This is a genomic window from Nostoc sp. (assembly GCF_036917455.1).
Taxonomy (GTDB): Bacteria; Cyanobacteriota; Cyanobacteriia; order Cyanobacteriales; family Nostocaceae; genus Nostoc.
Window position 1 is genome coordinate 1 of record NZ_JBALDK010000130.1, and the last position, 57,671, is coordinate 57,671.

The following is a 57,671-nucleotide window of genomic DNA, read 5'->3' on the forward strand; positions in this document are numbered from 1 at the left end:
GCTTTTGAATCTTACTTTAGGATGTATCAATTAAATCCTCTAAAATTTTGCTCAAGCTAATGATTTTTTCTCACTTGTGAGAAATCCGGGTTTAGAGGTATTTTAGCTTTTACTTCCAGAAATATCTTACCCTAGATACTAGTATTTAGTATTACTTAATGTCACAGATTTTATTTAACCGCGATCGCCAGTTAAAATTTTAGAATTCTTAATATCATTCTCAGCACACTAGAGGATTGATAATCGATAATCCAAATATTGATCCCAAGGAAAAGTGTTGACTTATGTCTATAGAATTTGGGCGGGAAATCTGCGGCAATCTTGACACGGCAGAGTCACGGGAATGGTTAGTTAGTAACGGTATTGGTGGTTATGCTTCAGGAACTGTGGCTGGTTTATTGACCCGCCGCTATCACGGACTACTGGTAGGAGCATTGAAACCACCTTTGGGTCGTACCTTAATGCTGGCAAAACTAGACGAAACTGTGCTGTATGACAATCGCTCTTATTCTCTAGACACCAATCGTTGGGCAGATGGGACTGTTAGCCCTCACGGTTATCAAAATATTGAACGTTTTTCTCTAGAAGGTACAATTCCCTTATGGCGTTTTGCTGTTGCCGATGCCTTGTTAGAAAAACGGGTATGGATGCAACAAGGTGTTAATACAACTTATGTCCAATATACTCTGCGTCGGGCCACGCAACCTCTGAAGTTGACGCTCAAGGCAATGGTCAACTACCGCGATTATCACAGCGACACCCAAAGTAATGGCTGGAAGATGTCTGTTGAGGAAGTGGAACAGGGGATTTGTGTAACTGCTTATCCGGGTGCTGTACCAGTCTATCTACTGAGCGATGGCGGGAGTGCATCTGTTGCTCACGATTGGTATTATGGCTTTGACTTGGCTGTTGAACGCTATCGGGGATTGAGAGATAAAGAAGACCATCTCCATGCTGCGACTTTTGAAGTTACACTGAATCCTGGGGAAGCGATGTCTACGACGGGCTGCGCCTACGCATTTGTAGCCAGCACAGAAAAGCAAGCAAATCTCAATGCCGAAGCTGCACTTAAGTTACGTCGCGCTCAAGAGCAGAAGCTCACAGGAATTTGGAAAAATAATCAACCACTCCAAACGAAGGAATCACCTATCTGGATCAAGCAACTAATACTAGCTGCTGACCAGTTTATTGTTGACCGTCCAATGCCAGAAGACCCCAACGGCAAAACCATCATTGCTGGTTATCACTGGTTTGGCGACTGGGGACGCGACACCATGATTAGTCTACCTGGTTTGACAATTTCGACTGGTCGCCCAGAGGTAGCACGCTCAATTCTCCGCACCTTTGCCAGGTACGTAGACCAAGGAATGTTACCGAATCGCTTTCCCGATGCAGGCGATCGACCAGAATATAATACTGTCGATGCTACTCTCTGGTACTTTGAAGCAGTTCGCGCCTACTACACCGCTACAGATGATGATAATTTGCTTGCTGAACTTTTTCCTGTACTTGCAGACATCATCAATTGGCACTGTCGCGGTACACGCTACAACATTCATCTCGATCCGGCCGATGGCTTACTTTTTGCAGGCGTTCCAGGTGTACAACTGACTTGGATGGATGCCAAAGTTGACGATTGGGTAGTTACACCCCGAATTGGTAAACCGATTGAAGTTAATGCCCTCTGGTATAATGCTTTACGAACAATGGCCAAGTTTGCCCGTCACCTTGGTAAACCACACCAAGAATATGAAGCTATGGCAGAACGGGCTAAGTATAGATTTTCTCGCTTCTGGAATGAGGAGACAGGTTATTGCTATGACGTTTTAGATAGTCCTGATGGTGATGATGCGGCATTGCGACCTAACCAAATATTTGCTGTTTCATTACCAGAAAGCCCGCTAACACCTGCCCAGCAAAGGGGTGTGGTGGAAGCTTGCGGGCAAACGTTGCTAACTTCTCATGGGTTGCGATCGCTTGCTTCCAATCATTTCCAATATCAAGGTAAATACGGTAGCAATCAGTATCAACGCGATGGAGCTTATCACCAGGGGACAGTTTGGGGTTGGTTGTTGGGGCCGTTTGTCTTAGCACACCTGCGCGTTTACAAAAATCCCGATCGGTCTCGTCAATTTTTAGAACCAATGGCTAACCATCTTACTGCACACGGTCTTGGTAGTCTTAGCGAAATTTTTGATGGTAATGCCCCGATGACTCCACGAGGATGTATTGCCCAAGCGTGGACAGTGGCAGAGATTTTACGCGCTTGGTTTGCAACAGAGAGTTGATGCGGGGAATAACTATGGACTGCTCCCGCATTTCTCATAAGCTTGAGGGGAAGGATGGGCAGAGGGGTAGAGGGGAAAGAACTTGGTATTTGAACGGGAGCAACGCGAAAAAGTGAGATCATCGTCTAATGAGCAGGGGGAGCAGGGGGAGCAGGGGGAGTAAAGAAAAATCTTAGTATGTTTCTACTACTAAAAAGCTAAAAAATATACTTAAATTATTTCTCTCCCCCTGCCTCCCCTGCCTCCTCTGCCTCCCCTGCTTACTCACCTCACAAAATCGCATTGCTCCCTATTTGAACTCTCCCCTACTCAAGCGCAGGCTGAATCGAGATGTGGTGAGAAATCCGGGTGCTAACCTTTCACCATATCTAAAGTTAAGGAAAATATTCAACCGTTCATCCGACAATATCTGAATTCAATAGCAAGAGCTATTTTCAGTCATTGTATTCTTGTTTGAATACAATGACTGAAAATTTAAGGTAATTCTCATATAAAATTAATTTAATTCATAGTAAATTACCTTAATTTATTATTAGACAAAAATTTACCGAGTTCAGAGATCGATTAAAAAAAATTCTTTCACAATCTTTTTGGAATGGCTGTACTTTTTACTATAGATATGCAATACAGGTAAGTTTAAGTCAGCGATAACTAAAGATGTAGCAGTTAATAGTAACTTTATATTTAGGATTCTGATTTTATCGTAAAAAAAAGGGTTTAAGAGGCTGTTTGAAAAGTCCTCTCATTGGTAGCGAAGCATTTTAGATCCCCCTAAATCCCCCAATAAATTGGGGGACTTTGATTCTGGTTCCTCCCTTTTATAAGGGGAGCCAGCGCGGTCTTTGGGTTTTCCCCCATGAGCGACTGGCGTGGGCTATGGGGGATCTATAAGTGCCTAAAATCACAGCCAAATACTTTTTAAGATCCCTACCTCTACAGGTAGCCTCAGTTTCAGTCGGGGTTGAAATTCCCGTCTGAAATTGTCTTTAATTTTGAATTATTATTGATGTAGCCTGATTCAATACCTAAAAGGTAACTAGAACAGTGAAGCAAATCAGAAAATTTTTGATAATAAATATAGACCCATTTTCATTACAGTCACGCCTCACAATTGGTATCGCTACATTTTCGGCTTTGGTATTAAGTAGCTTTGCTACATGGACTAGTTGGAAAATGCAGCAAATCTTAGTTGATAGCCATAAGTATGGTATAGAAGAAATTGCCAAACGTTTACCGCAAGATGTGCAAATTTATAGTGAAATGATGCAGCCTGAGACTGGATTACAGAAGGCCATGAATAACTTGGCAAATACAAACACATTATTATGGCTAAAAAGTCCCGATAATAAAATTTTAGTGAAATCGGCTACTTTAAATTTATTGTCTGATACTACGGTAGCTGAGTTAATGTCCCTGACTAAGATGCCGATTAAACCACAAGTTTATCAAATAAACCAAAGCTATTTTGTTTTATGTGGTAGTTCTGTACAAGTACAGGGTAAGTTACTGGGTGAGTTATTTGTAGTCAAGGATATTACCCACGAACAGAGAATGTTTGTGGTAATGGTACAGAGTTTAGTTATTATTAGTTTTTTAGCAATTATTATTTTAACTGCTGCGATCGCATTTTATATTAAACGTTCTCTGCAACCTCTACGCCAGCTAAATCAAATGGCTTCTGTGATTTCGGCTGATGATTTAGGACAAGCACAACTATATCTTGATAATGCACCGAGCGAAGTTAAAGAATTAGCTCAAACTTTAACCATGCTCTTATCTCGCTTATCCCAATCTTGGCAGCAAGAACGAGAATTTGTGAGTAATGTTTCTCATGAATTACGCACACCATTAACTATCGTACATGGTTACTTGCAAAGCGTCTTGCGAAGGCAAAATAACTTAACCCCAACCCAACAAGAAGCTTTAGAAACTGCTGCATCGGAAGCAGAACGCACCATCCGTCTGCTACAAGACTTACTTGATTTAGCACGAGCCGATAATGGTTACTTATATTTTCAAATGAAATGTTATGTGCTAAATGACTTGGTTGAAGAAGTGGTGATGATGGCAGAAAAGTATAGCGATCGCATAATTAAAATCGATTCAGAAGTTGACCGAATTGAGGTGAAAGCAGACTATAGCCGTCTCAAACAAGTCTTATTAAATTTGATGGATAATGCTATTCAATATTCTGAAGCTGATACACCCATAGTTTTTAAATTAAATCAACTTCAAGATAAGGCAATTATTGAAGTTTGTGACAAAGGTCATGGTATTCCTTTGCAACAGCAAGCACGGATATTTGAGAGATTTTACCGCGTAGATGAATCCCGCTCTCACACTACTGGGGGTTGTGGTTTGGGTTTATCTATTGTCAAGACACTTGTGGAAGGTATGGGAGGTAGTGTCAGCGTGCAATCAAAGTTAGGTGAAGGGAGTACGTTTACAATCAGTCTACCTACATATAGCAGTTCTATCTGATTAAGGAAGTGTGGGTAGTTCAGAATTGCACCATAAACCAATACACAAACTTATGACAGTACATATCCTTTTGGTAGAAGATGAAGTCAAACTGGCAAGATTTGTCGAATTAGAACTAAGTAGCGAAGGATACCAAGTAAGTGTAGCCCATGATGGTATTGCCGGTTTAACCTTGGCACGAGACTCATCGCCAGATTTAGCGATTTTGGATTGGATGCTACCAGGACTAACGGGTTTAGAAATTTGTCGCCGTTTGCGAGCAACGGGTAGTACAGTACCAGTGATTTTGTTGACAGCAAAAGATGAAGTGAGCGATCGCGTCGCCGGTTTAGACGCAGGAGCCGATGATTATGTAGTTAAACCCTTCAGCATTGAGGAATTACTAGCTAGAATTCGCGCTCATCTGCGCCGCACCCAAGAAACAGACGAAGATGTGTTGCAATTTGAAGATTTAAGCTTAAATCGCCGCACTCGTGAAGTTTTTCGCGAAAAACGAAGCATTGAGTTAACAGCAAAAGAGTTTCATTTATTAGAATATCTCCTCTCACATCCCCGTCAGGTATTTACAAGAGATCAAATTTTAGAGAAAGTTTGGGGTTACGATTTCATGGGTGATTCTAATATCATTGAAGTATATATTCGTTATCTACGACTCAAATTGGAAGAGAATAATGAAAAGCGTTTGATTCATACAGTCCGTGGTGTAGGTTATGCACTGCGGGAGCAATCGTAATGACTTGGTGATTTCGACACAAAGCAACATATTAAAGACAAAATAGGATCATGAATAAAAAATGGGCTGTTAAACGACTAACAGTAAATCTCACAACCGAGGAAATGAAGAAACTTGAAAACTACTGTGCTTTGACAGGAAGGCCAGCAACAGATGTAATTCGGGAATTGCTCCGAACTCTTGAGGTCGAAAATTCTGAAAACTCTGAAATCGGAACAGCAGACTCAAGAATAACAGTTGGCAGTGGGTCAAAATCACAGTAACTATTCACCAGAATATCCGGCCAAATCTCGTAAATCTGCTATCTTGACTTACCGATAGGACTAAAGGCAATACTTATCGGTTAAAAGGAAAAGGGTAAGGGATGAATTTCAACCCTTACCCTTTTTCGTTTAATTTTTCTTAGACCACTCAAAATACGCTTGGGTTAAAGGCTACTGGTAAAAAATATTGGGTTTTCGAGACGCGATAAATCGCCGTCTCTACAAGTGTTTTGATCTTATCTGAACTGTATTGAGACTATTCAAGACCCATTCGTCAGAGGTTAAGGTTTAATACCATTTGTCAATAAGCAATAGTACTTAAAATATTAATGAAATCGGGGTCAGAAACAGAATTTTTGAGCAGGCGATGCGTAGGGTGGGCTACGCCTACGCCTCATCTTGATAAGTACAGTAGATTGCAGGTAAATGAAGTACACAGGTAGGGGCACAGCAGTGCTGTGCCCTTAAAATCATCTGTACCTCATCAAGTTGCAATCTACTGTATCATTCATCGTTGACCCATAATTTCAGTACAATAGTTAACTTAATATTTCTGCTTTTTCCAAATTTTCAGCATAATTTCCAATTGACAAAAGTAAGATTATCTTCACCTCTTACTGATGCTCAAGACCTCGGTTATCAATTCAAGGTGCGTTAGGGTACAGCACAACACAGCCTACTTCTAATTTATATTTTTTCATATACATTAAATTCTTCTCGCCGACTTACTTACTCGCAAACAATATTAATTAGACAGTTAGGGAACAACCCTATATAAAGTAAAGCCTTTTTCCTTTGCCATGTTTTAACAAGCATATATTTTGGGCATTATAATCCCAAGCCCAATAGATCAACTAGCAGCCAGAAACTTTTTGGCAGCAAGTTTTTTATTTACAACTATAGATCGACCAATGGCAGATAGTTTTATAATTTATCTCTTTATTTCTCGACAGAGTTCGTACACTGGGTTGATTTGGAGATGCCTACAGGTTCAATTGGGAGTGATCTGTAGCGTAGGGATTTGGACATTTTCAGAAGCTAAGTTACAAGCTGCCCAAGCACATCAGACCTGGAAATCACCTTCAGAATTGACTGAGGGAGTCACCAAAATAAATCCTGAGTCAACACCTATTTTGATGGCGGCACCCGAAAACTTCAATCCTGATTTGCAATTACCGCCAGTGGTACCCAAACCACCCCAGAATTCTAGCCCACCAAAAACTTCTACCGAACCAAGAACGCCGGATGCAGTTTTGGAAAGCATTGATACAGACTATAGCTATGAGACAGATAACTTTGGTCAAACCAACTTCTTTTTTGAACCAACGGCTCAGTTTCGATTGAGTAATGGCAATAAAATATTTTTCAAGACAGGTTTTAACTTCTTTGAGCAACGTGGTGTTGAATCAATTACAAATTTTCCCTTGCAAGTTGGATGGCAAGGAAAAATTGGGCAAGTGACTCTGCAAACAGCAGCCGGAGTCGATATCTTCAATCGTTTACCTACAGCTATTAATCTCAATGCTAAGGTGGAAGCTCCCATTTCACCGCCGCAAGTTTCGTCATCTGGCCAATTGCTCTCGGTAGTAGTACTCTCAGGTAATTTAGAACAAGGGCCTTATAAATCCAATGCCCGAACTTTAGAAAATCAAATTACTGCTTGGCGATTTGGGCCTGATTTATACTGGCAGATTGACCGTAAAACCAGTTTCTTTTCATCATTGCGTTTGGGTAGTTACAACGATGGTAATTCTGAGGTGCAGTCATTTAGTCGGCTAGAGCGCAAGTTTGGACAGTTTTCTTTAGCAGCTAACTTATTCACTTGGAATTTCGATCGCGATTTAGAACGCACAAGTGGCTATTTCTCCCCACCTGATTTTTTAGTTTACAACGCTGAGGTGGCTTGGGAAGGAGAGATTACTAATTTCTTACGCTGTCGCCTCGCTGCCAACTTAGGACAGCAGCGACTTAAAGGAGAATTTGACAATGCCAATACCTATCAAACGCGATGTACGGTAAAGGTTTCACCAAGTATAGAGGCAGACCTTGGCTATAGCTTTAGTAATGTCCGAAATCAAGAAACCGGGGGAAGTGCCTACGGTGGTAATTCCTTGACAGGACAATTGCGGGTCAGATTTTAGGGGGCAGGGGGCAGGAGTAAACCCTATAAATAATCTAAAATCCAAAATCCAAAATCTAAAATCCAAAATGGGATAAGGCTGAAGAATGAAAGCACCATTGCCTGATAATGAAAAACAGCGAATCGAATCTCTTTTGGAGTATAAGATTCTCGATACTCACTCGGAAGCTGCCTTTGACGATCTCACGCGTCTCGCCTCATATATTTGTGGAACTCCTATTGCCCTAATCAGTTTAGTTGATAGCGATCGCCAGTGGTTCAAGTCTAAAGTTGGTTTGGATGCCCTAGAAACACCGCGAGATGTGGCATTCTGCGCCCATGCGATTCTGCAACCGGAGGTTTTTGTTGTGCCTGATGCCACAAAAGACGAAAGGTTTGCGACAAACCCATTTGTCACCTCTGACGCGAATATTCGATTTTATACTGGCGTACCTCTGATTAATCCTGAAGGATATGCACTGGGAACACTTTGTGTAGTTGATCGTGTACCAAGAGACCTCTCCCCAGAACAAGTTGAAGCATTACGAATTTTAGGTCGTCAAGTAATCAAGCAATTAGAAATGCGACGCAATTTAGCAAGTTTAGTATTGGCGAATCATACACACAAACAGGCACAGAAGGGACAGAAACAATTTTTTAAAAGAGTAGCCGCAGGGTTTGGGTTAGCATCGGCAATTTTAGTTTTGATTGGCGTGATTTCTTATCAAAACACACGCATATTAATTAATAGTAGTAATCAGGTACAAAAAACCCAAGCGAAAATTAATAAACTGGAAGAATTACTGTCCGAGATTAAGGATGCTGAGACTGGACAACGTGGTTATATCCTCACTGGACAAGAAATTTATTTGGAACCTTATCAACCAGTAGTTGCAAACATCGATCGAGAAATTGCTGAACTGAAGAATTTAATCGCAGATCAACCTAGCCAACAAAAGCAGTTAGCAACCCTTGAATCTTTGATAGCTGCAAAACTTGCCATACTCAAGCAGACTATATACCTGCGTCAAAATCAAGGATTCGAGGCAGCGTTGCAGGTAATCCAGACAAATCAGGGAAAACATCTTATGGATGATATCCGCAAGATCGTTTCTGAGATAGAGAATGATGAAAAAAGATTGCTTCAACAGCAATCACAAGCTGCAAAAGCCAGTGCAAACAACACACTTTTGACACTACCGATCGCTATTTGCCTAAGTTTTCTGATTCTAGCCATAGTCTACTACTTCATTTATCGGGAGGTAAAAGAACGTAAATTAGCAGAGGAAACACTCAACCAAGAACGCAACTTTATTTCAGCAGTTCTTGATACAGCCAGTGCTTTGGTAGTAGTCCTGGATACACAAGGGCAAATCGTTCGCTTCAATCAAGCTTGCGAACAAACAACTGGTTACTCATTTGATGAGGTGAGAGGAAGGCATTTCTGGAACCTGTTTCTAATTCCAGAAGAAGTAGAACCAGTTAAAGCAGTTTTTGAGCAGTTGCGAACTGGTGAAGGACTTAAAGAATATGAGAACTATTGGGTAGCAAAGGATGGTAGTCGGCGGCTGATTTCATGGGCTAACGCTATTTTGCAAGACGAAGATGGTAGTATTGAATACATCGTTAGCACAGGTATTGACATCAGCGATGTCTACGACGAGCTTCGCTTACGCAAACGAGCAGAACAGCATCTCAAAGCCCAGTATTCTACAACACGTGTCTTAGCAGAGTCCACTACAATCAACGAAGCCATGCCCCAAATTTTGCAAGGAATTTGCGAGAGTTTGGGATGGGATTTCAGTGAAATTTGGATGGTAAATCAGCAAGTAAATCTACTGTATCTACTAAAATCTTGGTATAAACTATCTTCCAAGATACAAGAATTTGAAATCCTTAGTCAGCAGACCACCTTTGCACCAGGAATTGGCCTACCTGGTCGTGTCTGGGCAAGTGCTGAACCTGTTTGGATCGTTGATGTAGTTAAAGATAACGATTTCATCCGCTCTCAAATCGCTGCCCAAGCAGGACTACACGGGGCTTTTGGTTTTCCGATCCATAGTGGTAAAAACATTCTTGGTGTCATTACCTGCTTTAGCCATGAAATTCAGCAACCCGACCCAGATTTGGCTAAAGTGATGAATTCTATTGGCGAACAAGTAGGGCAGTTTATTGAGCGCAAGCAGGCAGAAGAAGAACTCCAACGCCAAAATTTGCGATCGCAACTATTTACTGAAATCACCCTCAAGATTCGTCAGTCTTTGCAAATCAAAGAAATTCTCCAAATCAGTGTTACGGAGGTACAAAAAATTCTCCATAGCGATCGAGTTTTGATTTATCAACCTTTGGCTGATGGATCTGAAAGCACTGTGGTTGAGGCAGTACTTTCTGGCTGGCTGCCAATTAAAGACGAAAAACTCACTGATGCTTACTTTCAAGCGGAATATACACAGCACAACTATTTACAGCAGTATCGTCAAAAACGCAATTTGGGGCTTGCTGACTTAGATATAGTGGAAGTCCAAAAAAGGCATATAGAATTACTGGAACAATTTGGGGTCAAATCCAATTTGGTTATACCCATTCTTGTCAAAGAAGAACTCTGCGGTTTGCTAATTGTCCATCAATGCGGCAATTCTCGCCAATGGTCTAGCTTTGAAACTCATCTTTTACGGCAAATAGCCGATCAAGTCGGTATTGCCTTAGCCCAAGCCCAAATGTTATATGCAGAAACTCAACAGCGAAAAGAACTCGAAGTTGCCCGCCAACAAGCTGAATTAGCTTCTAAAACCAAAAGTGCCTTTTTGGCAAACATGAGTCATGAAATTCGGACTCCGATGAATGCTGTGTTGGGGATGACAGGCTTAATGTTAGAAACTCCCCTAAACGCGGAGCAACAGGATTTTATCGAAACAATTCGTATTAGTGGAGACGCTCTTTTAAGCCTCATCAACGAAATTTTGGATCTGTCCAAACTTGAGGCTGGGGAAATGGCACTAGAAACTCTAGATTTTGACTTATCTACCTGTGTGGAAGAGGTGTTGGAATTATTAGCTCCCCCAGCCCATAATAAGGGATTAGAAATTGCCGCGTTAATCTATCCCAACGTTCCCACCCATCTCCAAGGCGATGCTGGCCGCCTGCGGCAAATTCTCATGAACCTGATCAGCAATGCGATCAAGTTCACCAGCAATGGAGAGGTAGTATTAAGGGCAGAATTACGATCGCAAAACTCCACTACAGCCACCATTTATTTTGGCATCACAGATACCGGTCTTGGCATTACCCCTGAAGACCAATGCAAACTCTTTACCCCATTTACCCAAGTAGATGCTTCCACAACTCGTAAATATGGCGGCACAGGTTTGGGATTAGCCATCTGTAAACAACTAGTAAGCTTGATGGGAGGAGAAATTGGCGTAGAAAGTCAATTGGGGAAAGGATCTAAATTTTGGTTTGAAGTAACTCTCCCCCAACAACTTGACCCGATTCCCGCAGAACGCGATCGCTTCGCTACCGCCAAGGGCGATCGCGAACTTCTTACTAATCGGCGCTTGTTAGTGGTGGATGATAATGCTACTAATCGCAAAATTATCTACCATCAAGTTACCCGTTGGGGGATGTTGGTAGATCAAGCTGCTTCGGCTAGTATTGCCCTCAAAGCTATTCAGGAGGCTGCCAAGCAAAAAAACCTCTATGACATTGCTGTGATTGATATGCAGATGCCTGAAATAGATGGCATGACTTTAGGAGAACAAATTAAGGCAAATTCAGCGATCGCTGGGCTACCGATGATTATGCTTACCTCTACTAATCAACGCGATGAAATTCAACGGGCGCTAAAAATAGGATTTGCAGCTTATTTGGTCAAACCTGTTAAACCGTCCCGACTCCTCGATACCATCATGACTATTTTAGGAACGCAGTTGGAACAAGAGGAATCAGAATTGAGGGGTCAGAAGTTAAAACTGAAAAATTACGAAAACAGCAACAATCAATTTCCTAGCTGCCGCCTTCCGACCTATGACTCTCATAAATTAAGAATTCTCTTAGCTGAAGATAATTTGGTGAATCAGAAAGTTGCCTTGAAGCAACTCCAAAGCCTGGGTTATAGTGCTGATGTTGCTGGTAATGGGAAAGAAGTTTTACAGTTATTAGAAAAAATCCCCTACGATTTAATTCTGATGGATTGCCAAATGCCAGTTCTCGATGGTTTAGAAACCACAAAAGAAATTCATCGTTGGCAAGAAAGCAGCTTTGTTAGTGGTCGTCGTCCTATAGTAATTGCGATGACAGCTAATGCTATGAAAGAAGACCAACAAATGTGTCTAGATGCAGGAATGGATGACTATCTGAGCAAGCCAGTAATCAAAGAAAAATTGGCGGCGGCGTTACGGCGTTGGGGAAGTCTGATATTCATGGTAAAAGAAACAGATACTTTGGAGCAGACAGTTTCTACAACAGATACAAATTCAGTTGACCTCCCAATTGATTGGGAACGTTTGCATCAACTCTCAGAAAACAATCCCGAATTTGAATTGGAACTACTGCAAATATTCGTTGAAGATATTCAACCTCGGCTAGAGGTAATTAAAATAGCGTTCGCAACTCATAATTTTGACCAAATAGCGCAAGAAGCCCATCAAATCAAAGGTGCTAGCGCTAATGTTGGAGCTACAACTATGCATCTGGCAGCAGAAAAACTAGAACAATTATCTTACAATCAAGAGCGTCGAGGTAGTACTAACTTAATCGCGGAATTAGAAGAGTTTGTAAAACGCATCCAAGAATTTTTGAGCGGCGAAGATAATAACCCAAAAGGATGAGAAGTTAATAAATATTATTAACTTCTCAAAAGTGATATTTCTTTATGAGTAAGTATAAAAAATACTTATTCTAAAGTTCTCACTACCCATTTCCTATTTTTAAGATAGAACTTGTGAATAATTGGGAATAATAACTTTGATATACCAAATGTAGGTTCGGTGAGTTAGCTGTATCTTATGCTGAGAACCTTTAGCCTAAATGCCAGTTCAATTCATACCTCCTATCCCCAATAAATTCCCGAAAAGTGAGGTTTTTCTGATGAGTCAGATGAGTAAAGACGATGTACGAGAACGGCTTGGCAATATCGATCAGATCCGCGATATTATTTTGGGAACACAGCTAAGAGAGTACGAAAATCGATTTAGCAAGCTGGAGTCAGACATATCTCTGTTGCAACAACAAATGCGATCGCATGTTGAACAACTCAAGTCTAACTTTTCGGCTGAACTAAAAGCAGGGCTTGAGGCGCTGGATAAAAAGCTGAAGTCACTCAACCTGACAACTCAAGAAGAAACTCTTGACTTACGGCAACAGGTTGATAGACTCAATAAAAAGTTCTCTAGCAGTGTTCAGTCCCTTGATGAAACATTAGATAATCAAACTAACTCAATTCGAGATGAAATCTTTCAAACTAAAGTCCATTTACAAGATGATGTTACAGCATTACGGGATCTGATTTTAGAAGAAATAGATCGACGCTTTTCACAGTTAACAGACACTAAAGTTTCTAAAGACGATATGGCTGAAACTTTGTTTGCCTTAGGAATGCGCCTAAAAGAAACTGAATTTATTCCTAAATTACGAGAAGCAGCCGATGAACACAACGACAACTATACTGCTGTACCGCTTCTAGAAACTACAAAGTTGTCAAAAGTGTCAGCTCACTCTAACAGTACAGCAGAATTACATTCGTAATCAACTCAAGAGGCAAAGGAAGATGAAAGAGACAATTCTTCACTCCTAACTCTCAACTCAGCACTTTTAAAGACAAAACTTACTGATATGACTCAGGTGGAAAATTCAATTTCTCAATCTGTCGAGTTAAAGCCGGAAGAAGCTGTACAAATTGACAATTTAGTGCATCTACTTGTCGAACTCAAAATTATCGAACCACCTGAGCAATCTTTTTCTTCATTTTCATCTGAAATCGATCGTGGTGATGAGCATCTAACTACAACAAAATTTGAAGCATTGCAACTCACTCCAGTGACAATAGAAATATGTGAGGCTTATTTAGAATCGACTTTTAATTCTCGTCAAAATGCATTTAAATCAGTAAAGTTTGTCGAAAACGAATTAGATAAATCTATTGAGCTATTTGCAACTTTTGAGGAAAATACAGATAATTCAGATGATGCATTGCAAAAGTTAAAAGATATATTAGTCGGAGATGAATTATCACAAACAAATAATATTGTAGCTAGGTTTGAACAAAATTTAATAAAAATAGAGAATCAAATTTACGAACCTAAAGAGCTAATAAATCTACTCCTTCCATGTATTTCTGAGATTTTAAGGCTGAAGATTGCAGAGTCTAGAGAGGAAATTGTCCAGATAATTGCCCCGATTATCGATCAAACCATCCGCAGTCGCACTGAACAAGATAAAATTAGCATGAGTGATGCGATCGCACCTTCTATTCCCCTAGCTATTACTCAGCAGATTATTGTTGCTCCAGAGGAAGTTTCAGATGCGATCGCTCCTGCAATCGGACGAGCCATAAAAAAGCAAATTGAAATTGAACAGAATATTGTTGTGGATGCACTCTACCCCATTATTGGTAGTACCATAGCCAAATATATGGCAGAGACAATCCGTGCCATTAACCGACAAGTTGAAGAAACCCTTAGTGTTGAAGGGATAAAACGTAAAATTCGTGCCAAATTACAAGGAGTTTCTGAAGCAGAATTAATTCTTAAAGAAGCTCTCCCATTTACAATTAAAGCAATTTTCTTGATTCATAAAGCATCTGGTTTAGTTATCTCAGATATTCAGCGCTCTGATGCACAGCAGCTAGAGGCTGATATGATAGCAGGAATGCTGACGGCGATTCGCAGCTTTGCCAATGATTGCATCAATCAATCTGGAACCATAACAGAATTAGACGCAATTGAATACGGTACATCCAAAATAATTTTAGAAGTTGCCGGATACTGTTATTTAGCGATCGTTATCCAAGGAGACGCTAGCAAAAGCTTTATTCTAAAAATGCGGCAAACTTTTAGTCAAATAGTTAAAAAATATGGTGATTTAATTGAACAATTTGATGGTGTTCCAGATACAATTCCTATTGAAATTCATACAGTTTTAGAAGAACTTAAAGGTACAGATGTTCTACCGGAAAAGAAAAAAAATCAATTATCAACGTTATTAATATTAGGCTTAACAGTTATTAGCACCATTATCATTCCTTGGGGCATTTGGCAACACCATAGTGGAGTCATCCGTGATATTGAAAGTAAAACTTCGTTGGCTTTAACTTCTGTTCCAGAACTAGCCGTATATCGGCTAAACGTGCAGGTAGAACACAATAGATTAAAATTAACAGGATTATTACCTAATCAACTTCTTCGCCAGAAAGCCGAGCAAATTGTTAAAGCAACTTCCCCCCATTGGTTGATTGACAATCAAATTTTATTAGTAGAAGTACCAGCAGATCCTGTATTAGCTGCTGCTGAAGTTAAACGAGTCACAATAGTTTTAAATCAGACGAATGGTACAGCTATTTCCACTCAATACAGTGCTGGTAAAGTAGTTGTTGAAGGTACTATCAATCGGATTACAGATGCTCAGATTATTGCTCATGCATTTGAGCAAATTCCCGGCGTAAAATTTGTATCTAGCGCGGTGCAAGTAGAACCTCTGCGAATTGAAGTTCGATTTTATTTTCAACCCGACTCAGCAAATTTAATCAAAACAAATTTAGGATACAAGGTTCAACAGGTCAAATCTTTCCTCAATCAACACCCAAATCAACATTTAAAAATTATTGGTTATAGTTATGACCATACTGGTAAAAACACATCCCACAATTTGGCACTTACGCGAGCAAAAGCTGTACAACAAGCACTGATCAAATTAGGTATCGAGCCATCTCGTCTACAGGTCATTGGTAGGACAAGCTTACCACCAGGGATTGATCCAACTCATCCCTTATGGTTAAGCCGTTGTGTAGTTCTAGAAGCGATAAACAAGCAACTTTAAGTTAAAATAGCTCTAATTTCTATTATCCTACCTACATTTATTCAATTATGTCTACAATTTCTAAAAAAATCTGCTTATTTGGTGATTTTGGGGTTGGCAAAACCAGTCTAATTCATCGATTTGTAGAATGTCAATTTAGCGATGAATATCTTTCAACTGTAGGGGTAAAAATTTCTCGCAAATTAGTTAATGTTTCTACAAAAGACCTGCATGATGGGCAAAATTTACAGTTGCTAATTTGGGATATTGAAGGCAGTAATAAGTTTAAGGCAGTTGCTCAAAACTATTTTCAAGGTTCTAAAGGTGCTGTGATAGTTGGTGATGTTACACAACCAGAAACACTCAATCATATAGGGGAACATATTCAAACTTTTTTAGCTGTTAATCCTAAAAGCTATATTGTGGTTGCACTGAATAAATCAGATATGATTGCGAGTGAATACTTAGAAAACATCCGTAAAATGTATGAATTTACCAATCAAAATAATATATTAGACACATATATAACTTCGGCTAAAACTGGCAATAATGTTGATGAGATATTTAAAACCTTAGCCCATCGTTTAATTTAGTAAAATGAACTCATTGTTGACAAATATATTATCTGTATGCAAGATTGAATATTTGATACTTGATGAAGACCTTAAAATTGTAGAGATATCTGTTGGACTAAATCATTTTGCCAACATTTTTGATGAAGTCAAGCAAGGTGAAGATGTTCGGATTGCGTTTCCCGAATTAGAGGGACTTGAAGATATTTCTGATGCAATTCGACATGGCGAGCAAGATAACTTTGAATTAAAGGGAATCATGCGCTCACAAGATGCGGCTTCTCCCTTGTATATTGACATTCGCATTACTAAAAATATACAAGAAAATTCTTCTATCAATCCCCTCATCATTATTGTAGAAGATTCGACGGAAAGGATGGTTCTTGAGCAATCTTTATTTCAAGGTGCAAATGAAGCAAATCTTTTATTACGTAATTTAAAGGCTTCTAAACAATATATTGACCAAATTGTAACATCAATGGCAGATGCATTGTTGGTAACAACACTGTCAGGAAAGATAAAAAAACTGAATCTAGCTGCACAAGTATTGTTAGAATATGACGAAATAGAACTCATCGGTCAACCTATCACCAAAGTTATTAGAGAAGTCGATAGCTATAAATTAGAGTTAGGAAATATTGAAAATATTGAGACATTCCCAAATTCAGACCAAAATCTTTTACTAAAAGACGTAGAAACTGTTTGTTATACAAAAAGTAAAAAAACAATTTCCGTAGCTTTTTCCTACTCAATTGTTAAGACAGAAATTGAGCATTTTCAAGGCTATGTTTACATTTTGCGAGACATGACTGAACGCAAACAGGCAGAACTTGCTAAACAAGAATTTTTAGCGATGATTAGCCATGAGGTTCGGACTCCAATCGCATCGGTAATTGGGATGGCCAGTTTGTTACTAGATTGTGGATTGATTGGTCAGCAGAAAGACTTTGTTGAAATCATTTACAGCAGTGGAAATTCCTTACTCAAAATTATTAACGATTTTCTTGATTTCTCTAAAGTACAATCGGGTAATTTGGAACTAGAAGAGGAACCTTTTATTTTGCAAAGTTGCATTAATGAAGCTTTTTATTTACTTGCGCCTCAAGCTAGAGAAAAAGGTTTAAAAATTACATTTTTAGATACTCTTAAACTTCCTACTACGATTGTGGGAGATATCACCCGACTCCGCCAAGTCTTGATTAATTTACTCAGTAATGCTATTAAATTTACCCAAAATGGAAGTATAGAAGTTTCAGTGATCATCCGCAATAATAAGGATATTAATCGTTCTTCTGCTGCAAATACTGACGAGATTCAGTTTAGTATTAAAGATACAGGCATCGGTATTCCAAGCGATCGCATGGAACGTTTATTTAAAGCCTTCAGTCAAGTAAACTCCTCCACTACTCGAGAGTATGGCGGCACTGGATTAGGTCTTGCCATCTGCAAGCAACTGTGCGAGTTAATGGGTGGCAGAATTTGGGTTGAAAGTGAACTAAATATAGGTAGTACATTTTACTTTACGATTGCCGCTTCTGTTATTCCAGAGGAGTCAGCAGGGGCGCAAGTCTTTGCGTCAGTACAGGAGTTACAAGTGAGAAATTCTGAAAATAAGTGTGATTCTCGTCCTTCTGACTTGCCTAAATTAAGAATTCTCTTAACTGAGGATAATCTGGTGAATCAGAAAATAGCCTTGAAGCAACTCCAAAGCCTGGGTTATAGTGCTGATGTTGCAAATAATGGCAAAGAAGCGTTGCATCTGTTAGAAAAAATTCCTTACGATTTAATTCTAATGGATTGCCAAATGCCAATTCTTGACGGATTAGAAACCACAAAAGAAATTCATCGTTGGCAAGAAAGTAACTTTGCTAGCGGTCGTCGTCCTGTAGTAGTTGCGATGACAGCTAATGCAATGAAAGAAGATCAAAAAATGTGCCTAGATGCAGGAATGGATGACTATTTGAGCAAGCCAGTAATGAAAGAAAAATTGGCGGCGACTCTAGAGCATTGGGCAAGTCTAATATTCAGAGTAGAAGAAACAGAAGTCTTAGATCGGACAGTTTCTACAACAAATATAGGTTCAATTGACCTCCCAATTGATTGGGAACGCTTGCATAAACTCTCAGAAAACAACCCAGAATTTGAATTAGAACTACTACAAATATTTATTGAAGATATTCAACCTCGTCTAGAGGCAGTTAAAATAGCGATCGCATCTCATGATTTTGACCAAATAGCGCTTCAATCACATCAAATTAAAGGTGCTAGTGTCAATATTGGAGCTACAACGATGCATCTGTTAGCAGAAAAACTAGAGCAACTAGCTTATAACCAAGAGGATCGAGGTACTAATAACTTAATTTTGGGCTTAGAAGAGTTTGTGAAACGCATCCAAGAATTTTTAATCAGGACTCCTAACTCCTAATTACTATTATAACTTTAGTAAGATTTACTAATAAATAAACAGCAACGATTATCTACTGTCGGCTTATAACTCAATTTGTCGGCAATGGCGGACATAATTTTTAAACCCCGTCCTCGTTCTTGCTCATTTTCCTCAAATTCAGATGTTTGTTGCAATTGCTGCTCTAAGTCAAAGGGTTCCCCTTTAGACCAAATACGAATTTCTATAAATTCATTTAACCGCACAGCTTCTATCTCAATAGGAGTTTCAATAGGTAAATTTCTGTGTGCGTGTTCAACAATATTAGTAAAGCCTTCCATCATCAGTGTTTGACATTGCCACCAAATTTGTCGATCGGCAATAGGTGGTTGATTTATTTGCTCAAACCAAGCTAAAACTTGAGGTGAAGCTGTCAGGTCTGTATTGACTTTTAGATAAATTTTGTTTTTCACTTCTTAACCAAAAAAATATTTTGAAATCATCATATTCGTTCATTAGTTTATTTAATTTGAGTATTTCTACTATATATTAAAAACTAAATTGCATATAAGTTAAGTTAAAGCAACTATTTACCAATCATTTTACTTAATCAACTGTAATTTATGTTTAAAATTCTGGTTATTGATGATGACCCTATAGTACGAGCAGTACTGAAAAGAACACTCCAAAATCAGGGTTACGATATCACTGTAGCTAGTAATGGCGAGGAAGGAATTACACAAGCCCAATTACTACATCCGGCTCTGATTGTCTGTGACTGGATGATGTCCCAGGTCGATGGGTTAGAAGTGTGCCGTCGAATTAGAACAGATCCAGAGTTGGCAACTACTTTTTTTATTCTATTGACGGCTAGGGGGGCAGCTCGAGGAGAAGAGGAAGATAGAGTTAGGGGACTTGATGCTGGAGCAGATGAGTTTATCTCTAAACCTATAGAGATGAATGAATTGAAAGCACGGGTAAGAGCAGGACTAAGATTACACCAGCTAAATCAGGATTTACAAAGTCGAAAAGAAGCTTTGGAGACACTAAATCAAGACTTACAAACCCAAAAGCAAATTTTGGAAGCAGAATTAGCTGAGGCTGCTGATTATGTGCGATCGCTTTTACCCTCGCCACTTGTAGGAACAGTAACTACAGAAAATCTGTTTATTCCCTCAGCCCAGCTAGGGGGTGATTGCTTCGATCATCATTGGATCGACGAGGATCATTTGGCAATTTATTTGTTGGATGTATCAGGTCATGGGGTAGGTTCAGCCCTCCTATCTGTATCCGTCCTAAATGTTTTGCGATCGCAATCTCTACCGAATACTAACTTTTGCCAACCCAGCGCAGTCCTAAAAGCGCTCAATCATGCCTTCCAAATGACAAAGCACGGTGATAAATACTTCACAATTTGGTATGGAGTTTATCACCGCCTTAAACGTCAACTTCTTTATGCCAACGCCGGACATCCACCAGCTTTACTGTTATCTAATACCTCTACAACAAGCATTCAAGTTAACCAGCTAAGTTCTTTAGATTTACCAATTGGCTTTTTACCTGATGTGCAATTTGAAGATGCTGTTTTTGATATCGAAGAAAACAGCACTCTGTACATCTTTAGTGATGGTGCTTATGAAATTAATCAGTCAGATGGTAAAATTTGGGGTATTGATGCTTTCATTGACTTGCTAACGAAATATAGCAGGAAAGATACCTATAGCCTAAATGAACTATTAGCGAACATTCTCGCCTTAAATGCCCAAGATAATCTTGATGATGACTTATCTTTGGTAAAAGTTAACTTTTCTTAGTATATTTAGGTCTGAACATTCAACCTTAGTATGGTTTCATAGCTTATTGCGTTGCCAATACTTGGCGGTTGAATTCATCTTGATCGGCAAATGTTTGAAAAATTCTATCCATTTTAGTCAGTTCAAACAACATCCTGACTTGATCGCTGACCGAACAGATAAAAAGTTTAGTATTAGCATTTCGCGTTATTTGCATTGCTGATACTAAAGCACCTAAACCAGAGCTATCGATAAATTTTACTTCTTTCATGTCAATTAACAAAATATCGGCTCCGGTTGCCACAATACCGCTAACTTCACGACGCAGTTCATTACCTTTAATACCATCTAAAATCCCAGACAATTCTACTACTTTCACACTTAAATTCATGATTTTGTCCTATTTATTGATTAAAAAAATGTAATTCTATTTTGGCATTGACATTAGAAAAACTGCAATAGAGACAGCAATTATTTTGTGATTTCTATGCACTTATCTGTGTTTAATTGCTTGATGATTATTAGCTATTGCAGTAAAAAAGCTAGCATTTACACATTGCCTAGAAATTTCAAAAGCTTCAAAATAACCATCTTTTTGACCTAACTCTCGTGCCCAAAAACGAGATAAAACTAGTATGGCATCAAGTTGCATAAATGTTTTATTGAGTTCTGATTCATAACAACCGATAGCTGCAACTTTTTCCTCAATTACAGAAGTAATATCCACAAAAAAATTGGGTTCAAAACCACGCAAAAAAACAGGTGGGGCGGAATACCACAAAGTTATGTTTTTACGGGTAGCAACATTAGAAACTGCGATCGCACACACTTCATGATCTCTATGTCCATATTTTTCAGGTTGTGGTGCATGAGTAATAATCAGATCCGGTTGGCAACGCCTAATAGCTTCTTCAGTAACTTTGATCACTGCTTGGGTTGAAAAATTATATTCTTCAAGTGCATAAAACTCGTAAGTTGCACCGATGATTTTACCTGCGGCATCCGCTTCTTGATGACGTGTACCCTTAATAGTCGAACTGGAAAGACTGCCATCAGTCAAAATTAAGCAACGAATATTCCATCCTGCCTTGGACATGAGACTGAGAGTGCCAGCAGCAGGTAGAACTTCATCATCAGCATGAGCATAAATTGTTAAGACGGTTCGTTGACCAAAGTTTTTTGAGTCTGAATCAGTGTTCATAGTTATGTTTCCTAGATTAGATTTATAAGGAAATTAGGAGTTATTTTCCTTTTTACGGTGTCTCTCTTTGAGGATGTTTGAAATTCGCCGTGATTTTAGGCACTTAGCGATCCCCCCTAACCCCCTTTCAAAAAGGGGAAGAATAAAAGTCCCCCTTTTTAAGAGGAGCCACTGCTTCACTTAGGGTCTCCCCAAGTGAAGCAAGTGGCGTAGATTTAGGGGGATCTATAACGTTTTGATACCTACAATAGGACTTTTCAAACATCCTCTTAAACTTCTTTTGGAGGTTGCCAAACTGATGCGCGGATGATAACGGATAAAAGTAACAAGTTATAGATAGCCCATCCACCATTGAGGAGATGAACCCAAGGATTATTTAGATGACCAATTGCAAAGCGGTAAAGACTCCATAATATCCCCAGGATAGTAAGGATAAAGATAACTAACTGCGGCCAAACTAGCCGGAGATAAATACCAGATTGCCTCTGCTTAGGTGTGACTTGAAAATTTAGTTTTTGTCCTGTAAACACACTCCATACGGCTTGGATTAGCAAGGGAAATAAAGCGATCGCATATTGTTCAGAGCGCCAAACTTCTGTAGCTGGAATGCCCCAAGTAGCTGCTAAAAAAGTCAAACGGTTGACAATAAAAGCTGGGAAAAAGTGGATGGCAAAATCAGATCCGTAGGTTTTAACTGGAACAATATCCGTGAAAAAATAGATAATTGGACAAGAAATAAACACCAAAGTTGCAAAACCAGAGAAATAACTGTACATCGTCTTGAAATATTGCAACCTTTGCCAAAAGCTTAACCCTGCTTTTGTCAGTGGATTTTCCCTAACTAGCACTTGGATAGTTCCTTGTGCCCAGCGGAGTCGCTGCTTAAGAGTAGAACTCAAGTCATCTGGCGCTAAACCTTCTGCTAAAAGTTCATTATGATAAATCGATTTCCAGCCAGCACTATGCAGACGCATGGCTGTATTCATATCTTCTGTAATGCTATTACTCGATACCCCACCAACTAAATCAAATTCATCTAAACGTTTTTCATTTTTGGCAAATTCATCAGCAAAATTTTGCAGTCCAACATTAACTAATGCCTCACGCCTCAAGATTGCATTTGTGCCGGTATAGAATGCAGCATTCATGCCATCTTTACCCTGTTGAAGCGGCCCATAAAATAAATTTGCTCGATGTCCAAAAGGATCGCCTGGAGGAATATTGTAAAAATCCTGGCGAGTCTGGACAAAAGCAATTTGATTCTGGTCGTATTTTCCGGTTGAAAGATTATAGGCGTAGAAATAAGGCAGAACTCGCTTGAGAAAATTTGGCTTGGGAATGTGATCGGCATCTAAAGTAACAATAAAAGTCCCTGCTGTTTCTCCAGAAAAAATTGCATAATTGATGTTGCCTGCTTTAGCATGATGCGCTACGCCAGGGGTTTTGGGACGAGCAATGTAGCGAAACCGGGAAAGTTCCAACAGCTCTAGTTCTTTCTTACGAATAGTTTCTTCTAAGGCTTTCCGTTCGGTAGTGAGGCGATCGCGTAGCGTCTCCGTAGAAGAATCGCTTATACTTTGATGAGTCGGAGGTAGCCAAAGAATAAACTGTCGTAGACTTTGCACAAATTCAGTAGGAAACGGGTTCACCACTGGTTCTGATGATTCTTGGAGCCATTTTTCTGCGGCTTGAGTGTTAGGTGTGAGATTTTCCAGTTGCTTTAGGCGCTGCAACAAATAAGAGTGTTCTGCATCAATCCGATTTGCTTCTTGTTGTAGTAGTGGTGACTGCAAATCTTCAATACACAATCTTTCTGTCATAGCCCGCATATCAGCAGAGTTGCCATCATCTAGAACATAAACACATAACTTTGTTGGCGGGTAATCCATTCTCAGTGCAGCTTTGGCAGTTTCTTCTACAATTTCCGGCGGCTCGTTGTAGCAGGTTACAAACACATCCACTGTTGGCCAGTCCGATCTGGGTAGAGGTGGGGTCATCTGGTCGAGAGACTTAACCTGTCGCACTAAAGGTCGCCATAACCCAATCACAAACATCACACCGCCGAAATAGCTATAAATTTCTGCTATTAGCAAAGGAATAGAGATCCACAGGGCATCAAAATTAATAGAATGGGTGATCCGCCATTGCAAATACCAAATTCCAAAAATTAAATTTATTTCTGCCAGATAGCGAAATAACAGCGTTCTTTTTTTTAGTAATGAGCGACTGTTACCAGAAAAGTTTGAGGAATTATCGCTAATAGAAACTGAAGTCATCTTAGTACCAGTAATTAATGTAAAAGGATAATGCAATGGTAAAAAATGCTGAATTGGGAGTTAGAAGTTATTAAAATTTTTATTTCTGTTGCCTCCCCTGGGTCATGGCTTCAAGCACTAGGGGATGTCTGCCTCTGGCTTGGTAAAGCAAACTTTCTAAAACGATCGCATTTGTATTAATGTCAATTGAAGCATTAATACCTCGTTGGGAATTTTCATATCGTCCTGAAAAATAGCCGCGATTTTTATCGGATAAATTTTGAGCAAAATCTCGCAGCCTTTTCGTATAAGTGTCATCTGGCATGAGCGCAAACCAAGAAAATGCCGCTTTCGTACTAACAAACTGCAATTGGGGATAGGCTTTTCCGCTAGTGTTAACGGCTTGCCAAGATTGACCATTAGAGTAGACGCTGTAATACAGAAAGTAAGGGGGACGATCTAAGGAATCTTCATTTACAGCAGTTAAAATTCCAGTGCGCTGAAATCGTTGTAATTGCACTTTGAAAAGATTTTGCACTTGAGGTTTAACAGCATCATTCCAACCGATTTCTAAACCCCAAAGTAAATAAGGATCGTTCGTTAGGTAGTTAGTAGCCCCAGAGTTTTTTAGATTCCGTCGATCGACTTGCAGAGTAATACCATCTACCTGAACCGTCTTTACTGGTGGATTAGAGAGAGCATTAGTAGCTTGAATATTCCACAGCTTTAAACTGTGAGCAGCATATTGCTCGTAGCCTAATCGCCCTTCCTGCACTTCGAGAAGTTTACCTGCTCTGGGGATAGCACCATTTAGCCAACCATCTTTGACAAGTTTCGCTAGATTCCAGCGAGCGACGATGCGATTAATCCGATCGCTATATTCTGGATAATGCGATCGCATAACATGCAATCCTAATAAAAATCGCGCCATATCTAAAACTGACCAACCACTTCTACCCTTGGGATCGGGGGTGTCATTGAGTTGGCGCATTTCGGCAGTCCGGGTGCTATAAGCTTTGTTGGGTAAACCAGTTGCTGGTAGCGGCAGTTTTTCCAACGTCTGTAGCAATGTGTTCATCCGCTTTTGGAAAACGTCTTGCGGCAATAACCCTAATTGATAAGCTGCATGAATTCCCAATAAGGCGCTACCCTGATCCCACCAAGTTGTCCACGGCAAGTTGTCTCCCGAATTTACTAAACCTGTTTGGGGATTCCAGTTCCGCTCAAAATATTTCCAAGCCCGCCCAGCAGCAATTCGATCCGCTTCTTGGGTTAATCGTGGGAAAGAAGTTGTTGGCGAAGGAATAATCGGTTTTTCTGGTGTAGCTGTTGGTTTTGGTGGTGTCGGTTTTGGTTTTAGCGGTAGTGGCGTGACTGTAGGAGGATTCGATTCTGGAACGGTTTGTGGGGATGGTGTTTGGACATCAGGGTTAAAGTTATCAGGGGCAGCAATGAGCATAAATGGGGTAGGTGAGCATTGCCACGTCGCCGTCATTGGACAAAGCTGGGGTTGTTGGTTTGTCGTTGCGTACAAAACTGATTGCAAAATCATGCTTTTGATGCCGCTTGTTGCCATTTATATCTTCTTTGCCAATTCCGTAGGCGATAAATAGCCGAAAGCCGGATTATTTACCGCGTCTTTATAGCCAGCAGATTTACCGCTATTACTGTTAATTGCCCAATCACATTCCTTATTAATATTGAAGTAAAGGATGGCTCTTAGACCCATTCCAGCTAGCTGAGTGTAGGAGTCTTGTAACCATTGATCTTTGACACCCTTTTGTAAACCATTTTGCGTATTACTCGTACTAGCTGTTTGAGCGATGAAAATCGGCTTACTGCCAGCCATAGCCTTCATCCGCTTGATATATGGTTCAAAAACTTCTTTTGGGCTATTCCAGTGTTTCCAAGAAGAATTACTACAATACCCCCAGTTGTACGAACTAAAGGCAACAACATCTACCGACTTGTCCCCAGGATAGTAGTTTTCAAAGCGATGTTCATTCTTTTTACTCCAACCATTAGGTGCAAATACCCAACGTATTGCCTGTGAAGATACACCAGCCTCTTTAAATATCTTTTGGATGCGTTGAAAAGCTAACTTGAAGTTCTGCGGGTCTTGGCTGTATGCTTCTCCAGGAATGTTCATCTCTTGCAACGGCGCGATAAACGCCATCCGACCCTCTCCTTTGTTTACCCAATCAGCGTAGGCTTTTGCTACTTTTTGTAGAGAACTATCTACGTCTCCCCTAGCAATCTGCGCTGCTGAACGAGTAGATTTGAGATTAATAAAAGCTGTGTATCCGTTGTGCTTCAGTTGTTCTAGGGGCACTGGGATGTTGTAAGCAGGATTTGAGTCCTCGATATCCAAGAACAATCCAGCAATAGAATGGCGCTTACCAACCCATTGATCGACTTGACGTAATTGGCTGTCAATTGTACTTTGATTTCCTAGATAATCTGGGGCATACAGTCCTAGTAGTACAGGGGTATTGGAAGGTGTTGGGTTGCGAATTTGGTTTAATTTCCGGTTTTCGAGTTGCCTTGAGGCATCAGTAACCGCCATGAGATTTTGATTCGCAAAGATGCTTCCTAGTAAAATTAGCATCATCAGCGCCAGCCGTACCTTGTCCATAGATTTGAACGAATAAACAGGGATTTTGAATCCAGATGTCTGTTGCTTGTGAAAGCTACTTCATCATTTACAAGTATTCCCAAATACAACTGATTAATAACAAATACGACTTGGTAATTATAGAAAGTCGGTGTGAAAGCCCACCCCTTCAGGGATGAGCTTAAAGTAAATTGCATTTCAACTTACTTTGTGACTTTTGTACCAGTTACTAGCGGAGTCTTTTCGCTACCTGAAATCCAGTAACTTCCAGAACTATCAGAAATTAACTTGGTTTGTTGTCTGGCAGTATTGGGTAAACCTCGCCCAGAATTTCCCTTATTAACTTCTTCCCACCAAGGAGATTTCATGTTGATAGTCGGACGAATTAAAGGTTGTTGATTCATCACCTTGTACAGCAAGGATTGCAAAATCATACTGTTGGTGCTGTTGGTGAAACCAACTGCCGTTTTACCCGTGGTTTCATAGAAGCCCTCATAAAATCCGGCTAATGGATTGTATAAATCAGTGGTTCCTTGCAGTAACTCTTGACTATACTTATTTTCTGGAAGCAGGGCATGATAGGCAAAAGCGACTGCTGTACTTACCAATCGTCCCTTTGGTACAATTTGCCCATTATCTGCTAAAGCTACCCAAGGCTCACCTTTTCCAGTAATTGTGCTGTGGACAGTGTAAGGCTTGCGATCGATCAAGGTGGTAGCTGAGGCGGTGAGGTTGCCGGTGCGACGGTAACGTTCAGCTTGCGCCTGAAAGATTGGTTCAAAGAGCGATCGCATTTGTGGATCTAGTCCAAACTCCAGGGCATAAAGTAAGAAAGGATTGCTAACTGTATATTGGTTAACTTTTGAGTTGGTATCCGTGCGGCGGCGTTGAATTGGCACTTTCACTCCCTCTACTAAGGCAGTTTGATATTCACCGCCAACCGCAGAATGTTCAACATTAAATCCCCATAATTGAAAAGCTCTAGCTGCATATTCTTCATATCCCAAGCGGGTTTCGGGGTTGACACTGGTAAGCGATCGCCCTTCTTGCTCTTTGGTAACGGTAGCACTGGAGAGAATACCTTCGCGCACCACACGCAAGTATGACCAATCCAGCACAATTTTATCTACCGCAGCCGTATATTCTGGATGACAGGTTTTTAAGTTGTAAAGCGCTGCCAGCATTCTGCCTAAATCTAAAGCTGACCAACCGTTACCTTCTGCAATTGGATTTCCACCATAATCTACTAATTGCAGCGATCGCGTATCGTAACCCCGACTCGGCAATTCAGTACCAAATAACGGTAATTTTGTCAATGCTGCTAAAAGATGTCGAGTGCGTTGGTCAAATTCCTTCGGAGTAATTATATCGAGCGATCGCGCTGCATGAAGGGCTGCGAGATAATCTCCTAGTCCCCACAGGGTTGCACCTTTGAAATCACTGCGATCGTCTATCAGCCCATTTTTGGAGTGATAATTAGCTTGAAAGTATCGCCAAGCAGCTTCTGCATAACGCCGTTCAATCAGCGTCAGGGGTCGATCTAGTTTGAGGTTAGATGATTGAGGACTATCGACTGGTGGAATAGGTGCAACGGCAACTTCTACAATTTTAGGAGTATCTGTAGGGGTTGCGGTAGGAGGCGTAACAGTAGAATTCCCTTGATTTGAGGGTGTTTCAGGAGAAGCATTTTCACTGGGCTTACCAGTAGACACACTCGCAGAACTAGAAGTAATTAAGGGGTGATTTCCCTTAGCTTTGTAGTATAAAATCTCTAAAATCAGCCCATTAGTATTACCTGTCAAAGCTTTATTGGGTTGTTTTGATTCTTCATAGATCCCAGCATAGTAACCACTATCATCAGGACTGCGAAGATCCTTGACTACATCAAAAACTTTTTGAGCATAAGCATTATCTGGAAAAAGATAGCGCCAACCGAAAGCAGCTTTGGTGCTGATGCTGCGAAGTTGTGGATAAGGTTGATTAGCATCGGTGATTGTTGCCCAGTTTGCACCATTGGCGTAGACAGTGTTGTAGAGAAAATAAGGCGGTTGATCGATATTATCTTCTGTGACAGCAGTCAACTGACCTGTGGTATCAAAACGCCGTTTTTGCACATCTAAAACCCTGGCAGCAAAATCAGCTAACTCACCTTGCAAGCCAAATTCAATCCCATCAAGAATATAAGACTCACTAACAACGTAATTATTAGCGTTGGTGCTTTTAAAGTCACGGGTATCAACGGGAATTTGCACACCATTAATTTCGACTAACTTAAATGGTTCTAAAGAAATAGCCTTGGGTGCAGAGAAACCCCAAAGTTCATAACCTCTAGCGCCGTATTCTTCATAGCCGAGTCGTCCTTCTTGCACCAGTAAGGTTTTGTTGTCTGGGAGAACAGTAGCGCCAAATAGTTGTCCATCTTTGAGCGATCGCGCCACTTGCCACTTTGCGACAATTCCTTTGAGCCAATCGTTATATTGCGGATGACAGGTGCGGATGACATCAAAGGCCGCAAGTATTCGCCCGACATCCAAAGCAGACCAGCCAATACCTCGCTCAAGGGGATTGTTGCCATAATCAACCATTTGTGCATTGGCTGCGTTATAGACTTTATTAGGTAAAGTATCCTCAAATAACTTCAGGCTGTTGAGAGTCGTCAAAAACTTGTTGATGCGTGTGTCAAAGTCTGCTTGGTCAGTAAGATTCAACCAGCGTGCAGCATTCAACGCCATCAAGTAATTCCCCATATCCCAGAGTGTACCAGAAGGATAACCCCCTGTAGAATTGGTAAACCCCGTTGCTGGCTGATAGTTTTTGATAAAATACTGCCAAGCACCACGAGCATAAGTTTGTTCTTCAGGGGTCAGTGGGGCTGTAATATTGCTACAGCTATTAGAATTTTGGGATAAGACTGGTGTTGGGATGTAAAACAATAATTGCAGAAATGTTCCAACTAGGAATAATGCAATCCATCTCAACAGCTTTTGTTGATGGGGTTTGTATCTCATAATGATGGGAGGCTTTTAAATGCTTGGTTTTGAATTGATGCAGCGACGTTTTTTTAGCTAAATGTGCTAATAAGGCTTCTATTTCCACACTGAGCAGATATTTAGGATGGCGCTGATTGTGAAAACAGATGTAATGCCTAATCAAGTCAATGTAGCTTTTTTTGTTTGGTAACAATACAGCATTTTGCATCTAAATGAAGTACATCCTTACGAGGGTTAGGGAGGGGTATTTTTGTGCTTCATTAACTTGCAATCTGCTGTAATGCTGAAGCAGAATTTTATCTTGTACCTGTTGTAGGAGCTTTTTTTGGCGTTTTTCCATAGAGTAATATCTAGAAAATTTACGTATAATGTCCTGATTCGGATGTTATCTGGAAAAATCCTGAATATCACCAAGGAATATACTTAAAGTCAGGTGTTTAAAACCAAAATCGGGTATTTATACGTAACTATTCGGTCTAATATCTATAAATAGGGTATTAGATATAAAAATTCTGGGTAACTATGCCAAACCAGATACTTGCACGTAAAGTTTCTGGATAATTAGGCATTATTTAGTCGTAATTCGTTTCTAAGCGACAGCGATTATTAGAATTAGTGCAAAATATCAGATTTTTCCGGTTGAGCCAAAATATAAGTGAATAATTACTTTACATTGAATATGTATAGCTAAACCTCATGGAAATACCCCAGCGCGTATCAGTCCGCTACAAAGATGCGTCCTTCAATAGTAATGAAATCCGTTTAAGAACTTTCCGGCTTGGGTTACAAATATGGGAAGAACAAACCAAGCCTAGAAAAACAGAGCTTTATCAGTTTATATCGTCTTGCTTGAAACAAGTCGATCGCCAAGATCGTTTTATGTTCTCTCTGTTATTCATAGAATTAACAGACCTCATACGCAATTCTTCGTTGGAAAGGGGAACAAAAGAGGTTTTGATTAAAACAGCTTTTAGAGAGTTTGCTTGTGCAATAACAGACTTTGAAGACGTTGCCAAATAAAGTTGGTCATGGGGGTGCTGGTATTGGGTAGGCGTAGCCCAACCCAGGCATCGCCCTAGAGTCAGCTAAACTAATCGAGTAGGATATTTATAGCAAGGGACTAGGGACTGGGGACTGAGTGAAAAGCCTTTTTGTGTCTAAGTTTTATCGTCTGTTGATGTCATAACCACCTTGGCTGTTGCTATATATGAGTAATCAGCTTTTTAATGAAATTAGTTTTTTCGCTAAATGCGCGGATGGGTAGGTGTTGGAAAAAGGGTAATTAGAAAAATGGCTGAATTGCCCTATATGCAACAACTTCAGAGCGATCGCATTTCTAAACTACCCACGCACCTTATGGGGACTAGCTTTCAGCCATTTGCCTCTAGCTAAATTCCGACCCCTCGTGTTATTATTTCTCTATTCGCGCAACCGAACCTTGAAAACCAAATAAGACAAGGCTTTCAGAAGCCTGCAATTGCAATTACCTAAAATCCCTATTAGGGATTGAAACAATTACATTCATGACCAGATAGTTCCCGTTATTGATTGCAATTACCTAAAATCCCTATTAGGGATTGAAACTTGTTCCTTTAGGAACAGATAATTTATCATCAACGCATTGCAATTACCTAAAATCCCTATTAGGGATTGAAACTTGGTTTAAAAAAGCAGAAGACGATGCCAAAGAAATTGCAATTACCTAAAATCCCTATTAGGGATTGAAACAGAAAATCGTAGAGTGCATCTGTGAAGTTTTGATATTGCAATTACCTAAAATCCCTATTAGGGATTGAAACAAAAGTGCTTTAGAGCAAATCTTGATTGACACTGATTGCAATTACCTAAAATCCCTATTAGGGATTGAAACATACGCTTCTGTGAACCGGACAAACTTAATGCTCTATTGCAATTACCTAAAATCCCTATTAGGGATTGAAACTAAAAAGTTTTATCGCCGCACAACACACTACGACTCGCATTGCAATTACCTAAAATCCCTATTAGGGATTGAAACGGTCTATATAACATCTGGCTATCCTAGTTTTACTACATTGCAATTACCTAAAATCCCTATTAGGGATTGAAACTACAGAAATTGAAAGATAACCCCAACGATAGCGAAATTGCAATTACCTAAAATCCCTATTAGGGATTGAAACAACCATAAAGAACTTTCCTCTGATATTTGAATAAAATTGCAATTACCTAAAATCCCTATTAGGGATTGAAACCAGTAGATTTTAATTGACTAAAACATGTGTAATATATACTTTTCGTTGTTTTCACCGACTGAGAATCAGCGATGTCTACGACGGGCTACGCCTACGCACACTCGATTTAGCTTATAACCTGAGTTCAAGCCAGATTGAGTTGTCTTTAGATTTATATTTACAGAATTAGCTTTTAAGTCGTCAATTGTATTGCGGGCGAATGCTTGACAATATTAGCCAACTCTTGTAATTGTTTTACTGCTTCAGCACCCTCCAACTTCATTAATTCGCGATCCTCCCACAATTCCATCCAAGTAATCCCGTAATCAGACACTACAAAGCGAATTAGATGCTTTTCTCGCAGGCTAACCATGAATGAAGCACTCTTCATTTGGTCGCCGCACGTATAACACGAGGCAGGATATCCATGCTGCTCAAGTACAATTGTCAAGGCTTGCAGGTTCATTACCAAGTCTTGAACGAATTCTTGATGTTGTTGCGCTAATCTTAGAAACACTAGTTTTCTCCTGCTACTACAGTTATGTGGTTGCTTTTAAAACTTCTTTAGACTGACATCCGACGTATTTAGTTGCCAAAAGTTGGTGTTTTTTTTTAGACGTGATTAATCTTAATCTTGCGGTGTAAACAGTAAGCTAAATGCTCAAAGCCGTTCTAATGTTCTGCACAATTATCTGGGGTGGTTGTGCAACATCCATAGATATGGTGTTCAATGGTTCTTCAAGAGTCTCAAACTGGCTATTGAGGAGTTTTGTACCCATGTAATGATTGCTACGCTCTTGCAACCGTATTTGAATCAACTCATAAGACCCTTTGAGGTAGACTAGTTTGATGCGATCGCTCTTGGGGTTGGTGCTGCGATCGCTATCCAATACCAAAAATTGCCGATAGCTGTCTTTTAAAGCAGAACAGGCCAGCACGACATTTTTATTCTCTTGTAGCCAATGTTTTATCGCTGTTTGCAAATCTTGCAGCCAAGGTATCCTGTCAGCTTCACTCAACGCAATACCGCACCGCATTTTCTCAACATTCTCTGCTGAGTGGAAAGCATCAGCATCGCTAAACTCCCAGTCTAATGAATCTGCTAGCAGTTTTCCTATGGTGGTTTTACCAGAACCAGATACACCCATGATGATAATAATCATATTTTTCTGAGGAAAAATTAAGTTATTGAAATGAACACAGAGCAAAATGTGAATTGTATTAAAATCTCTTGACAAATAACGATTATTTTCTATAATACATAAAATGCACACGTGTGCAGTATTTAAAATCTAAGATAAAAATGAATAAACGAAGAATTTCAATTGAAGATATTGCTCGGAGAGCAGGTGTCTCTCATTCCACAGTTTCCCGTGCTTTGCGAGATAATGCTCTCATTAGCCCGAAAGTGCGAGAAGAAATTAAGCAACTGGCGCAGGAAATGAACTATGTGCCGAATGCGATTGCTCAAAGCTTGCAAAACAAACGTACTAATACCATTGGTGTAGTAGTAACTTCCATCGCAGATCCCTTTTTTGCCGAGGTAGTACACGGCATTGAACAGATAGCCAGACCAGCCGGCTTGAGTGTTTTGTTAAGTGCTTCACACCGAGATTTTGAGCAAGAAATGGCAGCTATTGATACTTTTCATCGCCGGAGAGTAGACGGAATATTAGTAGCCGACTCACGAATTAGCAAACAGCATACAAAGCAACTAACCCAAATTGCTATACCAACAGTTCTGATTAATAGCCAGACTGAAGATCAATCTGAAATATTTCACTCAGTAGCAATAGACGATCGCTTAGGTGCTAGATTAGCCACAAAGCATTTAATAAGTTTGGGACACACCACCATTGGATATTTGGGTGTCGGCGATCGCAGCAGGTCAAACCAGCAGCGCCTAGAAGGATATAAAATGGCTCTTGCTGAAGCTGGTCTCCCCCAAAATCCTGATTGGGTTTCAATTAGTGATGAATATAATACCAGAATCAGCGATGTCGCCACCGGACAAAATATGCTATCTAAATTATTGGCTGCTGAGGTAACAGGCATCTTTTGTTACAACGATATGGTGGCGGTTGGCGCTTTGTTAGCTTGTCAAGAATTAGGTATTTTAGTACCACGAAATTTAAGCCTGGTTGGATTTGATGGTATTGCTTTAGGTAGTTACGTTACGCCAGCACTTACAACAGTCAGTCAGCCGATGTTAGAAATTGGTGGCTATGCCATGCAAATGTTACTCGATTTATTAGAAGAAAAAACTGTGGAAAACCGCGTTTTATCTCCTTTTTTAGTAGAGCGTGGTAGTAGTGCAACATTAATAAAATAATTTGAAATCGTGTCTAGCTTGAAAACTGTAGTTTTTGTGTAATCAGACTAAACATACAAGAGAAAATATACTCTCATTAAAAACTTCAGCTTTTAAAATGGACAACTCTTACTCTGTGCGTAAGACAAATTCTTATTTACACTCAACAACACTAAAAATTCTAATCAAACAAAAATATGTTAACCAAAAAACCAAGTTTATCTCCCGATCGCTGTTTTTCTCCAGAACCAGTTCAAAGACGACTAGCCCATCAATTTTTTGACAGCATCTCTGCGCTACCCCTGGTCTGCCCACACGGCCATGTAGATCCAGCCTTGTTAGCTAATCCAGCAGTTCGTTTTGGTTCCCCAACCGAATTATTTATTATCCCTGACCACTACATTTTGCGGATGCTTTATAGTCGGGGTGTGTCTCTGCAAGCTTTAGGGATAGCTACACGCGATGCACCGGCAGAAACTGACCACCGGAAAATCTGGCAATTGTTCGCCGAACATTTTTATCTATTCCAGGGTACTCCATCAGGATTGTGGCTCAAAGACGAATTAACTAATGTCTTTGGGGTAGATGAACCTTTAAATTCTCGTAATGCTGGACGTATCTATGATTATTTAGAAGGTTTATTAGCCTTATCTGAGTTTTCCCCTCGTGCTTTATTCAAACGCTTTAATATCGAAGTGCTTTGTACTACAGATGCAGCCAGTGATAACCTAGAGAATCAGCGATCGCTCCACGAAGAAGGTTTTACTCAAATTAGACCGACTTTTCGACCAGATGCAGTAGTTAATCTAGATGCTCCTGGTTGGCGAGAAAATCTGACCAAATTAGAAAGCAGTGTCGGTAGAGAAATTAGCACTTACACTATTTTTATCCAAGCTTTAGAAGAACGTCGGGCTTTCTTTAAAAAAATGGGTGCAACAGCTACCGATCAAGGTGCAGCTACACCTTATACCACACGCCTTTCCGACCAAGAAGCAGAAGCTATATTTGCAAGAGCATTAACCGGCAAACTGAATCCAGGAGATGTAGAGCAGTTTACCGGTCATATATTCATGGAAATGGCTCGGATGAGTGTAGAAGATGGCTTGGTAATGCAAATGCATTGTGGTGTTATGCGTAACCATAACCCGGTTCTGTTTGAGAGATTTGGATCTGATAAAGGTGGTGATATTCCGCTCAAAATAGAATGGACTCAAAATCTGCACCCGTTGTTGTCAGCTTACGGGAACGATCAACGCTTCCGGTTAATTCTTTTTGGCATGGATGAAAGCACTTATAGCCGAGAACTCGCTCCCTTAGCTGGTCATTATCCTACTATATTGCTCGGGCCGCCTTGGTGGTTTCATGACAGCGTAAATGGTATGGAACGCTACTTCAATCAGGTAATGGAAACTGCCGGAATTTACAATACTGCTGGATTTAACGATGATACCCGCGCTTTCGTTTCTATTCCGGCTCGTCATAATGTTTGGCGGCGGGTAGCTTGTAACTGGTTAGCCGGATTGGTAACACGGGGATTGGTTGATGAAGAAGAAGGGTATGATATGGCTCGCGCTTTAGCTTACGACCTCGCTAAGAGTGCTTACAAATTGGACTAAGGGACTTCCAACAAATAAATTACCCAATCTTGTGGGCCGAAAAGCCGTTGGTGTCAAGTTAACGTGAAACCCTTGTAAGAATTGGATATTGAGTTCATTGACTTGCGATCGCGATCTGCGTTACCCCACCCTAACCCTCCCCTTATAAAGGGGAGGGAACCGGATTTCCTGTTTCCCCCCTTTATAAGGGGGGATTAAGGGAGGTAATACAACTTGTGTACACCATAGTATTGATTTTTGAATTACGAATTGAAACAAGATGTCAGATTTTATTTTAAATAAACTTTTTAGCCTAAAAGAGCAGGTAGCAGTAGTCACAGGCGGTTCAGGCGTACTTGGTGGAGCTATGGCGCGAGGTTTAGCCCTTGCTGGAGCGAGAGTAGTTGTTCTGGGCCGCAATGAAGCACGGGCGGGAGCGGTAGTAGCTGAGATTACCGCCAATGGTGGAGAAAGTATGGCTGTGCTGGCAGATGTTAGCGATCGCTCCCAACTAGAAATAGCCAGAGATAAGATTATACAGCGTTGGGGTCAAATAGACATTCTGGTAAACTCGGCTGGTGGTAATATTCCGGCTGCCACAATTACCCCTGATGCGACTATTTTTGATATGCCACACACAGCTTTTCAAGAAGTAGTTAACCTAAACTTGCTCGGTACTCTCCTCCCCAGCCAAGTTTTCGGTCAAGCAATGGTCGAAAAAAAACAGCCCCAAGGTTGTATTGTCAATATTTCTTCTATGTCTGCTATCCGAGTCATTAGCCGAGTAGTTGGTTATTCAGCCGCTAAAGCCGGGATAGATAACTTTACTCGTTGGCTAGCCGTCGAACTCGCCCAAAAGTATGGGGATGGAATGCGAGTAAATGCGATCGCGCCAGGTTTTTTTATTGGAGAACAAAATCGAGATTTACTCCTAAATACAGATGGCAGTTTGACCGAACGCGGACAAAAAATTATCGAGCATACCCCCGCCGGACGTTTTGGAAAATCAGATGAATTACTTAGCACCTTGATTTGGTTATGTAGTCCTGGTTCTAGTTTCATCAATGGGGTAGTTGTGCCGGTAGACGGTGGATTTAGTATTTACAGTGGAGTTTGATTTATGTATTCACTAGCTGTAACTAACGGAACACTTTCGGATGAGCAAGTTTCTGGTCTAGTTCATCAAGCTTTAGCAGATCGTCAGTTAGATGGACAGCGTATCCTAGTATTAATTCCAGATAGTACCCGCACTGCTCCCATCCCGCAAATGTTTCGATTGCTGCATCAGGAGTTGGGTAAAAGGGTAGCGACTCTGGATTTTTTGATTGCTCTGGGTACACATAATCCCATGAGCCAAGAGCAAATCAATCACCTAGTAGGGGTAACACAAGAGGAACGAGAGACAACCTTTAAAAAAGTTCGCATCTTTAATCACCTGTGGAATGAACCAGATACCTTTATTTCTTGTGGAGTAATTTCAGCAGATGAGATAACTGAGATTAGCCGGGGAATGCTACATCAATCCGTTGAAGTTCGTGTTAACAAGCTTGTAAATCAGTACGATCTAATAATGATTTGTGGCCCCGTCTTTCCCCACGAGGTTGTCGGTTTCTCTGGTGGAAATAAATACTTTTTCCCTGGTATTGGTGGTCAGGAAGTAATTGATATATCCCACTGGCTGGGTGCTTTAATCACCAGTTACGAAATCATTGGTACATCGGGAATAACACCAGTTCGGCGCTTAATTAACCGAGCCGCTAACCTTATTTCTACGCCCAAACTTTGCTTGGCGATGGTAGTTGCACCTAAAACAAATCAGCTAGCTGGACTTTACATAGATAAACCAGAGCCAGCCTGGGAAGCCGCCGCAAAATTATCCGACAAACTGCATATTACTTATGTAGATAAGCCTTTTAAACAAGTGCTGTCAGTAATGCCCGAAATGTATGACGACATTTGGACAGCCGCTAAAGGAATGTATAAGCTAGAGCCAGTAGTGGCCGATGGAGGCGAAGTAATTATATATGCTCCTCACATTACCGAGTTTAGCTATACACACGGCGAAATCCTGTCCCAAATTGGCTATCATGTGCGTGACTACTTCCTCAAACAGTGGGATAAATTTAAAGCCTATCCTGGTGGAGTCTTGGCTCATAGTACTCACTTAAAAGGTATGGGTACATTTGATGCTATAGAAGGCGAACAAGCACGGATTTCCGTTACTTTAGCCACTGGTATTTCTGCTGAACGCTGTGCTGCTCATAACTTAAACTATCGAGATCCTGCTACCATTCGACCTACAGAATGGGCTAACCGTGAAGATGAAGGGATCTTGCTTGTGGCGAAGGCTGGCGAGATGTTGTATCGAATAACCACTCTGTAATGGGATTAAAATAATTGCTACGGTTAGGCTAACGTAATTGAGTTCAGCGCATTTGTTATTTCGGGGTACGCATTTGTTATTTCGGGGTACTCATTTGTTATTTCGGGGTACTCATTTGTTATTTCGGGGTACGCATTTGGTATTTCGGGGTACTCATTTGTTATTTCGGGATACGCATTTGTTATTTCGGGATACTCATTTGTTATTTCGGCGTACTCATTTGTTATTTCAGCATACTCAGGGATTTGTTATTTAGGTGTGTCCATAACGCACCCTACGAAACTACTAAAAGAGTTGAAACCTATCCGATCATACTTGTGTACACCTTAGCCTTAGTAAGGAGAATGCAAAGTGGCTTGCTGACAGGGCGATCGCAGAAGTACAGAGGATGCTTTGTAACAAAATCTGTAACAGCATTACTATTTGAGCTAGCACTCGTATAGATTGATGAAAAATCTACGGGTAATCCCGGAATTTAAGGATTAATGCTGCTCAAAGATATACGAGATTATCAAATTCTTTTTCTCGGCTTGTTCCTAGTATTGGGAATCGGTACACGAGATTGGACGCTGCGACCAGAGTTAATTGGGGTAGCGATCGCCACCAGTCTAGCAACTCAATGGATATTGTCATTAGTTACTGGCAAAGAACAAATGGCAAATCTTCGCAGTGCTTTAATTACCTCCTTGGGGCTAGGCTTATTGTTACGGGCTGATTGCTGGACGACAATGGCAATAGCCGCAGCAATTGCGATCGCTAGCAAGTTTATCTTCAAAATCGGCGATAAACATTTCTTCAATCCCACCAATTTCGGCATCATATCTGCCTTGCTTCTCACCCCCGATGCCTGGGTTTCGCCGGGACAATGGGGTGAAGAGTGGTGGTATGGGCTATTATTTGCCGGCACTGGCGGCATGATTTTGCAGCGCGTTGGTCGTTGGGACACCACAGCAGCTTTTTTGGGTTCCTACTCCTTACTAGAGGCGATTCGCAATCTCTGGTTGGGTTGGACTTGGGATGTTTACTGGCATCGATTAATGAGCGGATCTTTGCTGCTGTTCGCCCTATTTATGATTACAGATCCGCGATCGATTCCCAATTCCCGAATTGGGCGGGTAGTTTGGGCCATCTGTATCGCTGGATTAACTTTTATTCTGCGAAATTATTTCTTTATTTCCACAGCAGTTTTCTGGGCGCTGTTTGCCCTTGCACCATTGACCATCCTGTTTGATGTTCTGTGGTTAGCCCCAAGGTTTTCTTGGCAAGAGGGAGATAGAAAAGCAGAGGAAGAACTCTTAACTCCTAACTCTCAACTCCTAACTCCTAACTAAAAATACAGAGGTATAAAATGAAGTTTTTTCGACTCTTAACGCCATTATTGTTAGCAATTGTAGCTGTTTTATGCTTTGCACCCGCAGCTTGGGCATTTTGTGGATTTTATGTAGCCAAGGCTGATACAAAACTGTATAACAAAGCTTCTCAGGTGGTAATCGCACGAGATGGCGATCGCACTGTCCTAACAATGGCAAACGATTTCCAAGGCGAAGTCAAAGATTTTGCAATGGTAGTACCAGTGCCAACGGTGCTGCAAAAAGAGCAAGTTCACGTCACTGAACCGAAGATTATCGAACGCTTGGATGCTTTTAGTGCGCCGCGATTGGTAGAATATTTTGATTCAGATCCTTGTGCCCCAGTTTACCCTCAAGAGTTATCAGCAGCACCAGCACCAGGCGCTGCGAGAAGTGAGGCGGAGGGTGCAACAGGCGATCGCAGTTTGGGTGTAACAGTCGAAGCACGTTTCAACGTCGGCGAATACGACATCCTGATCCTTAGTGCTAAAGAATCTGGCGGACTAGAAACTTGGCTCAAACGTAATGGCTACAAAATCCCCAGAGGTGCGAAACAGTTACTCAAGCCCTACATCCGCTCCTCAATGAAATTCTTTGTTGCCAAAGTCAACTTAGATAAATTTGAGCAATCTGGCTATCAGTTCCTTCGTCCGCTACAAATTTCCTACCAGTCACCCAAGTTCATGCTGCCAATTCGTTTGGGCATGATCAATGCCACGACAGAGCAGGATTTGATTATCTACATCCTCTCGCCCCAAGGACAAGCAGAAATCACCAACTACCGGACGGTAAAAATCCCCTCCGACGCAAACGTTCCCTTGTTTGTCAAAGATAAATTTGGTGAATTTTACAAATCAATGTTTCAAACTGCCTACACCAAAGAAGACAGGAAAGTTGGTTTTTTGGAATACGCTTGGGATATGGGTAGTTGCGATCCCTGTTCAGCCGATCCTCTAACCCAAGAAGAACTCAAGCAAGCAGGCGTATTTTGGCTAGATGATAATTCTGGAAGTAATGTACCAGTATCTCCAAGCTTTCGTCGTCCCTCTCCTAGAAGCAGCGTCTTCATCTCCCGGTTGCATGTCCGCTATACCCGCGATAAATTCCCTGAAGACTTGATATTCCAACAAACAGCTAACAGTGAATCTTTCCAAGGGCGTTATGTTTTGCAACATCCGTTCCAAGGGGAACTCAAATGTCAGGCGGGTAGAGAATATAAGCGGTCTTTGCCTAAGCGTTTTGAACAAGAGGCGCAAACTCTGGCTAAACTAACCAACTGGAATATCCAAGACATTCGCAACAAAATGAAACTGAGTGTTGGTAATTTGACATATTACTGGTGGGAAAATTTATTTTCTTGGCTGGGATTATATTAGACCTCTTGCAAAAATCCTTGAATCACCCCTCCCCAACACATCGAGGAGGGCGCAAGATTTCAAGTTTCTCCCCTTTTGGGGGGTCTATTCGACACCCGCATTTCTCACAAGCTTGAGGGGCAGGGGGGCAGAGGGGCAGAGGGGAAATAACTTGGTATTTGAACTCTCCCCTGCTCCCCTGCACAAGGTTTTGAGAGATGTGGTGAGAAATCCGGGGACAGGGGACTAGGGACTAGAGACTGGGGACTAGGGCGTGTTTTCAAACTGTTCGTTTAGCCTCCTAACTTTTTATATCCCCATAAATCCCCCTTTTTAAGGGGGACTTTGATTCCAGTTCCCCTCAATTTATCGGGGGTTAGGGGGGATCTAAAAGTGTCTAAAGTCACAGTGAAAAACTTGTTCATTCAACCTCTAAGACTTTGAAAACACGCCCTAGGGGACAAAGAGAATTAAAGCCTCAGTCATCCTTTGAAATAGATTCATCTACCTCAAAGACTCAAATCTCCCAATCCCCACAATTCCCAACATCTTTTTTTAGGGCGTTGTTATACGCAATACTAAGATATTCTTGCTTTCTTTCTGCCCCAAGATTGTCATGGTTCAATTCGATGAACAGCTACGCCGCTTAGTTTCCGAAGCCTGTGGACACGCACTTGGAAGTCCTCAGCGTCAGAAGTTGCTCACGCAAATTATTCGCTTGACAGCAAATAGACTTTGGAGGGAAAGTACTCCCTACTATCAAGATGCACTACAACAAACTTGGTTGTATTTCTGCCGCAATGTTTGTGAAGGTTTGACAGGTCAAATCTACGATCCCTCCTATGGCAGTGTCATCACTTGGCTGAATGCTTACCTAAAAAGGAGACTACAAGACTTTTACATTAACCAGAACCGCGAACAAGCCACAACAGCCCCTCTTCGGGTTCGTCAGTCTACATCGGGTGGAACAAGTGAAACAATTGATCCTATAGATAACCTTCCAGCTACCCCCCAAGCACCTCCCATTCTGGAAGACTTGGAGATATGGGCTAAGACCGATTCTGAAGGAGAACTGTGCCGTACTTGTATTAAAGGGCGACCAGATGTGAATTGTCAGGTGTTAATTCTTAAACGCCTACCCCCGGAAGTTAGCTGGAAAGAATTATCTAAGGAATTTGCGCTGTCAATTCCAACATTAAGCAGTTTTTATCAGCGTCAGTGTCTACCGCGTTTACGTAAATTTGCTGAATCAGAGGGATTGTTTTAAACAAGGAAGAAAGGAAGAGGTTTATTGCAGGTCAGAATGAAGAAATCCAATAGAGCCTTGATTGTGTTGGGTTTTCGTTCCTTAACCTTCTTCAAATGATTCAATTATTTGATAAGGGTAAGCAAATAGTGAAACAAGTTCTACCTGGCTGCGACTCAAATGAGAGCGTACCGTGATGACGATTTTCTACAATCCGGCGAACGGTTTCCAAACCAAGTCCTGAACCACGCCCCACTGATTTGGTGGTGAAGAAAGGTTCAAAAATACGGGTTTTAATTTCAGGTGGAATTCCACTACCAGAATCGATGATGTCAATATGAGCAAAGCGATCGCAATGGTGTGTTCTAATTTCCAGCAGTCCCTTACCATCCATTGCATCAATGGCGTTGTCAATTAAGTTTGTCCACACCTGATTCAGTTCGCTACCATAAGCAAAGGTTTTAGGAATATATCGATCGTAATTGCGTTCTACTTGAATGCCGCACTTGAGTTTATGAACAAATAATCGCAATGTATCTTCTAAACCTTGATGCACATTCACTTCTTGCTGAACGCCTTGATCGAGGTAAGTATAAGATTTCATGGCTTGCACAAGTTCGGAAATCCTCTCGGCTCCTCGCAAACCATGTTTAATCATTGATATGACTTCAAAGGAAAGCGATAGCCAGTGTAATCCGATTTCTCGTAATTCAGTCTCATCATTGCGCCAACGTTCCATCATCCGATCTAAGGTTTCAACCTCAACACCACCTTCTGCTAAAGGTTCTGCTAATTTCCAGGCCTGCTTCACCCCATAGTCTTCTAACCATTCCAGCAAGACGCTTTCGCGATCGCTTAGTGTCACCGGATCGAGACGATTATTTAAAATCGCATCATAGCCCCGATCTCTGACTCTCAACCAGTCTTGAGTATGAGCTTCTTCAACGTTACGTTGCCCATAAACTAAATTCATTCGTTGTAGTTCAAGGATGGCCGCGGGCATTTCCCCTAAAGTCCGAACGAGGGCTGAAGCTGGATTGTTGAGTTCATGAGCTAAACCGGCGGCTAGTGTCCCTAAAGCTGCCATCTTTTCCCGCCCCCGAATGAAAGATTCTAGCCCTCGGACACGACGTTCCATAATGCGGAAGACCATCCGCTCAAAATTGCGGCATTCATGGAGCAGTTTACGGAAATCTTCTCCCTTAAGTTCATAAAGGTGGCAATTTGTCAACGCCCGCATTGTCACAGGTGCAGGTTCATCTGTGAGGACTGGAATTTCACCAAAAAAGGATGGGGCTTCGTGTTGCCCTATAGGAATTTCAACTCCTTCACTGCGGCGGGTGATGTTGATTTTACCTTTGACTAAGATAAATAAGCGACATGCAGGGTCTCCCTCATGGGACAACACATCTCCGGCGGAAAGTTCAACTGTTTGAGCGCGATCGCAAACCCACTGCAATCGCTCTTGAGGAAGCTGTTGAAACGGGTCTAAGTCAATCAATTCTTCAATACACAACATCAATCAACCTCCTTAGAACAATTCACCAAAAGAACACTACAGAGGCAAGCCGGAAAACCCAAACTACATCTAACGCTCTGTTATTACTCTCGTCAGATTAAATTTAAAACCCTATTTTGGCATTAGTTCGCACAGGTAAACGAGAGTTTGTGTAGCCGCAATTTCTAATCACTTAGAGGTTGAATGAACAAGTCTTTGGCTGTGATTTTAGGCACTTATTGATCCCCCCTAACCCCCCTTAAAAAGGGGGGAACCGGAATCAAAGTCCCCCTTATTAAGGGGAGCCACTGCGGTCTTGGGGTCTCCCCAAGTGGAGCATGTGGCGTGGATTTAGGGGGATCTAAAACTTTTGATACCGATAAGAGAACTTTTCAAGCATCCTCTTAAATTATTCTCTCTCCAGAGTCATAAAAGAGCGCTAACCTTCTTAATTACGAATTACGAATTAGTTTGTCCTACTCCAGCTAAACATTGCTCAGGTAGCGGTGAACGAATTGAATGGCAATTGAACCTTCACCAACCCCGGATGCCACCCGCTTAATTGACCCGGCTCGCACATCTCCGGCTGCAAAGATGCCAGGAACGCTGGTTTCTAGTAAAAAAGGTGAGCGTTCCAAACGCCAACTTGGAAGAGATTTGCCATTGGGCATTAAGTCGGGGCCTGTGATGATAAACCCCTGAGCATCGCGTCGAATAACCCCATCGAGCCAATCAGTTTTAGGGGTAGCACCGATAAAGATAAAAAGCGATCGCGCTGGCATGATTTCAGTTTGTCCAGTCTTGACATGGGCAATTACAATTGCTTCTAAATGTTCCTCTCCCTTCACTTCCATAACGCTGCAATCTGTGCAAACTTGGATATTTGCAGTTGCCGCAATCTGGTCAATTAAGTATTGGGACATACTCAATGAAAGAGACTCACCCCGCACCAGCATAATCACTTTACTGGCATACTTAGAAAAATGCATTGCTGCTTGTCCGGCAGAATTTGCCCCGCCTACTAGGTAAACTTCTTCATTGCTACAGGCGATCGCCTCAGTCATTGCAGCACCGTAATAAATTCCGGCTCCTGCTAGCTTCTCGGCTCCTGGGATATTTAGCCACCGATAGGAAACACCGGTTGCAACTAAAAGTGCATGGCAACTAATCTCGCTGCCATCCGCCAATTGCAGAACCCGATAAGGATCTTGCAGCTTAACTCCGGTTACTACTTGAGGAGTGAGAATTTCTACTCCAAATCGCCGCGCTTGAGTGACTCCCCGCCTAGCCAAATCGCTGCCGCTCAAGCCAACAGGAAACCCCAAATAGTTCTCAATGCGCGAACTCGTGCCTGCTTGACCCCCTGGGGCCTCACGCTCAATTAAGACCGTACTTAATCCCTCAGAAGCGCCATAGACTGCGGCTGCTAATCCAGCAGGGCCACCACCCACGATCGCCAAGTCATAAAATGGGCGCTCTGCGTGGGTTTGCAGTCCAATTTTGGCAGCAATCTCTAAATTAGATGGTTGGATTAATCGGGAACCATCGGGAAACAGCACCAAGGGCAATTGCTGTCTACCATCAGCTTCTGCGTATTCTACTAATTTTGCTGCATCCGGCTCCAGTTCAATATCCAACCACTTGTAAGGAATCTGGTTACGCGCCAGAAAGTCTTTCACCTGATGGGAAAAAGGCGACCAACGATTACCAATGACTCTAATCCCTTCAAAGGGTGGACGGAATCCAGCTAACCAGTCATCTAGCAAATCATCCAAAATTGGATATAGTCGCTCTTCTGGTGGATTCCAGGGCTTAAGTAAGTAGTAATCAAGTTTGGCACTATTAATTGACTTAATGGCAGCATCGGTATCTGCATAGGCAGTCAGCAAAGCACGTTTTGCATCAGGAAAAATGTCTTTTGCCTGTTCAAGGAACTCCACACCTCCCATCTGCGGCATTCTTTGATCCACCAAAAATAGAGCAACTGCTTCATTGCGTAATTTGAGTTGCTGCACCGCATCCAGAGCGGTAATACCAGAATCTGCCCGAACAATACGGAAGCGATCGCCATACTGATGCCGCAAGTCTCGTGACACCGCTTGCAATACTTCTGGATCGTCATCGACGGTTAAAATAGCAGGTTTCGCCATAACATACTGTTACTTAACAATTGCAGTGCCTAGCTGTTATCTTCAAAAATCTGTCGTCAAAATATCTACTGTTTAACCAGTCGCTTTAAACGAAAGTACGCTTCTTCTGGTGTCAGTGCTTCTGATTGACTTTCATTAGGTATGTAAAATATCCAGGTATCAGGAAAGTAATGCACTACAAAACTGGGAATCAGACCCAAGCTTACTGCTTGCTTTCCGAGTTTCTCAGCTTGTTCTTCTAAACTCAGTTGGTCATGAAATGGGTGTCCAGCCATAATTTTTCATCTCCCTGCACTTTATTTGACCTTGGAAGAACGTTCAATACCCGCATTGCAAGGAATCACCTTTAAGTGATTCACCATGTTCTAGAATGAGCTTGAGAATATTTTGGTATTAAACCGAAATAATTTCAAATATGCTTTTGTAGAGAATCATAAAGCTATTTTGGTCATTCAGAGTAACTGAAATTGGATTGGATAAGGGAGCGGGGCATTTCTTTCCTTTAGGACTTACGCAGAAGATAGCCCCAACCTTGATTTTACGGTAGGGGCAAGTAATGAATGGGAGCAACGCGAAAAAGTGAGATCATCGTCTAATGAGCAGGGGGAGCAGGGGAGGCAGGGGGAGCAGGGGGAGTTAGAAAAAATCTAGTATGTTTTACTACTAAAAATCTAAAAAATATACTTAAATTATTTCTCTCCCCCTGCCTCCCCTGCCTCCCCTGCCTCCCCTGCTTACTCACCTCACAAAATCGCATTGCTCCCGTAATGAATTGCCCCTACCGCACCCTTCTCTTTCTCCTACCGGAGACGCTGCGCGAACGGGAATGCCAAGGGCGATCGCAATGACAATTGTTTAACCGGACACGATATCATCCGTAGCATGAAAGACTCAAGCTTTCGCCAAAAACTCATTGAGGCAGTCAAAGCTAGAGTTCCACCCGACGATGACTCTAATATAATTATTCTCCGTACAGCAGTAAGTACTAGAATTCACCTAAAACATTTTGCTTAGGGTACTTCACTTTTTTGTCCAAGATAAACTCAAATTTAGAATCTGGCTAATTTCCCAGCAGGGAATAAAATAAGACAGCAATTTATCCTGCAAGGAGAATTTGATGATAAATTATAGCTTTTTGAAAAATTTTACTACAGTCATGATTATCGCAACCCTTTCTTTCCTTTCTTTTTCCTGTAAATCTTCTGTTAGTAGAAACGTAGAACAGGCAAAATCAGATGACAAACCTAAGCCTAAAGCAAATCTTATCTATAGTGATTTAATCATTAAAGAACAATCAGATTATCTGATGATTCCTGTTATTCTTCCAAAGCAGAATGAAGAACAAGGAATTGATTTAAGCTTTTCATCACGTTTTTATGAAACAAACAACCAATTCTCTAATATTATTTTTTATCATAAACAAGATGGTGAAACTCATCTTTTATTAAATAAAAAAGCCATTATCACCTCCTTTGATTTATTGGAAGTAAAAGCGGTAAACAAGCCAAATACAAGATTTTGGTTATATAGAATAATTGACCAGGACACAAATACAGATGAAAAACTCAACAGCGAAGATGCTACTATTGGTTATCTTTCTGATTTATCAGGTAAGCAACTCCAGCAAATTACCCCAAATAATAGTCGAATAATTAGTTGGGTTGTTGTTCCCAGTCAAAATGCAATTTTTATAAGAATCATCAAAGACTCGGATAATGACAAAAAATTTACAAAGCAAGACAAAACAAATTTTGTTAGAGTTAACCTTGATAAAATCGGTATGGGAACTGAAATAATTAGCGACCAAATCGAGCAAGAACTTAAATCATATATTTTTAAATAAGTTTGCTCGTAGGAAAAGGCTGTTTGAAAAGTCTTATTATAAGTATCAAAACGTTCTATATCTCCCTAAATCCACGCCACACGATCGACTTGGGGACATAGTGGCTCCCCTTAAAAAGGGTGACTTTGATTCTTCCCCCTTTTTAAACTTTTTAAACTTGTAAATGTATTTAAATTATCTTTTGATTCAAGTCCGAGATTAATATATAGCCAATAAACTTTCAATATCCAACAGATATATAATTTTGGTGGTACAAAAACTTGTGTCGCAATTAAGTATTCTATTATACTTAATAAGTAGCGCTACACATTTAACTAGTCTAATATCGTATATCTTTTGTGTAGTATTATGATGGCAAAGGTTAAGAGTGTTGATACATCAGGAAATTTAGCGTTTCTATTAGAAGTTGGTACAGAAGAATTACCTGCAAGCTTTCTCAGTGATGCCTTAATACAGTGGCGAGAACGCATTCCTCAAAGTTTGGAAGCAAACAGCCTTCAGGGTGAAAGTGTCCAGGTGTACGGTACTCCCCGACGTTTGGCAGTATTGATTACAGGTCTACCATCTCAGCAAGCAGACCGAGAAGAAGAAATTAAAGGGCCCCCCGCCCAAGCTGCCTTTAAAGATGGTCAGCCGACAGCAGCAGCAGTAGGTTTTGCCAAAAAGCAAGGTGTGGAAATAGATGCACTCTTCCTTCGCCCCACTGACAAAGGGGAATTTGTTTTTGTGCAAAAAAGAATTCCTGGCCGTCCTGTAGCGGAAATTTTGACAGAACTTGTTTTCCAGTGGATTTGGGGTTTAGAAGGTAAGCGGTTGATGCGTTGGGGAGATGGAGATGGGAGATTTTCTCGACCAATTCGCTGGCTGATAGCTTTATTAGATGAGACGGTGCTACCGTTGGAATTGGTAAATGGTTCTAAAACGATTCAGAGCGATCGCATTTCTCAAGGTCATCGCGTCTTACATCCTGAACCTGTGACAATTGCCCAAGCTACTGATTATGTTACCGCTCTCAAGTCTGCTTATGTCACCGTTGACCCAGAAGAACGCGAAAATCTGATTAAAGAGCAAGTAAAGGCAGTAGCAGAGAGTTTAAGCGGGTATACAGTCATTTACCCCGATTTGTTAGCGGAAGTAACTAATCTCGTAGAATATCCTTCTACAGTTGTTGGGAAATTTGAACCAGAGTTTTTGGAATTACCAACTGAGGTAATTACTGAAGTCATGGTAACTCACCAACGTTATTTCCCTGTATTCAAACCAGGTAGTTCCGAGCAAGAATTACTGCCTAATTTCATCACCATTTCTAACGGCGATCCCAAAAAATCAGATATTGTTGCTGTTGGGAATGAAAGGGTAATTCGTGCCAGATTAGCTGATGGCAGATTTTTCTACGAAGCTGATTCAACTAAGCCAATAGATAGCTTTTTACCGCAGTTAGAAAAAGTCACTTTTCAAGAAGAATTGGGTTCTGTGCGTGCCAAGGTAGATAGAGTAGTTAAGATTGCTGAACAAATTACCACCCAATTAAAATTAGCAGAAGATCAAAGCCAAAAGATTCAACGTGCTGCTTTATTATGTAAAGCAGATTTGGTAACTCAAATGGTGTATGAATTCCCAGAATTACAAGGCATTATGGGAGAAAAATATGCCTTAGCTAGTGGTGAAGATGCCGAAGTAGCAAAAGCAATTTATCAACATTATTTGCCAACGGGAGCCGGTGACAATCTGCCCGAAACACTCACAGGTCAAATTGTCGGTTTGGCAGATAGATTAGATACCTTGGTAAGTATCTTTGGTTTAGGTTTAATTCCCTCTGGTTCTTCCGATCCCTTCGCTTTGCGTCGGGCTGCTAATGCTGTAGTTAAAATTACTTGGTTTTACAATTTACCGATAAATTTAGATAGTTTATTGGCACAAATAGCAACAGATTTTGCAAAGAAATATCAAAAAGATCGGACATTATTAACCACAGCATTACAAGAGTTTTTCTTACAACGCATTCGCACCTTATTGCAAGAAGAAAAACAGATTGATTACGATTTGGTAAATGCAGTTTTGGGCGACAATGACCCAGAATACACAGAACGGACGTTAAAGGATTTATTGGATGTCCGCGATCGCGCCTTGTACTTACAACAAATCCGTAACGATAGTACCCTAGATAACATCTACGAAACCGTTAACCGTTCCACACGATTAGCCGCTCAAGGTGATTTGGATACAAAACAGCTAGAACCGACAACGGTAGTTCGGCCAGAATTATTCCAAAAGCCCTCTGAAGAAGCTTTGTATAATGCCTTAATCGAATCAGTACCGCTTTCCTCAACAGCACAGCAGACACGAAATTATCAACTGTTAGTAACAGCACTAGCAAAAATTGCTCCGACAGTTAGTAACTTCTTTGATGGGCCAGATAGCGTTTTAGTTATGGACTCCGATCCAGAAATTAAGCGTAATCGATTACACTTACTAGGATTAGTTCGGAATCATGCTCGTGTTCTAGCTGACTTTGGGGCGATCGTCAAAAATCTGTAGCGTAGGTCAACAAAAAGTTGTGTAATTTTTACCAAGAAACGCTAGTATAGGGAGTGCTTAACCAGGGACACTCTGCTGCAATCTATGTCCAAAGCTCATGTAATTGGATTAGGAAAGTCCGGTGTTGCTGCGGCGAGATTGTTGAAACGGGAAGGTTGGGAGGTAGAGCTAAGTGATGGCAACACCTCCGAAACCCTCCTACTACAACAACAAGAACTCGCTGCCGAGCAAATAACCGTTAAACTAGGCCAATCCCTAGAATTGAATGATGATAATTTACCCCAATTAATAGTTGTTAGTCCTGGCGTGCCTTGGGATATTCCCATATTAATTAAGGCACGGCAATTAGGTATAGAAACCATTGGGGAAATGGAACTCGCTTGGCGAAATTTGCGCTCGTTACCTTGGGTAGGAATTACCGGGACTAACGGCAAAACTACTACCACGGCTTTAATTGCTGCCATTTTTCAAGCAGCAGAATTAGACGCGCCCGCCTGCGGTAATATTGGCTACGCCGCCTGTGAAGTCGCTCTATCTTATAGGGGACTGGGGGATCGGGGGATAGGTGAGGAAACTCCAATCCAAAATTGTATTGATTGGGTGATTGCGGAACTTAGCAGCTATCAAATAGAATCTTCGAGTTCTCTTGCACCTCGTATCGGAGTTTGGACGACTTTCACACCAGATCATCTAAGCCGCCATAAGACTTTAGAGAACTATTACAACATCAAAGCAAAGTTATTGCATCAGTCTGAGTTGCAAGTGTTCAATGGCGATGATGCCTACTTGAGACAACAAGGTTTAAATTCTTGGCCTAATGCTTATTGGACAAGTGTCAGAGGAAAAGATTTCCTGATTAGCCAAAAAGGTTTTTACATCGAGGACGACTGGGTTGTGGAGAAATTGACTGCAACCTCTGCACCAGAAGCGATTGTGAAAGTATCTACTTTGCGAATGGTGGGAGAACATAACCAGCAAAATCTCTTAATGGCAGTAGCCACGGCAAGATTAGCAGGAATTAATCGTGATGCGATCGCACTTGCAATTAGTGAATTCCCCGGTGTTGCTCATCGTTTGGAGCATATCTGCACTTGGGAGGGTATTGATTTCATTAACGACAGCAAAGCCACTAACTACGATGCTGCCGAAGTTGGTTTAGCATCTGTGAAAAGTCCAGCGATTTTAATTGCTGGTGGCGAAGCCAAAGCAGGTGATGATACTGGCTGGCTAGCACAAATTCAAACCAAAGCGGCTGCTGTATTATTGATTGGCTCTGCTGCACCCGCATTTGCTCAACGCCTTCAAGAAATAGGATATTATTCTTACCATATTGTGGAAACTATGGAAAGGGCAATCCCCAAATCGGCAGAATTAGCCAAGGAGTATCAAGCGTCTGTAGTGTTGCTATCTCCAGCTTGTGCGAGTTTCGATCAGTACCCCAATTTTGAGGTGCGGGGCGATCGCTTCCGTAAGTTGTGCATTGCTTGGGCAGCAGGAGCAAAGTTTCAACACAACTTGATTCTTTCATCATCCCTATAATTTATTCACTGTGTGGCTTGCAGTTGCACAGTGAATAAACTATGTAAAATTATTAACACTTTTTGTATTAGTGGAAAATAATTCTTTTGCAACTTCAACCTCATGAGCGATGCTTGTAGGCTGAGGAATAGATAAATCATCTTCTAGCATTCCTTCTAGATGAAATTCAATAGCTTCTGCAATCATTTGCTTGACTTCTTCTAAAGTTTCACCCACAGCGATACAACCCGGTAAATCAGAGACATAAGCGCCGTAGCTAGTTTCTCCCTTTTCAATCACAACTGTATAACGCATTAGTCTTCCTTTAATTGAGAAGTCAAAAGTCAAGCATATTTCCTATTTTCGGGAAATTTCCTCATTTGGAGAGTATTTTATAGAGTGCGTTAACCAACTATCATGCACCTTTCTACTACAAACGCAGCCCAATCAAACCGTTGGGGCAGTTGAGTTTTTAGCAATGCCTGTGATAATTTAGAGAGAAATTGGCTCGAAAACGCTTCAAGGTAAGTCGCCAGCGTTAAAAGGTTGTTTGAAAAGTGGTCGGCTGTGATATTAGGCATTTATTGATCCCCCCTATCCCCCCTTTTTAAGTGGGGAAACGGAATCAAAGTCCCCCTTTTTAAGGGGGATTTAGGGGGATCTAAAAGTATTTGATACATCACTAAGGACTTTTCAAGCATCCTCTAACACTTTGTTGTAATAAACAGCAAGGTTATTATTTATGTTTAGCGACCTCGTAGCGCGTGAAGACTTGAAATTGCAAAATATGGTCAGCTAGACACAGTTTTGTCAAAAAAGATACTTTTGCAAACAGCGTGTTGATTTTTTCTCCCTCTTCAGAATCTCCAGATTTCTAAAGTGAAGAATCAAGGTTTTTCAGAGCTACATTCCCTCTCTCAAAGATAAAATTTATATATGAACGCTACACAAGAAAAACTAAAAGTTCAGCTTGAACAGGCAATAGTTGCGGCTTTTGGCGCTGATTTCGCGGGAGTAGATCCAATATTGGTTTCTGCTAGCAATCCTAAATTTGGTGATTATCAGGCGAATGTAGCTTTATCGCTGAGTAAAAAGTTAGGAAAGCAACCAAGAGCGATCGCAGCTGCGATCGCTGAGAAACTAGATGTATCCGAAATCTGCGAACCGCCAGAAATTGCTGGGCCAGGATTTATCAATCTGAAACTAAAAACGGCATATCTAGAAGCACAACTGAACAATATTCAAGCCGATCCCCGGTTGGGACTTCCAGCGGCGAAAACGCCGAAGCAGGAAATTGTTGATTTTTCCAGCCCGAATATTGCCAAAGAAATGCACGTCGGACACTTGCGTTCTACGATTATTGGTGATGCGATCGCCCGGATTTTAGAATTCCAAGGACATGATGTGCTGCGGTTAAATCATGTGGGTGACTGGGGTACGCAGTTTGGGATGTTAATCGCCTATTTGCGGGAAGTTTACCCAGATGCGCTTACCACTGCTAATGCTTTAGATATTGGTGATTTAGTCTCTTTTTATCGCAAAGCCAAATTGCGGTTTGATGCAGATGAAGCTTTTCAAGAAACAGCACGGCAAGAAGTTGTGAGATTACAAGCTGGTGCAGAAGATACACTCCATGCTTGGAAACTGTTGTGCGAACAGTCGCGGCGGGAGTTTCAAATAATTTATGAGTTGCTTGATATCAAATTAATTGAACGTGGAGAATCTTTCTATAACCCTTTACTATCTGGCGTTGTGGAAGATTTAGAAAAATCTGGATTACTGGTAGAAAATCAGGGTGCAAAATGCGTTTTTCTAGAAGGGTTTACCAATAGAGAAGGTGAACCTTTACCCTTGATTGTGCAAAAATCAGATGGTGGTTATAACTACGCCACAACTGATTTAGCATCCCTCCGTTACCGAATTCAGCAAGATCAAGCAAAGCGGATAGTTTATGTAACCGATGCTGGACAAGGAAACCATTTTGCCCAATTTTTCCAGGTAGCACGCAAAGCTGGATGGATTCCCGATGACGTGGAATTAGTGCATGTGCCCTTTGGGTTGGTGTTAGGAGAAGATGGGAAGAAATTCAAAACTCGTTCTGGGGATACTGTGCGGTTGCGGGATTTATTAGATGAAGCTGTTTCTCGTGCCCATGCTGACTTAAAAACTAGGTTACAAGAAGAAGAACGCCAAGAAACTGAAGAATTTATTAATGAAGTTGCTAGGGTAGTTGGCATCAGTGCAGTTAAATATGCAGACTTAAGCCAAAACCGCACTAGTAACTACATTTTCAGCTACGACAAAATGCTGGATTTCAAAGGTAATACTGCACCTTATATGCTATATGCTTATGCGCGGATTCAGGGGATTAGCCGCAAGGGTGATATTAACTTTGAGGAGTTAGGAAACAATGCCGTTCTGTTACAGCATGAAACAGAATTAGCGTTAGCAAAATATTTACTTCAACTGGATGAAGTTATTAGTAGTGTAGAACAAGACTTGTTACCTAATCGTTTATGTGAGTATTTGTACGAACTAAGTAAGAAGTTTAATCAGTTTTATGACCGGAATCAAGGAGTTCAGGTTTTGGAGGCAGAGGAACCACAGCGTACATCCCGATTGGTTTTATGTGATTTGACTGCTAGAACTCTGAAACTGGGATTATCTTTGTTAGGAATTCAGGTTTTAGAGAGGATGTAATATTTTTTAACGCAAAGGTACGCTAAGTAAGGGTTAACTTAATTTCTTCTTGGTGTCCTTTGCGTCTTTGCGGTTCGTTAATCATAATTTTTAGACCTGGAGGCGATCGCTTATGGTACGGACACCATCGAAAAATATAACTTTGGCAGAGTTTCTAATATTACCAAAAACGGAGCCGGCTAGTGAATATATCGATGGACAAATTCTTCAAAAACCTATGCCACAGGGAAAGCACAGTATAATTCAAGGTGAAATGGTTAGCACTGTAAACTTAACGGTCAAGCCCAAACGAATTGCTCGTGCTTTTCCAGAACTGCGGTGTACTTTTGGTGGAAGGTCAATAGTGCCAGATGTTGCTGTATTTACTTGGCAAAGAATTCCCCGTGATAAAAATGGTGAAGTTGCCAACGTATTCCAAGCATCTCCTGATTGGACTATTGAGATTCTATCGCCCGATCAAAGACAAACGAAAGTTACAAAAAATATTTTGCATTGCCTGAATTCTGAAACACAAATGGGTTGGCTGATCGATCCAGAAGAACAAACGGTATTTGTGTACATCCGCAATCAACAGCCAATCATGTTGGATGAATTAGAAGCTTTAATTCCTGTGCCAGATTTTGCTACTGAGTTGAGGCTGATAGTAGGAGATTTATTTGGTTGGCTGTTGGAGTAAACCATAACGATTTTATTCAGGAAATATACCAAGTGCAACAGGTTTTATGGGTAGGAATCGGTTGTAAACGAGGAACCTCATGGCAGTTGATTGATTGGGCTATTGAGCAAGTGTTTCGAGAAAATCAACTTTTTAAAAGTGCGATCGCAGGGATTGCTACCATTGACATTAAAGCCTCGGAAATTGGCTTAGTAGAACTCTGTCGTCTACGCAATCTACCGCTAAAAACCTTTTCTGCGGAAAGCCTTTGCTCCGTGTGTGTCCCCAACCCTGCGACAATTACCGACCACAAAGTAGGTACACCTAGCGTAGCAGAGGCGGCTGCTATTCTTGCAGCTAATCTAACTGCTTCCCCTTTTAACAACACAGAAGCATTGGGAGTGAAATTCTTAGTTCCTAAACAAATTTTCCAGCTAAAAGGGCAACCAGGAGCGGTAACACTAGCTGTTGTCCAAGCCTCAAATATGAGTATTACAAAACTTTATTAATTGTTCTAAGGAACGTGGATTAAATAAAGTGTAAAAGTAGCGACTGTTTAGCAGATAAATTCTAAAATTTAGTTAGTATATTATTAAACTGCTCTTAGACGATAGTATAGCTGTAGATTCTTGAAATTATCTCATCTATCATGCCAAAACAGTCTCTAGGTCTTGATAACCAACTCTATAATTACCTTTTATCCGTTTCGCTGCGGGAACCAGAGATTCTTTTGAAGTTGCGCCAAGAAACCGCAAGCCATCCCAGAAGCACAATGCAGATTTCACCAGAACAAGGACAATTTATGAGACTACTGGTGCAGCTGATTGGAGCCAAGAAAACCCTGGAAATTGGCGTATTTACAGGTTATAGTTCCCTCTCAGTAGCCTTAGCACTTCCTGAAGATGGTAAGATTATCGCTGCTGATGTGAGTGAAGAATTTACTGCGATCGCCAGGCGATATTGGCAGCAAGCCGGAGTTGCTGATAAAATCGATCTGCGACTAGCACCAGGTTTAGAAACTTTAGATCGACTGTTGGCAACTGACCAAGCCGAGACATTTGATTTTGCCTTTATTGATGCTGATAAAGAAAATTATGATGGATATTATGAGCGATCGCTGCAATTAGTTCGTCCAGGCGGATTGATCGCTATTGATAATGTTTTATGGTCAGGACAAGTTGCTGACCCGCAAAACCAAGATGAAAGCACCCAAGCTATCCGGGCGCTTAACGAAAAGTTACATTACGATGAGCGGGTTACACTCTCCATTGTTCCGATCGCCGATGGGCTGACTTTAGCTATCAAGCGACCTTAATATAGCTTGATTCCAAATTACTTAGCAAAACAATAGCCAAAACCATTATTTCCACCTAGGGGCAATTCATCAATTGCCCCTAGTAGTATCTTCAGTTAGAAGTTGTAGCCAAGCCCTAATTGTAGCCCGACATCAGTATCATCCAAAAAAGCAGCATTTACAGCCCCATTTAACGTAAATCGAGAACCGAGGGGAATGTCTACACCACCAGTTAGAAGTAATCCAATATCGGTATTGTTATTAATTTCAATGGCTACGCCAGCGCCGATATAAGGAGATATAAAAAAGCTTCGTTGACCCACCTCAGCACTTGCGCGAGGAGTAAAATCCAAAGTCAAGGGAACCATAAACAATGTATCATCGCCAAAGATGACTGATGGCCGCACTGAGATATTGCGTGTCAGACCAATTTTGCTGAATACTGCAAAGTTACTATCGCTTAAAGCTGAATCGTTACCGCTCAAACCAATGTTACCACCAACCCCAATATAGCTAGGGCCACCAAGAGTAGTTCTACCTGGTCTAACACTAGGCGTTGTGCCATCTGTGTTTCCTGTTGGTGGTTGATTTAATTGACTGATGTTAACATCAGGCGGGACAAGAACTTGGTTAATTGCATGGATAACACCATTGCTTGCTTTAACGTCTGCTTGGATAATTCTGGCATTATTCACCGAGATTTGATTGCTAGCGCGATCGATTTGAATATTTACCGGTTTTTCTTCAGCAGTATTCAGTTGCCCTGCTGTAAGTTGACTAGAAGTTACTGCACCAGGAACGACATGGTATGTCAAAATCTTAATCAATGCTTGTTTGTTTTCTGGTTGCTGTAACTGCTGTAATGTCGCAGCAGGTAAAGCGGCAAATGCTTGATCGGTGGGAGCGAAGACTGTATAAGGGCCTGCCTGTTGAAGAATATCTGTTAAACCAGCTGTCTTTAATAAAGAAGTCAGAGTTGTAAGAGAACTACTGGATGAAGCAAGAGCCACAATATCGCTACCGGTTTGAGTTCCACCGACAATATACTGACTAGCTGAAAGATTGCTAGCAATGGGTTGCACCCGTCCCTGTTTAGCCAAAGCTTGATATAAGAGTGCCGCAGCTTCAGCACGAGTCAGGGACTGTTGCGGATTGAGTTGTTTGACATCTGGATAATTAACAACAATATTGGATTGTGTGGCAGCAGTAACACTTGCAACAGCATAGTTCGGGATACTTGAGGCATCAGTGTAGTAGGTGCTGAGGTCACTACTGGTTCCAGTGCTGCTAGCAGTCAAACCCAAACCACTTGTTAAAGCAA

General features: G+C 41.1%; 40 protein-coding genes and 1 CRISPR repeat array (1 of these 41 running past the window's edge). Of the genes, 26 read left to right on the forward strand and 14 right to left on the reverse strand.

All coding sequences use genetic code 11. The features are described 5' to 3' along the window. Positions 1-284: 284 nt before the first annotated feature. The 10 genes from V7K42_RS13545 to V7K42_RS13590 all read left to right on the forward strand — a co-directional run bounded on the left by V7K42_RS13545 (position 285) and on the right by V7K42_RS13590 (position 18,891). Positions 285-2,288, forward strand: a complete 2,004-nt coding sequence (locus V7K42_RS13545) for an amylo-alpha-1,6-glucosidase (protein WP_334916917.1) — start codon at positions 285-287, stop codon at positions 2,286-2,288. A gap of 1,044 nt (positions 2,289-3,332) precedes the next feature. Then, positions 3,333-4,769 carry a sensor histidine kinase gene (locus V7K42_RS13550; RefSeq protein WP_334916919.1) on the forward strand — a complete coding sequence of 479 codons (1,437 nt, stop codon included), beginning with the start codon at positions 3,333-3,335 and terminating at the stop codon, positions 4,767-4,769. A gap of 52 nt (positions 4,770-4,821) precedes the next feature. Then, entirely contained in the window at positions 4,822-5,502 is a 681-nt protein-coding gene (locus V7K42_RS13555) for a response regulator transcription factor (protein WP_094328596.1), read from the forward strand. Between the two features lie 50 nt (positions 5,503-5,552). Then, a complete protein-coding gene (locus tag V7K42_RS13560; RefSeq protein ID WP_334916921.1) occupies positions 5,553-5,765 on the forward strand; it encodes a CopG family transcriptional regulator in 213 nt (70 codons plus the stop codon). A 1,001-nt stretch (positions 5,766-6,766) separates the two neighbouring features. Further along, the gene (locus tag V7K42_RS13565; RefSeq protein ID WP_334916923.1) at positions 6,767-7,906 is read left to right on the forward strand and encodes a hypothetical protein; all 1,140 of its coding nucleotides are present in this window, start codon (positions 6,767-6,769) and stop codon (positions 7,904-7,906) included. Between the two features lie 85 nt (positions 7,907-7,991). Next, complete coding sequence (locus V7K42_RS13570; protein ID WP_334916925.1) at positions 7,992-12,710, forward strand: response regulator; 4,719 nt, start codon at positions 7,992-7,994, stop codon at positions 12,708-12,710. A gap of 259 nt (positions 12,711-12,969) precedes the next feature. Next, the gene (locus V7K42_RS13575) at positions 12,970-13,626 is read left to right on the forward strand and encodes a hypothetical protein (RefSeq protein WP_334916927.1); all 657 of its coding nucleotides are present in this window, start codon (positions 12,970-12,972) and stop codon (positions 13,624-13,626) included. An 87-nt stretch (positions 13,627-13,713) separates the two neighbouring features. Next, positions 13,714-15,915 carry an OmpA family protein gene (locus tag V7K42_RS13580; RefSeq protein ID WP_334916929.1) on the forward strand — a complete coding sequence of 734 codons (2,202 nt, stop codon included), beginning with the start codon at positions 13,714-13,716 and terminating at the stop codon, positions 15,913-15,915. A gap of 47 nt (positions 15,916-15,962) precedes the next feature. Continuing rightward, entirely contained in the window at positions 15,963-16,487 is a 525-nt protein-coding gene (locus V7K42_RS13585) for a Rab family GTPase (protein WP_334916931.1), read from the forward strand. Between the two features lie 16 nt (positions 16,488-16,503). Beyond that, entirely contained in the window at positions 16,504-18,891 is a 2,388-nt protein-coding gene (locus V7K42_RS13590; protein WP_334916933.1) for a hybrid sensor histidine kinase/response regulator, read from the forward strand. Positions 18,892-18,905: 14 nt separating this feature from the next. Here the strand turns inward: V7K42_RS13590 and V7K42_RS13595 are convergent, their stop codons facing one another. Then, positions 18,906-19,322 carry an ATP-binding protein gene (locus V7K42_RS13595; protein ID WP_334916935.1) on the reverse strand — a complete coding sequence of 139 codons (417 nt, stop codon included), beginning with the start codon at positions 19,320-19,322 and terminating at the stop codon, positions 18,906-18,908. Positions 19,323-19,472: 150 nt separating this feature from the next. Here V7K42_RS13595 and V7K42_RS13600 point away from each other — a divergent pair, with 150 nt between their 5' ends. Continuing rightward, a complete protein-coding gene (locus tag V7K42_RS13600) occupies positions 19,473-20,663 on the forward strand; it encodes a SpoIIE family protein phosphatase (protein ID WP_334916937.1) in 1,191 nt (396 codons plus the stop codon). A 43-nt stretch (positions 20,664-20,706) separates the two neighbouring features. Here the strand turns inward: V7K42_RS13600 and V7K42_RS13605 are convergent, their stop codons facing one another. From V7K42_RS13605 to V7K42_RS13630, 6 genes are all read right to left on the reverse strand, one after another. Further along, positions 20,707-21,033: an STAS domain-containing protein gene (locus V7K42_RS13605; protein ID WP_334916939.1), complete on the reverse strand. Its 327-nt coding sequence runs from the start codon at positions 21,031-21,033 to the stop codon at positions 20,707-20,709. 102 nt (positions 21,034-21,135) lie between these two features. After that, positions 21,136-21,843: a PIG-L deacetylase family protein gene (locus V7K42_RS13610; RefSeq protein ID WP_334916941.1), complete on the reverse strand. Its 708-nt coding sequence runs from the start codon at positions 21,841-21,843 to the stop codon at positions 21,136-21,138. A gap of 269 nt (positions 21,844-22,112) precedes the next feature. Then, positions 22,113-24,119: a glycosyltransferase gene (locus tag V7K42_RS13615; protein ID WP_334916943.1), complete on the reverse strand. Its 2,007-nt coding sequence runs from the start codon at positions 24,117-24,119 to the stop codon at positions 22,113-22,115. 79 nt (positions 24,120-24,198) lie between these two features. Continuing rightward, positions 24,199-25,674 (reverse strand): DUF3131 domain-containing protein, encoded by a 1,476-nt coding sequence (locus V7K42_RS13620; protein ID WP_334916945.1) that lies wholly within the window; start codon positions 25,672-25,674, stop codon positions 24,199-24,201. Further along, entirely contained in the window at positions 25,675-26,733 is a 1,059-nt protein-coding gene (locus tag V7K42_RS13625; RefSeq protein WP_334916947.1) for a hypothetical protein, read from the reverse strand. 182 nt (positions 26,734-26,915) lie between these two features. Then, positions 26,916-29,720 (reverse strand): DUF3131 domain-containing protein, encoded by a 2,805-nt coding sequence (locus V7K42_RS13630; RefSeq protein ID WP_334916949.1) that lies wholly within the window; start codon positions 29,718-29,720, stop codon positions 26,916-26,918. A gap of 678 nt (positions 29,721-30,398) precedes the next feature. Here V7K42_RS13630 and V7K42_RS13635 point away from each other — a divergent pair. Further along, complete coding sequence (locus V7K42_RS13635) at positions 30,399-30,722, forward strand: hypothetical protein (protein ID WP_094328612.1); 324 nt, start codon at positions 30,399-30,401, stop codon at positions 30,720-30,722. A 456-nt stretch (positions 30,723-31,178) separates the two neighbouring features. Continuing rightward, a CRISPR array of direct repeats spans positions 31,179-31,936; the repeat unit is 37 nt; unit sequence ATTGCAATTACCTAAAATCCCTATTAGGGATTGAAAC. 172 nt (positions 31,937-32,108) lie between these two features. Here the strand turns inward: V7K42_RS13635 and V7K42_RS13640 are convergent. Next, positions 32,109-32,432, reverse strand: coding sequence for a DUF1815 family protein (locus tag V7K42_RS13640; RefSeq protein WP_334916951.1), 324 nt, complete (start codon positions 32,430-32,432; stop codon positions 32,109-32,111). A 136-nt stretch (positions 32,433-32,568) separates the two neighbouring features. Then, positions 32,569-33,078 carry a gluconokinase gene (locus V7K42_RS13645; protein ID WP_334916953.1) on the reverse strand — a complete coding sequence of 170 codons (510 nt, stop codon included), beginning with the start codon at positions 33,076-33,078 and terminating at the stop codon, positions 32,569-32,571. Positions 33,079-33,218: 140 nt separating this feature from the next. Here V7K42_RS13645 and V7K42_RS13650 point away from each other — a divergent pair, with 140 nt between their 5' ends. The 7 genes from V7K42_RS13650 to V7K42_RS13680 all read left to right on the forward strand — a co-directional run bounded on the left by V7K42_RS13650 (position 33,219) and on the right by V7K42_RS13680 (position 42,175). Further along, positions 33,219-34,247: a LacI family DNA-binding transcriptional regulator gene (locus V7K42_RS13650; protein ID WP_334916955.1), complete on the forward strand. Its 1,029-nt coding sequence runs from the start codon at positions 33,219-33,221 to the stop codon at positions 34,245-34,247. A 176-nt stretch (positions 34,248-34,423) separates the two neighbouring features. Next, positions 34,424-35,842 carry a glucuronate isomerase gene (uxaC, locus tag V7K42_RS13655; protein ID WP_334916957.1) on the forward strand — a complete coding sequence of 473 codons (1,419 nt, stop codon included), beginning with the start codon at positions 34,424-34,426 and terminating at the stop codon, positions 35,840-35,842. A 259-nt stretch (positions 35,843-36,101) separates the two neighbouring features. Further along, positions 36,102-36,938 carry an SDR family oxidoreductase gene (locus V7K42_RS13660; RefSeq protein WP_334916959.1) on the forward strand — a complete coding sequence of 279 codons (837 nt, stop codon included), beginning with the start codon at positions 36,102-36,104 and terminating at the stop codon, positions 36,936-36,938. 3 nt (positions 36,939-36,941) lie between these two features. Beyond that, positions 36,942-38,204 (forward strand): lactate racemase domain-containing protein, encoded by a 1,263-nt coding sequence (locus V7K42_RS13665; protein WP_334916961.1) that lies wholly within the window; start codon positions 36,942-36,944, stop codon positions 38,202-38,204. Positions 38,205-38,689: 485 nt separating this feature from the next. Next, on the forward strand, positions 38,690-39,535 hold the full coding sequence (locus tag V7K42_RS13670; RefSeq protein ID WP_334916963.1) for an RnfABCDGE type electron transport complex subunit D: 846 nt from the start codon (positions 38,690-38,692) through the stop codon (positions 39,533-39,535). A 17-nt stretch (positions 39,536-39,552) separates the two neighbouring features. Beyond that, positions 39,553-40,929 (forward strand): DUF2330 domain-containing protein, encoded by a 1,377-nt coding sequence (locus tag V7K42_RS13675; protein WP_334916965.1) that lies wholly within the window; start codon positions 39,553-39,555, stop codon positions 40,927-40,929. 595 nt (positions 40,930-41,524) lie between these two features. After that, positions 41,525-42,175, forward strand: coding sequence for a sigma-70 family RNA polymerase sigma factor (locus V7K42_RS13680; protein WP_334916967.1), 651 nt, complete (start codon positions 41,525-41,527; stop codon positions 42,173-42,175). 100 nt (positions 42,176-42,275) lie between these two features. Here V7K42_RS13680 and V7K42_RS13685 read toward each other — a convergent pair whose 3' ends face one another. From V7K42_RS13685 to V7K42_RS13695, 3 genes are all read right to left on the reverse strand, one after another. Beyond that, complete coding sequence (locus tag V7K42_RS13685) at positions 42,276-43,673, reverse strand: ATP-binding protein (protein ID WP_334916969.1); 1,398 nt, start codon at positions 43,671-43,673, stop codon at positions 42,276-42,278. A gap of 464 nt (positions 43,674-44,137) precedes the next feature. Beyond that, the gene (locus V7K42_RS13690; RefSeq protein WP_334916971.1) at positions 44,138-45,802 is read right to left on the reverse strand and encodes an FAD-dependent oxidoreductase; all 1,665 of its coding nucleotides are present in this window, start codon (positions 45,800-45,802) and stop codon (positions 44,138-44,140) included. A gap of 65 nt (positions 45,803-45,867) precedes the next feature. Beyond that, complete coding sequence (locus V7K42_RS13695) at positions 45,868-46,077, reverse strand: hypothetical protein (protein ID WP_334916973.1); 210 nt, start codon at positions 46,075-46,077, stop codon at positions 45,868-45,870. Positions 46,078-46,919: 842 nt separating this feature from the next. Here V7K42_RS13695 and V7K42_RS13700 point away from each other — a divergent pair. From V7K42_RS13700 to murD, 3 genes are all read left to right on the forward strand, one after another. Then, on the forward strand, positions 46,920-47,645 hold the full coding sequence (locus V7K42_RS13700) for a hypothetical protein (RefSeq protein WP_334916975.1): 726 nt from the start codon (positions 46,920-46,922) through the stop codon (positions 47,643-47,645). 348 nt (positions 47,646-47,993) lie between these two features. Then, a complete protein-coding gene (glyS, locus tag V7K42_RS13705; RefSeq protein WP_334916977.1) occupies positions 47,994-50,183 on the forward strand; it encodes a glycine--tRNA ligase subunit beta in 2,190 nt (729 codons plus the stop codon). A gap of 84 nt (positions 50,184-50,267) precedes the next feature. Beyond that, a complete protein-coding gene (gene murD / locus V7K42_RS13710; RefSeq protein WP_334916979.1) occupies positions 50,268-51,722 on the forward strand; it encodes a UDP-N-acetylmuramoyl-L-alanine--D-glutamate ligase in 1,455 nt (484 codons plus the stop codon). 39 nt (positions 51,723-51,761) lie between these two features. On the opposite strand, the gene V7K42_RS13715 is transcribed toward murD, so the two are convergent. Further along, positions 51,762-52,016: a type II toxin-antitoxin system HicB family antitoxin gene (locus tag V7K42_RS13715; RefSeq protein ID WP_334916980.1), complete on the reverse strand. Its 255-nt coding sequence runs from the start codon at positions 52,014-52,016 to the stop codon at positions 51,762-51,764. 621 nt (positions 52,017-52,637) lie between these two features. On the opposite strand from V7K42_RS13715, the gene argS reads away from it, so the two are divergent. The 4 genes from argS to V7K42_RS13735 all read left to right on the forward strand — a co-directional run bounded on the left by argS (position 52,638) and on the right by V7K42_RS13735 (position 56,371). Continuing rightward, positions 52,638-54,401 carry an arginine--tRNA ligase gene (gene argS, locus V7K42_RS13720; protein WP_334916982.1) on the forward strand — a complete coding sequence of 588 codons (1,764 nt, stop codon included), beginning with the start codon at positions 52,638-52,640 and terminating at the stop codon, positions 54,399-54,401. Positions 54,402-54,513: 112 nt separating this feature from the next. After that, positions 54,514-55,077: a Uma2 family endonuclease gene (locus V7K42_RS13725; RefSeq protein WP_334916984.1), complete on the forward strand. Its 564-nt coding sequence runs from the start codon at positions 54,514-54,516 to the stop codon at positions 55,075-55,077. Next, on the forward strand, positions 55,062-55,565 hold the full coding sequence (locus V7K42_RS13730) for a cobalamin biosynthesis protein (protein ID WP_334916986.1): 504 nt from the start codon (positions 55,062-55,064) through the stop codon (positions 55,563-55,565). The genes V7K42_RS13725 and V7K42_RS13730 overlap by 16 nt, the downstream gene beginning before the upstream one ends. Positions 55,566-55,705: 140 nt before the next feature. Next, complete coding sequence (locus V7K42_RS13735) at positions 55,706-56,371, forward strand: class I SAM-dependent methyltransferase (RefSeq protein WP_334916988.1); 666 nt, start codon at positions 55,706-55,708, stop codon at positions 56,369-56,371. Positions 56,372-56,466: 95 nt separating this feature from the next. On the opposite strand, the gene V7K42_RS13740 is transcribed toward V7K42_RS13735, so the two are convergent. Further along, on the reverse strand, positions 56,467-57,671 hold the 3' portion of the coding sequence (locus tag V7K42_RS13740) for a fasciclin domain-containing protein (protein ID WP_334916990.1). It continues 472 nt past the right edge of the window; 1,205 of the gene's 1,677 nt are visible here — the last part of the coding sequence; its start codon lies off the right edge, out of view; it ends in the stop codon at positions 56,467-56,469.

Bases quoted from the DNA above. Each gene is read 5' to 3' on its own strand.
- V7K42_RS13690 (WP_334916971.1), bottom strand. From the start codon at position 45,802: ATGGCGAAACCTGCTATTTTAACCGTCGATGACGATCCAGAAGTATTG.
- V7K42_RS13665 (WP_334916961.1), top strand. From the start codon at position 36,942: ATGTATTCACTAGCTGTAACTAACGGAACACTTTCGGATGAGCAAGTT.
- V7K42_RS13570 (WP_334916925.1), top strand. From the start codon at position 7,992: ATGAAAGCACCATTGCCTGATAATGAAAAACAGCGAATCGAATCTCTT.
- V7K42_RS13615 (WP_334916943.1), bottom strand. From the start codon at position 24,119: ATGACTTCAGTTTCTATTAGCGATAATTCCTCAAACTTTTCTGGTAAC.
- V7K42_RS13725 (WP_334916984.1), top strand. From the start codon at position 54,514: ATGGTACGGACACCATCGAAAAATATAACTTTGGCAGAGTTTCTAATA.
- V7K42_RS13645 (WP_334916953.1), bottom strand. From the start codon at position 33,078: ATGATTATTATCATCATGGGTGTATCTGGTTCTGGTAAAACCACCATA.
- V7K42_RS13660 (WP_334916959.1), top strand. From the start codon at position 36,102: ATGTCAGATTTTATTTTAAATAAACTTTTTAGCCTAAAAGAGCAGGTA.
- V7K42_RS13610 (WP_334916941.1), bottom strand. From the start codon at position 21,843: ATGAACACTGATTCAGACTCAAAAAACTTTGGTCAACGAACCGTCTTA.
- V7K42_RS13575 (WP_334916927.1), top strand. From the start codon at position 12,970: ATGAGTCAGATGAGTAAAGACGATGTACGAGAACGGCTTGGCAATATC.
- murD (WP_334916979.1), top strand. From the start codon at position 50,268: ATGTCCAAAGCTCATGTAATTGGATTAGGAAAGTCCGGTGTTGCTGCG.
- V7K42_RS13715 (WP_334916980.1), bottom strand. From the start codon at position 52,016: ATGCGTTATACAGTTGTGATTGAAAAGGGAGAAACTAGCTACGGCGCT.
- V7K42_RS13585 (WP_334916931.1), top strand. From the start codon at position 15,963: ATGTCTACAATTTCTAAAAAAATCTGCTTATTTGGTGATTTTGGGGTT.
- V7K42_RS13580 (WP_334916929.1), top strand. From the start codon at position 13,714: ATGACTCAGGTGGAAAATTCAATTTCTCAATCTGTCGAGTTAAAGCCG.
- V7K42_RS13625 (WP_334916947.1), bottom strand. From the start codon at position 26,733: ATGGACAAGGTACGGCTGGCGCTGATGATGCTAATTTTACTAGGAAGC.
- V7K42_RS13620 (WP_334916945.1), bottom strand. From the start codon at position 25,674: ATGGCAACAAGCGGCATCAAAAGCATGATTTTGCAATCAGTTTTGTAC.
- V7K42_RS13680 (WP_334916967.1), top strand. From the start codon at position 41,525: ATGGTTCAATTCGATGAACAGCTACGCCGCTTAGTTTCCGAAGCCTGT.
- V7K42_RS13685 (WP_334916969.1), bottom strand. From the start codon at position 43,673: ATGTTGTGTATTGAAGAATTGATTGACTTAGACCCGTTTCAACAGCTT.
- argS (WP_334916982.1), top strand. From the start codon at position 52,638: ATGAACGCTACACAAGAAAAACTAAAAGTTCAGCTTGAACAGGCAATA.
- V7K42_RS13695 (WP_334916973.1), bottom strand. From the start codon at position 46,077: ATGGCTGGACACCCATTTCATGACCAACTGAGTTTAGAAGAACAAGCT.
- uxaC (WP_334916957.1), top strand. From the start codon at position 34,424: ATGTTAACCAAAAAACCAAGTTTATCTCCCGATCGCTGTTTTTCTCCA.
- V7K42_RS13735 (WP_334916988.1), top strand. From the start codon at position 55,706: ATGCCAAAACAGTCTCTAGGTCTTGATAACCAACTCTATAATTACCTT.
- V7K42_RS13635 (WP_094328612.1), top strand. From the start codon at position 30,399: ATGGAAATACCCCAGCGCGTATCAGTCCGCTACAAAGATGCGTCCTTC.
- V7K42_RS13560 (WP_334916921.1), top strand. From the start codon at position 5,553: ATGAATAAAAAATGGGCTGTTAAACGACTAACAGTAAATCTCACAACC.
- glyS (WP_334916977.1), top strand. From the start codon at position 47,994: ATGATGGCAAAGGTTAAGAGTGTTGATACATCAGGAAATTTAGCGTTT.
- V7K42_RS13600 (WP_334916937.1), top strand. From the start codon at position 19,473: ATGTTTAAAATTCTGGTTATTGATGATGACCCTATAGTACGAGCAGTA.
- V7K42_RS13555 (WP_094328596.1), top strand. From the start codon at position 4,822: ATGACAGTACATATCCTTTTGGTAGAAGATGAAGTCAAACTGGCAAGA.
- V7K42_RS13675 (WP_334916965.1), top strand. From the start codon at position 39,553: ATGAAGTTTTTTCGACTCTTAACGCCATTATTGTTAGCAATTGTAGCT.
- V7K42_RS13605 (WP_334916939.1), bottom strand. From the start codon at position 21,033: ATGAATTTAAGTGTGAAAGTAGTAGAATTGTCTGGGATTTTAGATGGT.
- V7K42_RS13670 (WP_334916963.1), top strand. From the start codon at position 38,690: ATGCTGCTCAAAGATATACGAGATTATCAAATTCTTTTTCTCGGCTTG.
- V7K42_RS13545 (WP_334916917.1), top strand. From the start codon at position 285: ATGTCTATAGAATTTGGGCGGGAAATCTGCGGCAATCTTGACACGGCA.
- V7K42_RS13630 (WP_334916949.1), bottom strand. From the start codon at position 29,720: ATGAGATACAAACCCCATCAACAAAAGCTGTTGAGATGGATTGCATTA.
- V7K42_RS13650 (WP_334916955.1), top strand. From the start codon at position 33,219: ATGAATAAACGAAGAATTTCAATTGAAGATATTGCTCGGAGAGCAGGT.
- V7K42_RS13700 (WP_334916975.1), top strand. From the start codon at position 46,920: ATGATAAATTATAGCTTTTTGAAAAATTTTACTACAGTCATGATTATC.